At 34.7% G+C, this 57671-nt stretch carries 45 protein-coding genes and 2 pseudogenes (1 of these 47 running past the window's edge); 35 read left to right on the top strand and 12 right to left on the bottom strand.

Going from position 1 to position 57671, the window contains the following annotated elements; all coding sequences use genetic code 11:
* The first annotated feature begins 427 nt into the window (after positions 1-427).
* The 8 genes and pseudogenes from CD155_RS06510 to CD155_RS06545 all read left to right on the top strand — a co-directional run bounded on the left by CD155_RS06510 (position 428) and on the right by CD155_RS06545 (position 7554).
* Positions 428-1120 (top strand): class I SAM-dependent methyltransferase, encoded by a 693-nt coding sequence (locus CD155_RS06510; protein WP_103212845.1) that lies wholly within the window; start codon positions 428-430, stop codon positions 1118-1120.
* Positions 1117-2670, top strand: coding sequence for an ABC transporter substrate-binding protein (locus CD155_RS06515; protein WP_103212846.1), 1554 nt, complete (start codon positions 1117-1119; stop codon positions 2668-2670). Before CD155_RS06510 ends, CD155_RS06515 begins: the two co-directional genes overlap by 4 nt.
* A 2-nt stretch (positions 2671-2672) precedes the next feature.
* Entirely contained in the window at positions 2673-3623 is a 951-nt protein-coding gene (locus tag CD155_RS06520; RefSeq protein ID WP_103212907.1) for an ABC transporter permease, read from the top strand.
* Between the two features lie 52 nt (positions 3624-3675).
* A pseudogene (locus tag CD155_RS06525) lies at positions 3676-4380 on the top strand (ABC transporter permease).
* Positions 4347-5114: an ATP-binding cassette domain-containing protein gene (locus tag CD155_RS06530; protein WP_103212908.1), complete on the top strand. Its 768-nt coding sequence runs from the start codon at positions 4347-4349 to the stop codon at positions 5112-5114. Before CD155_RS06525 ends, CD155_RS06530 begins: the two are co-directional and overlap by 34 nt.
* Positions 5107-5736 (top strand): ABC transporter ATP-binding protein, encoded by a 630-nt coding sequence (locus tag CD155_RS06535; RefSeq protein ID WP_103212847.1) that lies wholly within the window; start codon positions 5107-5109, stop codon positions 5734-5736. Before CD155_RS06530 ends, CD155_RS06535 begins: the two co-directional genes overlap by 8 nt.
* Before the next feature lie 208 nt (positions 5737-5944).
* Positions 5945-6637, top strand: coding sequence for an ABC transporter permease (locus tag CD155_RS06540; protein ID WP_103212848.1), 693 nt, complete (start codon positions 5945-5947; stop codon positions 6635-6637).
* Complete coding sequence (locus CD155_RS06545; protein WP_103212849.1) at positions 6637-7554, top strand: ABC transporter ATP-binding protein; 918 nt, start codon at positions 6637-6639, stop codon at positions 7552-7554. The genes CD155_RS06540 and CD155_RS06545 overlap by 1 nt, the downstream gene beginning before the upstream one ends.
* Positions 7555-8163: 609 nt before the next feature.
* On the opposite strand, the gene CD155_RS06555 is transcribed toward CD155_RS06545, so the two are convergent.
* Positions 8164-8730, bottom strand: a complete 567-nt coding sequence (locus CD155_RS06555; protein WP_044466453.1) for a DUF5067 domain-containing protein — start codon at positions 8728-8730, stop codon at positions 8164-8166.
* A 549-nt stretch (positions 8731-9279) separates the two neighbouring features.
* Here CD155_RS06555 and cntK point away from each other — a divergent pair.
* The 10 genes from cntK (at position 9280) to CD155_RS12790 (ending at position 19669) form a co-directional block, all read left to right on the top strand.
* A complete protein-coding gene (gene cntK / locus CD155_RS06560) occupies positions 9280-10122 on the top strand; it encodes a histidine racemase CntK (protein WP_103212850.1) in 843 nt (280 codons plus the stop codon).
* Positions 10119-10934, top strand: a complete 816-nt coding sequence (gene cntL / locus CD155_RS06565; protein ID WP_103212851.1) for a staphylopine biosynthesis enzyme CntL — start codon at positions 10119-10121, stop codon at positions 10932-10934. The genes cntK and cntL overlap by 4 nt, the downstream gene beginning before the upstream one ends.
* On the top strand, positions 10927-12222 hold the full coding sequence (gene cntM, locus CD155_RS06570; protein ID WP_103212852.1) for a staphylopine biosynthesis dehydrogenase: 1296 nt from the start codon (positions 10927-10929) through the stop codon (positions 12220-12222). Before cntL ends, cntM begins: the two co-directional genes overlap by 8 nt.
* 85 nt (positions 12223-12307) lie before the next feature.
* Complete coding sequence (gene cntA / locus CD155_RS06575; RefSeq protein ID WP_103212853.1) at positions 12308-13906, top strand: staphylopine-dependent metal ABC transporter substrate-binding lipoprotein; 1599 nt, start codon at positions 12308-12310, stop codon at positions 13904-13906.
* Positions 13907-13918: 12 nt separating this feature from the next.
* Positions 13919-14854, top strand: a complete 936-nt coding sequence (opp1B, locus tag CD155_RS06580; RefSeq protein WP_103212854.1) for a nickel/cobalt ABC transporter permease — start codon at positions 13919-13921, stop codon at positions 14852-14854.
* Positions 14851-15720 carry a staphylopine uptake ABC transporter permease subunit CntC gene (cntC, locus tag CD155_RS06585; protein ID WP_103212855.1) on the top strand — a complete coding sequence of 290 codons (870 nt, stop codon included), beginning with the start codon at positions 14851-14853 and terminating at the stop codon, positions 15718-15720. Before opp1B ends, cntC begins: the two co-directional genes overlap by 4 nt.
* Positions 15717-16532 carry a staphylopine uptake ABC transporter ATP-binding protein CntD gene (cntD, locus tag CD155_RS06590; RefSeq protein ID WP_103212856.1) on the top strand — a complete coding sequence of 272 codons (816 nt, stop codon included), beginning with the start codon at positions 15717-15719 and terminating at the stop codon, positions 16530-16532. The genes cntC and cntD overlap by 4 nt, the downstream gene beginning before the upstream one ends.
* Positions 16525-17289: an ABC transporter ATP-binding protein gene (locus CD155_RS06595; RefSeq protein ID WP_103212857.1), complete on the top strand. Its 765-nt coding sequence runs from the start codon at positions 16525-16527 to the stop codon at positions 17287-17289. The genes cntD and CD155_RS06595 overlap by 8 nt, the downstream gene beginning before the upstream one ends.
* Positions 17286-18464 (top strand): staphylopine family metallophore export MFS transporter CntE, encoded by a 1179-nt coding sequence (gene cntE, locus CD155_RS06600; protein ID WP_103212858.1) that lies wholly within the window; start codon positions 17286-17288, stop codon positions 18462-18464. Before CD155_RS06595 ends, cntE begins: the two co-directional genes overlap by 4 nt.
* A 362-nt stretch (positions 18465-18826) precedes the next feature.
* On the top strand, positions 18827-19669 hold the full coding sequence (locus CD155_RS12790) for a YSIRK-type signal peptide-containing protein (protein ID WP_115177444.1): 843 nt from the start codon (positions 18827-18829) through the stop codon (positions 19667-19669).
* A 164-nt stretch (positions 19670-19833) separates the two neighbouring features.
* Here CD155_RS12790 and CD155_RS06615 read toward each other — a convergent pair whose 3' ends face one another.
* The gene (locus CD155_RS06615) at positions 19834-20871 is read right to left on the bottom strand and encodes a PTS sugar transporter subunit IIC (protein ID WP_070833042.1); all 1038 of its coding nucleotides are present in this window, start codon (positions 20869-20871) and stop codon (positions 19834-19836) included.
* 259 nt (positions 20872-21130) lie between these two features.
* Here CD155_RS06615 and brnQ point away from each other — a divergent pair, with 259 nt between their 5' ends.
* Positions 21131-22492, top strand: a complete 1362-nt coding sequence (gene brnQ, locus CD155_RS06620) for a branched-chain amino acid transport system II carrier protein (RefSeq protein WP_103212859.1) — start codon at positions 21131-21133, stop codon at positions 22490-22492.
* 143 nt (positions 22493-22635) lie between these two features.
* Positions 22636-23505 carry a patatin-like phospholipase family protein gene (locus tag CD155_RS06625; protein ID WP_103212860.1) on the top strand — a complete coding sequence of 290 codons (870 nt, stop codon included), beginning with the start codon at positions 22636-22638 and terminating at the stop codon, positions 23503-23505.
* A 105-nt stretch (positions 23506-23610) separates the two neighbouring features.
* Here the strand turns inward: CD155_RS06625 and CD155_RS06630 are convergent, their stop codons facing one another.
* The 3 genes from CD155_RS06630 to argF form a co-directional block, all read right to left on the bottom strand.
* Positions 23611-25176: a YfcC family protein gene (locus CD155_RS06630; protein WP_103212861.1), complete on the bottom strand. Its 1566-nt coding sequence runs from the start codon at positions 25174-25176 to the stop codon at positions 23611-23613.
* 191 nt (positions 25177-25367) lie between these two features.
* Complete coding sequence (gene arcC / locus CD155_RS06635) at positions 25368-26306, bottom strand: carbamate kinase (protein WP_002444864.1); 939 nt, start codon at positions 26304-26306, stop codon at positions 25368-25370.
* A gap of 21 nt (positions 26307-26327) precedes the next feature.
* Positions 26328-27329 carry an ornithine carbamoyltransferase gene (gene argF / locus CD155_RS06640; protein ID WP_002444862.1) on the bottom strand — a complete coding sequence of 334 codons (1002 nt, stop codon included), beginning with the start codon at positions 27327-27329 and terminating at the stop codon, positions 26328-26330.
* A 501-nt stretch (positions 27330-27830) separates the two neighbouring features.
* Between argF and CD155_RS06645 the strand changes: the two genes are divergently transcribed.
* The 3 genes and pseudogenes from CD155_RS06645 to fosB all read left to right on the top strand — a co-directional run bounded on the left by CD155_RS06645 (position 27831) and on the right by fosB (position 29504).
* The gene (locus tag CD155_RS06645) at positions 27831-28055 is read left to right on the top strand and encodes a 30S ribosomal protein S17e (protein ID WP_002444860.1); all 225 of its coding nucleotides are present in this window, start codon (positions 27831-27833) and stop codon (positions 28053-28055) included.
* Between the two features lie 22 nt (positions 28056-28077).
* Positions 28078-28749 (top strand): annotated as a pseudogene (locus CD155_RS06650) (MBL fold metallo-hydrolase).
* Positions 28750-29066: 317 nt separating this feature from the next.
* Positions 29067-29504 (top strand): metallothiol transferase FosB, encoded by a 438-nt coding sequence (fosB, locus tag CD155_RS06655; RefSeq protein WP_103212862.1) that lies wholly within the window; start codon positions 29067-29069, stop codon positions 29502-29504.
* A gap of 630 nt (positions 29505-30134) precedes the next feature.
* On the opposite strand, the gene CD155_RS13095 is transcribed toward fosB, so the two are convergent.
* Both CD155_RS13095 and CD155_RS06665 read right to left on the bottom strand, forming a co-directional pair.
* Positions 30135-30314 (bottom strand): hypothetical protein, encoded by a 180-nt coding sequence (locus tag CD155_RS13095; RefSeq protein WP_256605019.1) that lies wholly within the window; start codon positions 30312-30314, stop codon positions 30135-30137.
* 5 nt (positions 30315-30319) lie between these two features.
* Positions 30320-30679: a hypothetical protein gene (locus CD155_RS06665; protein ID WP_002444851.1), complete on the bottom strand. Its 360-nt coding sequence runs from the start codon at positions 30677-30679 to the stop codon at positions 30320-30322.
* 189 nt (positions 30680-30868) lie between these two features.
* On the opposite strand from CD155_RS06665, the gene CD155_RS06670 reads away from it, so the two are divergent.
* From CD155_RS06670 to CD155_RS06685, 4 genes are all read left to right on the top strand, one after another.
* A complete protein-coding gene (locus CD155_RS06670) occupies positions 30869-31225 on the top strand; it encodes a LysR family transcriptional regulator substrate-binding protein (RefSeq protein WP_103212863.1) in 357 nt (118 codons plus the stop codon).
* 126 nt (positions 31226-31351) lie between these two features.
* Positions 31352-32230 carry a 5'-nucleotidase, lipoprotein e(P4) family gene (locus tag CD155_RS06675; protein WP_103212864.1) on the top strand — a complete coding sequence of 293 codons (879 nt, stop codon included), beginning with the start codon at positions 31352-31354 and terminating at the stop codon, positions 32228-32230.
* Between the two features lie 187 nt (positions 32231-32417).
* Entirely contained in the window at positions 32418-33383 is a 966-nt protein-coding gene (gene bioB, locus CD155_RS06680; RefSeq protein WP_103212865.1) for a biotin synthase BioB, read from the top strand.
* Between the two features lie 171 nt (positions 33384-33554).
* A complete protein-coding gene (locus tag CD155_RS06685; RefSeq protein WP_103212866.1) occupies positions 33555-35141 on the top strand; it encodes a YSIRK-type signal peptide-containing protein in 1587 nt (528 codons plus the stop codon).
* A 239-nt stretch (positions 35142-35380) separates the two neighbouring features.
* Here the strand turns inward: CD155_RS06685 and CD155_RS06690 are convergent, their stop codons facing one another.
* Together CD155_RS06690 and CD155_RS06695 are read right to left on the bottom strand one after the other, a co-directional pair.
* Complete coding sequence (locus tag CD155_RS06690; RefSeq protein WP_103212867.1) at positions 35381-35983, bottom strand: NDxxF motif lipoprotein; 603 nt, start codon at positions 35981-35983, stop codon at positions 35381-35383.
* A gap of 150 nt (positions 35984-36133) precedes the next feature.
* Positions 36134-37324: an MFS transporter gene (locus CD155_RS06695; protein WP_044466676.1), complete on the bottom strand. Its 1191-nt coding sequence runs from the start codon at positions 37322-37324 to the stop codon at positions 36134-36136.
* A 142-nt stretch (positions 37325-37466) separates the two neighbouring features.
* On the opposite strand from CD155_RS06695, the gene CD155_RS06700 reads away from it, so the two are divergent.
* A complete protein-coding gene (locus CD155_RS06700) occupies positions 37467-38363 on the top strand; it encodes a LysR family transcriptional regulator (RefSeq protein ID WP_044466675.1) in 897 nt (298 codons plus the stop codon).
* 151 nt (positions 38364-38514) lie between these two features.
* Positions 38515-39387 carry a hypothetical protein gene (locus CD155_RS06705; protein WP_103212868.1) on the top strand — a complete coding sequence of 291 codons (873 nt, stop codon included), beginning with the start codon at positions 38515-38517 and terminating at the stop codon, positions 39385-39387.
* A gap of 325 nt (positions 39388-39712) precedes the next feature.
* On the opposite strand, the gene CD155_RS06710 is transcribed toward CD155_RS06705, so the two are convergent.
* Positions 39713-39925 carry a hypothetical protein gene (locus tag CD155_RS06710; protein ID WP_002444818.1) on the bottom strand — a complete coding sequence of 71 codons (213 nt, stop codon included), beginning with the start codon at positions 39923-39925 and terminating at the stop codon, positions 39713-39715.
* 383 nt (positions 39926-40308) lie between these two features.
* Between CD155_RS06710 and CD155_RS06715 the strand changes: the two genes are divergently transcribed.
* The 6 genes from CD155_RS06715 (at position 40309) to CD155_RS06740 (ending at position 55617) form a co-directional block, all read left to right on the top strand.
* On the top strand, positions 40309-41562 hold the full coding sequence (locus CD155_RS06715; protein ID WP_044466672.1) for an MDR family MFS transporter: 1254 nt from the start codon (positions 40309-40311) through the stop codon (positions 41560-41562).
* A gap of 194 nt (positions 41563-41756) precedes the next feature.
* A complete protein-coding gene (ausA, locus tag CD155_RS06720) occupies positions 41757-48917 on the top strand; it encodes an aureusimine non-ribosomal peptide synthetase AusA (RefSeq protein ID WP_103212869.1) in 7161 nt (2386 codons plus the stop codon).
* Positions 48914-49543 carry an aureusimine biosynthesis 4'-phosphopantetheinyl transferase AusB gene (gene ausB / locus CD155_RS06725; RefSeq protein ID WP_103212870.1) on the top strand — a complete coding sequence of 210 codons (630 nt, stop codon included), beginning with the start codon at positions 48914-48916 and terminating at the stop codon, positions 49541-49543. The genes ausA and ausB overlap by 4 nt, the downstream gene beginning before the upstream one ends.
* A 475-nt stretch (positions 49544-50018) precedes the next feature.
* Positions 50019-52202 (top strand): YSIRK-targeted triacylglycerol lipase, encoded by a 2184-nt coding sequence (gene lip / locus CD155_RS06730; protein WP_103212871.1) that lies wholly within the window; start codon positions 50019-50021, stop codon positions 52200-52202.
* A gap of 198 nt (positions 52203-52400) precedes the next feature.
* Positions 52401-53741, top strand: coding sequence for a glucose transporter GlcP (gene glcP / locus CD155_RS06735; RefSeq protein WP_070833120.1), 1341 nt, complete (start codon positions 52401-52403; stop codon positions 53739-53741).
* Positions 53742-53910: 169 nt separating this feature from the next.
* Entirely contained in the window at positions 53911-55617 is a 1707-nt protein-coding gene (locus tag CD155_RS06740; protein ID WP_103212873.1) for an ABC-ATPase domain-containing protein, read from the top strand.
* Between the two features lie 84 nt (positions 55618-55701).
* On the opposite strand, the gene CD155_RS06745 is transcribed toward CD155_RS06740, so the two are convergent.
* Together CD155_RS06745 and CD155_RS06750 are read right to left on the bottom strand one after the other, a co-directional pair.
* On the bottom strand, positions 55702-56109 hold the full coding sequence (locus tag CD155_RS06745) for a hypothetical protein (protein WP_049402049.1): 408 nt from the start codon (positions 56107-56109) through the stop codon (positions 55702-55704).
* Positions 56110-56255: 146 nt separating this feature from the next.
* Positions 56256-57671: the 3' portion of an FAD-binding dehydrogenase gene (locus tag CD155_RS06750; protein WP_103212874.1), read on the bottom strand. 243 nt of this gene lie beyond the right edge of the window; only the last 1416 of its 1659 coding nucleotides appear in the window; its start codon lies beyond the right edge, outside the window; the stop codon is at positions 56256-56258.

A 57671-nucleotide genomic window follows, 5' to 3' on the forward strand; every position in this document is an offset into this window, starting at 1 on the left:
AGATGTGTATAAGAGACAGCCCTAAACGTCCCCTTTATTAAATAAGACTTTAACTTTATTAGTGAAGGAATAGATAATTACAATTACATATTACACTTTATTTTATATAAAATAAAGACTATTTAGTAAATTAATTTAAAAGTTATAAATTTTAACGATTAAGTCTAAAATCATAACCCTATTGTTCAAATATTATAGATTGTTATACGCCACAAAGATTAATCGTACCTAAGTTTTATATAGTAAATAGAACAGTGACACGATTCGATAAAAATCAGTGACTAACACAATTCTTCAGTTAAAAATCTCCGTAATTTAGCATGAAATGTAAAATCTGTTTCCTCAAATTCTTATAGTGTAATCTTGAATACTGTAGTATGATGTTAAAACGTAATAATTACGATTTATAAACATTAAGGAGATTGAAATGACTAAAAGTTATGAAGTTTGGTGGCAAAAAGGGCAAGAAACTGATGACGATATGGCTCGTGACCACCAAGAAGCATGGGAAAGAACGATACAAATGTTAGATATAACTGATATTAAGAATAAAACGATTTTAGATTTTGGGTGTAATCAAGGAGGATTTTTGCGGAAATTATATGATGCAACACCATTTAAAGAGGGCGTTGGTATCGATTTAGCACGTCTTTCACTTGAAAAGGCTGAAGCGTATAAAGGCAACAGACCACTTACATATTTTTTAACTGATCGGCCACAAGAAACTGGTAAAACCTATGATACTGCCATCAGTACGTCCGTACTTTATTTAATAGAGGATGTGCCTCAACATGCTAGAGATTTAAAAGCAGTACTGAAACCCAATGGGGTATATTATGCAACGTTTGCAGATTTAAAGAACAATCCAAGTCGCCAATATATGGATGACACGATTAATCAATATGGTGCCACGCCTTCTCAAAATCATTCGCTCAAGTACATTGTTGATAGTTTTATTGAAGCGGGATTTGAAGTTGCTGTAATGAAAGAAACCGTACCTGATGTGATTGATTTAACGCATTACAACGACTTTTTCTTAACACCTAATGATTATTTACGCACGCTTTATGAGGAATCATTTTTAATCAAAGCAACTTTGAAAGAAGGCATTAATGAATGAAAAAGAGACTATTAATGACATTAACTGCAAGTGCAACGTTGTTATTAGCAGGTTGTGGGCATTCATCAAAAGATGGGAAACAAGTGACGGTCTCATTACCTACAGAAGCAAAGGCAGATCAATTAGACGCACAAGGTTATGATGCTGCCATGCCAGTGTATAGTGCAGTCTACGAACCATTAGTCAAATATGATAAGCATAAAGGAGTTAAAGCGGGATTAGCCGAGAAGTGGTCTGTTGATCAATCCGGTAAAGTGTATGAATTTCATTTGAAGAAAAATATTAAATTCTCTGACGGCTCGCCACTCAATGCTAAAGCAGTGAAATTCTCAATTGATCGCGCAAAGGCGATGAACAAGAATACGACTGTTGAAACCTTACAAAAATTGGACAAAGTAGTAGTAAAAAATGACCACGTTGTTCAAATCAAATTAAAATCTCCATCTAATCAAGTTCTCAATGAATTAACACAAGTGCGACCTTTACGTATTATGAGTCCACATTCTGTTGAAGGTAATAAAGTCACTGGCAAATTTAAAAAAGCGATAGGCACAGGAGCGTTTGTCGTCGATCATAGTGGCAAGGAAAAAACGACATTAAACCCTAATCAACATTTTGAGCATAATCATCCTGTCCATTATAAATTAGCATTTCAAACTATTGAAGACGGGGACTCAAGGAATTCAGCGATTCAAAGTGGCTCAGTTGACATATCCGGCGGTGCATTAGGTATGCTGTCAGAACAACAGGTTCAACAAGATAAGAAGAATAAGAATTTAAAAGTAGAAGAGGCCTCAAGTACTGTGAGTCATTTCATGGCTTCCAATCCTAATAACCCGGTATTAAAGAAACGTGCGATTCGTGAAGCAATCAGTAAAAGTATTGACACTAAGCAGTTGTCTGATAAGCAAATGAAAGGCATTTTCCAGAATAGCGTGCAATACGTGAATAAAGATAATCAAGAAGACCACGTATACAATGTACAAGAAGCTAAGAAGTTACTTCAGAGTAAAGGTTATAAGAAGAATAAAGATGGTTATTTTGAGAAGGATGGAAAAACACTCAAGTTGAACTTAGCTATTCAAACAGCAGAATTTCCAAATTGGAAAGACCAAGCAGAGAAAGTACAGCGTGACTTGAAACAAGCTGGAATTCAATTGAATATTAAAACGTTAGATGCTCAAACCTATTACGATACATTATGGACTAAGAAATATTATGACCTTATCTTTTATAGAACATACTCAGATGCTTTAATGCCATATAATTTCATGAATTCAGTCTTTAAGAATGCGGGCGGGAAACCAGGTGTTCTGGCTAATGACTCAACGTTAACGAAACAACTAGATAATTTTCCAACTCAAACATCTAAAGCTGCGCAACAACGTGCCTTTAATGATATATTCAAACACTTTAATCAACAATATTATGGTGTACCCATTGCCTATCCAAACGAGACATTTGTGGTGAGTGATAAAGTGAAATCATTTAAATTTTCAGGTCTAACAGACGCACCTATAGACTATAAGACGTTGAAAGTTAATGAATAATGATGCTTAAACGCACATTTAGATTACTACTTTATTTGGTAGTAAGTTCTTTCATTATCTTTGTCTTAGTTGAAAAGACCTCTGGCAATCCAGCAATTCTCTATTTACAACGACATGGTTACACATCTATTACTGATGAAAATATTGAATTAGCTCAACATCATCTTGGACTCGGTCATCATATGTTGTTGAGATACCTCGATTGGCTGGGCCATGCACTCACCGGTAATTTAGGCTACAGTTTTAGTACACATGAACCAGTGACTTCTATGATATTGGAGTCTTTAGCACCAACGCTAACGTTAATTATGGTTTCTGCAAGTATTCTTCTGCCATTTGGATTTTTGATTGGATATTACATTGGTATACATCCACTTAGTCGGTTGTCACGTGTAGTACGAGGCTTTGTTCAGGTGATGACATCCATGCCTGAATATTGGATTGCGATACTTTTAATTTATTATTTAGGTGTTCAATGGCACTTTGTACCTTTTGTAGGAAGTGATTCATGGCGACATTTTCTACTTCCAATTATTACGATTGTCATGATAGACGGGTGTCACATTCTTCTAATGACATCACATCTTATCGAAGAAACGTTGGATAAGGATGCATATCAACTTGCACTATTAAGAAGATTTAAGTTAAAAGCACGTATGTTCATTCAAATTAAAGACATATTTGCACCATTGATGACCATTTCAATTAATAGTGTTATACATTTATTTGGTAAAGCAGTGATTTTAGAAGTCATTTTCAGTATGTCTGGAATAGGTAAATTATTAATAACTGCGATAAACCAGCGTGATTATCCAGTCATTCAAGGCATAGTTGTTATCGTCATCGTTACCATAATGATGACGAATTATATCGGGGACCTAATTATTTTGCACAATGAACCCAGAATTCAAAAACGGCAAAATGACCATAGAAAGATAGGAAGAGGCGCGTAGTATGACACAGCACTTAAAACGATATTTAGCAATGACTTTAATAGGATGTGTCATGGTAAGTTTATGTATAATTGTGAATACAGCAGGGACAGATAGCACTCATGCATTACAAGCGCCTAATCTTAAACACGTATTAGGTACAGATCAACTTGGGAGAGACTTTCTTACAAGATTGCTTATTGGTAGTGGTGTGACGCTAGGTTTAACAGCTATCGTTATGGTTCTAAGTATTTTAATTGGTTTAACATTAGGCCTTGTAGCTGGTATTGAAAGGAAATGGATAGATAAAGGATGTATGTTTATTGCTGATATGTTACTAGCCATTCCTTCTTTCATCATCGCCTTAGTTATACTCAGTTTAATGAGTAATTCAATGATGGGACTGATCTTTGCGCTGACCTTAGGCTGGGTCGGCCGATATTTACGTTATTTTAGAAATTTAACTCGTGATATTCAGAAAAGACCGTTTATTACTTATGCAGTATTAAGTGGAAATTCCATATTTAAAACAACGATGACACATATAATTCCGCACTTAGTCAGTAACATATTGGCTTTAGTCACTGCCGATTTTGGAAAAATTATGTTAAGTATTTCAGGACTTGCCTTTTTAGGTCTCGGCATTCAACCACCTACACCTGAATTAGGTACAATTTAGTTTGATGGCAAAAGCTATTTCAATGGTGCCCCGTGGCTCTTTTTTTTAGGAGGTTATGCCTTATTATTCCAAATCATCAACAAAAGGATAATGAAATGAACCATATATTAAAAGTTGAAGAATTAAATATTTATCATCGCGAACAACCTTTGATTAAATCAGTAGCTTTAGATGTAGGCCGTGGTGATTTTCACTGTATTATTGGAGAAAGTGGGAGCGGTAAATCTTTATTAACACGTACAATTCTTGGTATGGAAAAGGTGTCTTTAACATACGAAGGACATGTCGAAATTAATTTAGATAAAGCAGATGCCATGTTTCAAGATGTACATAGTAATTTGTTTCAAAACATGACATTGGAGAAGCATTTTCAATATTTATATGAAGCAACACAATCTAATTTATCACAACAACAACGCAACGCTGAAGTCGTACAGATGCTACAAATGCTTGGGTTAGACAATGGTGAGGAATTACTGAACTATTATCCATTTGAATTGAGTGGGGGTATGGCGCAAAGAGTTGCCTTCATCATGTCATTAATAAGACAACCCGAGTGCTTAGTATTGGACGAACCAACGAGTGCATTAGATAAGGAGAACAGCGATAAATTTATGCGTTATTTAATTGATGCTGTTAATCGCTACAATATGACCATCATTTTTGTGACACATGATTTAAACTTAGTTCGCACGTATGCCACGCACATCAGTATGATGCAACACGGTGAAATCATTGAATCTGGAAAAGCTACCACAATTTTAGAAAATCCGAAGCATGATTATACTAAAAAATTAATTTCTATTGCGCAACGGAGACGAAATGATGCTTAAAGTTAACCAATTATCCAAATATATTAATCATAAAGTAATTTTAGAATGTATTTCTTTTAATATGACAGGGCAGTATTTATTAATTTGTGGAAAAAGCGGAAGCGGTAAATCTACATTGGCAAAAATAATTGCTGGGTTAGACTCAGATTATTCTGGATACATGTCTTTTAATGGAACAGCTAAAGAGGATTTTACAGATAAAGCATGGATGAAAGACATACAGTATGTCCCTCAATATCAACGTGATACGTTAAATGGGCGAAAGACTGTAGAATACACATTAAAAGAGCCATTAATCAATTACAAATTTGATAAAGCAAGTTATCAAGATCGAATTGCTACAGTGATTGAAAAGTGCATGTTACCTAAAGAGATTTTAAAGCAACGTATTGAAACATTAAGTGGGGGACAATTTCAAAGAGTTTGGATAGCTAAAGCACTTATCGTTGAACCTCAAGTATTGATTCTAGATGAAGCAACAACTAATTTAGATGTGATAAGTGAAGAGACGATATTAGACATGTTAAAGTCACTCAACAATACAAAGTTAATCATCATCTCACATGATTCCTATGTGTTAAATACCTTTAAAGGCGACATGTTAGAACTAGATAAAACATGATTCATGAGTATTCAAATAGGTTGGATGTAGATGAGTGTGCTGGCTGTGAGAGGTAAACAAAATTTGAGAACAGGAAGATGAAATCCTTCATTAAGAATAGGATATCTGTCCTGTTCTTTTTTTGAAATTTTAATCAATAATGATAATATATAAATACAATTGAAAAGTAATTATTTTTTAAAAACTTTTAGTTTTTGGAGGAAAATGTATGCTTTCTATAGCAAGAAAAGAGTTTGTTGCTCTATTTAAAAGTATAAAGTCTATCTTAATCATTTTGATTATGATTGCTATCAGTTTAGGCATAGCAAAACTATTAAGCCTATTTGGAAGTCAAATTAATAGTGTGACAGGATTAGAGAAAACACCATTTCAATTAGCATTATTGCTAACTGTGTTGCTCACAAGTCCTTTATTTGTTTTTACACTTTCTCATAACATTATAAATGAGGAAGTCAAAAGTAGAACGATCCGATTTATCGCTACTAAAACAAATAGAAGTCATATCTTATTAGGTAAGTTTATTGGCGCTTTACTATTCTGGTTAACTTGTCTATTTATTACAACGCTCTTATTAATTTTTTACTCTCATGAATTTTATTTATTAGAGTTATTACAATGTCTCGTGTTTGTGAGTTATTTCTTAGCGTTGGCGACATTGTTGTCAGTTCTCATTGATAATACGATATTAACTAACTTTTTAGGTATAGCACTTTCGTTGATCATGACTATATTAGGTTTATGGAGTATGAATTCTGATAAAATTTGGTTGAAATTATTCAGCTATATCACGCCTTACTTTTATTACCTTAAAGATAACCCTGCGATGCCTTTTATTGTAGTTATCTTTCCAGTAGTCTTTCTGATAATAAGTGTATATGTATTTAGAAAGAGGGATTTATAATGAATGCAATTCAAACCGATAATTTAACAAAAATTTATGAAGATAGAGAAGTTGTGAATCATATCAATTTAAATGTTAGAGAAGGAACGATATTTGGGTTTTTAGGTCATAATGGCGCCGGTAAATCAACTTTTATAAATATGTTAACAGGATTATGTCAGCCCTCTGACGGCACATTCACTTTAAATATTGATAATAATTGCGAGATTGGCGTTTTACCAGACTATTCTTCTTTTTACAATCATATGACTGGAAAAGAACATATAAAATACTTTTGTAATATATTAAAGTATGATGTTTCTCAAAGCGAAATAGAAGACCTTTTCAAATCAATTGGGTTAGAAAATGGTTTGAATTTAAAAGTTAAAAAGTACTCTTTTGGGATGAAAAAGAAATTAGGGATTATACAAGCTGTAGTTAATAAACCTAAAATACTTTTCCTAGATGAGCCTACATCAGGCGTCGATGCGAATTCAATTTTATCAATACATCAATTGATTAAGAATATTGCTCAGTCTGGGACAACTATTTTCTTAACTTCACATAATTTAGATGAAATTCAAAAGTTATGTGATGAAATGGCTATTATGAGCCAAGGTAATATTGAAGTACAGGGGAATTTAGCACAACTAAGAGAAACTTATGAAGAGAGTCTGTCTTTAAAAATTGAGCATATGGCGTTAAATGAAGATCAAATGCAATTATTAAAAGAAAGATTGAATCATTTAAATCATGAGATTAAAGATATAGACATCAATAGCGGTTTTACCAACCTTAAAATTAAAGAGAAAAACACGATCCCATCAATAGTGAAATTGTATGTTGCTTTGGATATAAATATCTTCAAAGTTGATTTAGAAGAATTGTCATTAGAAGATATATTCTTAAGAAGTAGCAAGCATGAAAAGAAAGATTAAAACTAATCGAAGTAGATATTATTAATAGAGGCAGATTTGGGAGAGCATTAAAAAGGTTGAAGTAAGCCTTCGGTTTGTCTGAAGTAACTATTCGAGCAGTCTAAAGGCTTATAGATTTAAAAGAAAAGCATTATTCTTAAAATATAAACGAAGTATTGAATATAGAATAAGCAGTAAGAAGATTCTAACTGAAATCCTCTTACTGCTATTATTTTTGGTAAATGATGTCCCAAATAGTCTTGGACTAAGAACAATGTCTTATTTTATAGGTAATGATTTTTTCGTTTGCCTAATCTATAAAATCCATAAGCGATAACCATCGCTATTGTGAATAAATCGAAAGAATGAACAAGTGCACTTTTAAAAGTCATTTGTAGCCAAAAATACCGAATAATAAACAGTATTATAGATTGAACTATAGGAGCTATTACCACAATTGAAAATGACTTATTAAATATAATACTATACATGATTAAAAAAACCGTTAATAGAGTAATAACCAACAACAAAATATTAGGTAACAATAAAATAGCCTCCGTTTAACTTATATTCTAATCTAGGATATTATTATATTTTTTAAACGGTATATCTTTTTGTCACTATAGTGGATTATTTAAGTTTAATTTCTTTTTCACCTAATTTTTTATGAAGTCCGTCTGGATCTTTAACTTCAAGTGTGACTGGTGTTTTAGTATCTTTTAATTTATACATTTTAACGCCTTTTACTGTACCACCTTTGTTAATTTCATTATCTTGATTTTCTCTATATTTTTCATATAATTCACTGTCGTAAGCGTCGCCTGAATATAAATGTCTTTTAACATTTTTAGAATCTTGATACCCTTCGAAGCTTTCTAAAAATGCTCCGTTTGCTGTAATATCTTTTTTACCAGTTTTGTTTTTCACTTCATATACTACAGCTAAGTTTGGCTTTTCATCGTCTGAATATTTTGATGCTTTAAGAATTTTTGCATCTTTTAATTCAATATCATAGTTTTTAGTAGTTAATTTATCATTTTTGAATTTTGAGTCAGTTTTTTCTGAGTCATCACTTTTATCAACAGAAACACTATCGGAAGATTTATTGCTTGAATCACTTTCAGATGAATCTTTGTGACCTCCACAAGCCCCTAGAATAAGTGTTGACGCAAATAAGAGTCCTAATAATTTCTTCATAATCAATATCCTCCTGTATGTATTTAATGGAATGAGTATGTAAAATAAAAATATCCAACTATTAATTTTAAAAATATATTAAAACAATGAATATTTTCGTTAATAAGTATATCATTTGTGTTGCATAATAGTAATGCTTTTATTTAAATTTAAAATGGTTAATGTCATGGTAAAACTAATGAATTTAAAATTCGAAAAAAACACAAATAAGTAGATTCAACTATAATTATTAATTTGTAAAATTAAGTTATAACATTTAGTATGTCTGCATTTATATAGTATTAAAATACGCCAACCACTCTCATTTTTCTTCTAGTATAAATCTTCTCATAACTCCTCGAGTCTCATTCAATCCGCATGCCTCTCTTCACTAATTGAAATTTATTATCAATTATATTGACAATATGGTCCTACTCGTATACTATAATCTTCAAATCGTAACAATTACGATTTATTTTGTACAACTATTTTAAAGTTGCTGATAGTTACAGATGCAACTATTTGTGACAGTAGCTTTAAAAGAGAATCCACAACACAAAGGAGTGTCATATGCATCGTCAGGTGATTGAATTTTCAAAGTATAATCCGTCGGGGAATATGACTATTCTTGTTCACTCTAAACATCATCCAAATGAATACGCAACAATTGCTAATCAATTAATGGCAACGACACATGTTTGCTGTGAACAAGTTGGTTTTATAGAATCTACGAATCACAATAATTGGGAAACATATCATTTAGTGATGAGTGGGAATGAATTTTGCGGGAATGCTACGATGTCATACATTCATTATTTGCAAGAGCATCAACTGTTACAACATTCGCAATGTCAGTTGAAAGTATCAGGATATTCTCAGCTCGTACCTTGTAAGGTTCATAACCATCGATGTTACGAAGTGGGAATGCCTCAAGTACAACAAATCACACCAAGACAATTAGTCATTGCAGGACAACTATATCACGTACTTGAACTAACTTATGAATCTTACATACATTTTGTCGTTCCAACGCGAGATATTTCGGTGTCTTTTAAACAACAAGTAGAACAATTTGTGAGGACACAACGATGGAACGTTAATTATAAAACCATTGGTGTCATGTTATTTGACATGGAACAGCAGTTTTTACAACCACTCATTTATATACCTGAGGTGCAAAGTTTAATTTGGGAAAATAGCTGTGGCTCAGGGGCGGCTTCGATTGGTGTGTTTCAACAGTATCGGACAAATCAAGCGAGCAATGATTTCAAGGTGAATCAACCGGGTGGAAGCATTCTAGTTTCATCAACCTTTAATGAACAAATGTGTTATTTAACATCTATTAAAGGTCAAGTTTCAACTGTCGCAACAGGACAAGCATATATAGAACAGGAGACAAAGACATACTTATGAACTTAAAGCATGATATACAGCATCGATTACAAACATACTTAAGCCAATTTGAAACATTATATAAACAAGTGCGAAAAGATGAGCAATACATTGATGAGCTAGAAACATTGGTTGATCGATATAGTCAATTGATATTAAGCCCGATTGCGCAACATCAATTCGATACATGGAACGATAAGGAAGCGAAAGAAAGGTTAACGCAACAACTTCAAGATATTACTGCACAGTGCGTCAAACAAGTAGAAGTGATACGTGCTAAGCGATTGTTAGACGGAAGGGCGTCTACCTCTGGTTATTTCGATAATATTGAGCATTGTATTAACGAGGAATTTGGTCAATGTCGTATTAAGAAAGAAGATAAATTATTGCTTATAGGTTCAGGCGCTTATCCAATGACGCTCACCCAAGTAGCTAAAGAAACGGGAGCGGCTGTGATTGGCATCGATATCGATCCTCAAGCTTTAGATTTAGGACAACGTATCGTGAAGGTACTTGCGCCAAATGAAGATATTCAAATCACGCATCAAACGGTCGATCAATTGGAAGACACACGTGATATTACGCACATTATTTTCAGCTCAACCATTCCGATTAAATATGACATCTTAGACCAATTATATGAATTGACGAATGACAATGTTGTAGTCGCCATGCGTTATGGCGATGGAATGAAATCATTATTTAATTATCCATCTCAGAAAACGGATGACAAACATTGGTATTGTGTCTCTCAACAAACAAGACCTGATCAAATATTTGATATTGCCCTCTATCGCAAAGCGTCTGTTAAAGAGGGGGCTGCAAATGTCTAATACATTAATTGTAGGGAGTGGCCCTGTAGCCATTCAACTTGCACAAATATGCCATCAAGTGACGGATGGCAACATTGATATTGTGAGTCGCGCAAAGACGTCTATTAAGTCGAAACGTGTGTATGATGCGTATCAAAGTGAAGGATATTTCCAAGTTTCCACTCAGAATGACGCGCACCATCAACTTTCAGGGCAATTCAAAGTTCATCAATTTTTTAAAGATATTAAAGATGTGGATCAAGAATACGATACGTTGATCATGGCGTGTACTGCAGATGCGTATCGTCCAATACTTGAACAACTTGCAACATCTACATTACAACGGGTGAAACACATCATCTTAGTCTCTCCAACTTTGGGATCGCACATGTTGATTGAACAAATCATGTTAGAAGTGAACCCAGACGTAGAGGTGATTTCATTTTCAACATATTTAGGAGATACACGAATTATAGATGCGGAACAAACGCATAAGGTGCTTACGACAGGAGTCAAATCCAAATTGTATGTAGGTTCTAACCACGCACACTCTAATTTGATTGAGCGCATTAAAACGTGCTTTGAACAATTAAAAATTCAACTCACAGTAATGGACACACCATTACAAGCTGAGATACATAATAGCTCACTCTATGTGCACCCCGCACTGTTTATGAATGACTTTTCATTACATGCAATATTTGAAGGCATCTCAGTACCTGTATATGTTTATAAACTATTTCCTGAAGGACCAATTACGATGACATTAATCCGTGAAATGCGTCAAATGTGGCAGGAAATGATGACCATTTTAGACAAATTAAGTGTGCCGTCAGTCAATCTTTTGAAATTTATGGTAAAGGAAAATTATCCAGTGCGATCGGAAACAATGAGTGAATGGGAGATTGACCATTTTGAACAGTTACCCTCTATACATCAAGAATATCTATTATACGTTCGCTATACCGCCATTTTAATTGATCCATTTTCGCAACCTGATGAAAAGGGGAACTATTTTGATTTTTCAACGGTTCCATATAAACAAATTGAGGTTGATGAACGAGATACGATGCATATTCCAAGAATGCCAAGTGAAGACAGCTACCGAACATCAATCATTCAGGCAATCGGAAGGTCGCTTGGTGTTCAAACACCAATGATTGATCAATTCTTAGCTCGATATCGTGCATATTGCCAAAGTTATCAAACACAACATCCACATCAACGTGTATCGACACAATTTGATCCACATGCGTATGACAAAGATATTGCCTTAGTGAATCAATTTTTAAAAGAAAAGCATTCTTAAATATAAAGTCATACGCCTTATTGATACTACAAAGACACACGATACGTCATACGTAAACATCTTCAACATAGAAAGAGGAAATGATATGAACAAAATAACAAGAATGAGTACAGTTTTACTGATATCAGGGTTAATATTAACAGGTTGTGGTGGCAATAAAGAACTAGAAGAAAAGAAAGAACATAAGACGTTGTCATATACCACAGTGAAAGATATTAGCGATATGAATCCACATGTCTATGGTGGTTCAATGTCAGCAGAGAGTATGATTTATGAACCACTCGTAAGAAATACAAAGGAAGGTATCAAACCACTACTAGCTAAGAAATGGGATATTTCAGATGATGGACCAACGTATACATTCCATTTAAGAAATGATGTGACGTTTCATGATGGTACAAAATTTGATGCCGAAGCAGTAAAGAAAAATATAGATGCTGTTCAACAAAATAAGAAGTTACATTCATGGCTGAAGATATCAACGCTCATCGACAACGTTAAAGTGAAAGACAAATATACGGTGCAACTTCATTTGAAGGAAGCGTATCAACCAGCATTAGCAGAACTTGCGATGCCTCGTCCATATGTCTTTGTATCTCCAAAAGATTTTAAACATGGAACAACGAAAGACGGTGTGAAATCATTCGATGGTACAGGACCATTTAAAATGGGACAGCACAAAAAGGATGAGTACGCAGAATTTAATAAAAACAAAGAATATTGGGGCGAAAAATCTAAATTAAATAAAGTCGAAGCAAAAGTTAAGCCTGCCGGGGAGACTGCCTTCTTATCAATGAAGAAAGGTGAAACGAACTTTACGTTCACTGATGATAGAGGAACAGACAGTTTAGACAAAGACGGCTTAAATCAATTGAAAGAAACAGGACAATACCAAGTTAAACGAAGTCAGCCGATGAACACGAAAATGATTGTGGCCAATTCAGGTAAAAAAGACAGTGCTGTAAGTGATAAAACAGTACGCCAAGCATTAGGCCATATGGTAAATCGAAATAAAATTTCTAAAGACATCTTGGACGGTCAGGAAAAGCCAGCAACGCAATTATTCGCGAAAAATGTGACAGACATTAACTTCAATATGCCAACACGCGAATATGATACGAAAAAAGCCGAGAAGTTACTGAATGAAGCGGGTTGGAAGTTGTCTAAAGATAACAATATACGACAAAAAGAAGGCAAAGCGCTCACGCTCTCAATGTATTACGATAAAGGTTCTTCTGAGCAAAAAGAGCAGGCAGAATTTTTACAAGCTGAATTTAAAAAGTTAGGCATCAAGTTAAACATTAATGGAGAAACATCAGATAAAGTCGCAGAAAGACGAACATCAGGAGATTACGATTTAATGTTCAATCAAACGTGGGGATTACTCTATGATCCACAAAGTACACTTGCAGCATTTAAAACTAAAACAGGTTATGAAAGTGCGACATCAGGCATTAAGAATAAAGCAGATTTATATAAAGATATCGATGAAGCTTTCAAAATACAAAATCCTAAAGAACGTTCTAAAGCGTACCAAAAAATCTTAAAACGTATCGATAATGAGGGCGTCTTTATTCCTGTTTCTTATGGCAGAATGACGGTGGTTGCGCCAAAAGATTTAGATCATGTGTCATTTACTCAGTCGCAATACGAACTCCCATTTAATGAGATGCAGTATAAATAAGGGAACATCTAGATGGCCAAGTTAATACTCAAACGTCTTGTTCTCATGTTCCCGTTATTGATTGTAGTGAGTTTTATGACATTTATGATGACGTATCTAACTAAAGGAGATCCAGCTGTCACGATTTTACATGCACAAGGAACGCCTAACATTACGCCACAGTTAATTGCTGAAACTAATGAAAAGTATGGCTTAAACGCACCGATATTCATTCAATATAAAAATTGGCTTATTCAAGCGATACAATTTAAATTTGGTACGAGCTATATTACAGGAGATCCAGTATCAGAACGTATAGGACCTGCCTTTTTCAATACTTTAAAACTTACACTGATTTCAAGTATTTCAGTTATTATTACATCTATTATATTAGGAGTTATCAGTGCTTTAACAAGAGGAAAGTTGACTGATCGTGTGATACGTTCAGTTGCGTTCTTCTTAACTGCACTACCTTCTTATTGGATAGCATCGATGCTCATTATCTATATATCAGTAAAGCTAAATCTCTTACCCACGTCTGGTTTAACAGGCCCTGAAAGCTATATCTTACCTGTCTTTGTAGTTACGATTACGTATGCAGGCATTTATTTCAGAAATGTGAGACGCTCGATGATTGAACAACTGAATGAAGATTATGTGTTGTATTTAAATGCCAGTGGTGTACATACAATAACATTGCTCTTACACGTTTTACGTAATGCACTACAAGTTGCCGTCTCGCTCTTCTGTATGTCAGTACCTATGATTATGGGCGGGCTTGTCGTTATTGAAAATGTCTTCGCATGGCCTGGGTTAGGACAATTAAGTCTCAAAGCTATTGTCGAACATGATTTACCAGTTATTCAGGCCTATGTACTCATTGTCGCTGTATTATTCATTGTGTTTAACACGATAGCAGATATGATTAACGCAATGTTAAATCCTAAATTAAGGGAGGCGACAAGATGATCATTTTAAAGCGTTTAATGCAAGATAGAGGTGCAGTGATTGCGATGAGCATCATTTTACTGTATGTCGTGCTCGGTTTATTCGCGCCTATCGTTACATATTATGAACCTAATCACATTAACACCTCAGATAAATTTGCTGTCATCAGTTGGTCGCATTGGTTAGGCACTGATCACTTAGGACGTGATATGTTAACGCGAATGATTTACGGCATCAGACCGAGTTTATTATATGTGTTTATCGCGTTATTTGTGTCCGTAGTGATTGGCGCAATTCTCGGATTGATAGCTGGATATTTCCGAGGTTATATTGATGCTTTAATGATGCGTTGTTGTGATGTCATGTTGGCATTTCCAAGTTATGTTGTGACATTAGCATTGATTACAGTATTTGGTATGGGCGTAGAGAATATTATTTTGGCATTTATACTCACGCGTTGGGCATGGTTTTGTCGTATTATTCGTACGAGTGTAATGCAATATACTGAAGCGAATCATGTGAAATTTGCTAAAACGATTGGTATGAGCCATTCATCTATTATTCTAAAGCATATCTTGCCTTTAACACTCGCTGATATCGCTATTATTGCGAGTAGTTCAATGTGTTCAATGATATTGCAAATGTCTGGGTTTTCATTTTTAGGGTTAGGCGTAAAAGCCCCGACAGCTGAATGGGGAATGATGTTAAATGAAGCACGCAAAGTGATGTTCACACATCCTGAAATGATGTTAACTACAGCAATAGCCATCGTCATTATTGTTATGGCCTTTAACTTCCTATCGGATGCCTTACAAATTGCGATTGATCCACGAATTACTTCTAAGGAAAAGAGACGTGCCATGAAGAAAGGTGTGATGTCTATATGACATTATTATCTGTCGAGAACTTGCAAATTATGGATGTTTGGACTGATACCACACTTGTAGAAGAAGTGAACTTTAAAGTAGCACGAGGCGAGACGCTCGGGATGATTGGAGAAAGCGGTAGTGGTAAATCTATTACGTGTAAAGCTTTACTAGGTTTAAATCCTGAACGACTTCGTGTGTCAGGGGATATTTATTTTGAAAATGAAAATTTAATGCATTTATCTCAAAAGGACTTACGTAGTCAACGAGGTAAGCATATTGCAATGGTGATGCAACACGGGGCACGCGCATTTGACCCATCGGCAAAAGTAGGTAAGCAAATGATGGAAACAATGCGAGCGCATACGACATTAACGAAGACGGAAGTGAAACAAACGCTTATGGAATATATGACGTATATCAATTTAAAACAACCTGAAATCATCTTGGATGCATATCCTCATATGTTGTCAGGTGGTATGTTGCAACGACTGATGATTGCGTTGGCTTTAGCATTGAAACCGAAGCTTATTATCGCGGATGAACCCACGACAGCATTAGATACGATTACGCAGTACGATGTGCTTGAAGCATTTCAAGATATTAAACGTCACTTTGATTGTGCCATGATTTTTATATCACATGATTTGACTGTAATTAATCAACTTGCAGATCGTGTCATTGTAATGAAAGAAGGTCACCTCGTTGAGAGCGGTTCTACAGAAGACGTCTTGCATCATCCACGCCATGCTTATACGAAATATTTATTATCCACTAAAAAGAAAGTGAGCGATCATTTTCAAAGGGTGATGAGAGGTGAAGTCAATGCTTAAAATCACACATGTTGAGAAGTCATACGGTAAAAAATCATGGTTTCATCCTGCGCCTCACTGCATCGTCAAAGATGTAACATTTGAATGTCCAGTCGGGGAAAGTATCGCTATTATAGGAGAAAGTGGAAGCGGGAAGTCTATCCTCAGTCGAATGATTCTTGGTATTGAAAGGCCTGATAAAGGAAGCGTTACGCTTAATGATCAACCGATGTATCGCGCGAAAGTAAGGCGTCATCAAATCAGTGCAGTCTTTCAAGATTACACGTCATCGCTACATCCATTTCAAACGGTTAGAAATATCATGTTCGAAGTGATGTGTCGATGTGACAAGAAACATCAAGAAGAGATGGAAATCGATGCGATTAAATTATTGGAAGAAGTAGGACTAACGAAAGCGTATTTAGATAAATATCCCAACATGTTATCCGGTGGTGAAGCGCAACGTGTGGCCATTGCTCGTGCTATATGCATGAATCCTCAATATATTTTATTTGATGAGGCGATTAGTTCATTAGATATGTCTATTCAGACGCAAATATTAGACTTGTTAAAGAAATTAAGACAAACGCGACAACTGAGCTATATTTTTATTACACATGACATTCAGGCGGCTACCTATTTGTGTGATCAGTTAATCATTTTTAAAAATGGTCAAATTGAGGAGCACATAGAAACATGCGATTTACATTCAAGTCGTAATCCTTATACAACAGCATTGATTAATAAACAACTAACATTTTTAGGAGTGAGGCAATGAAAGGAGCCATGGCTTGGCCATTTCTAAGATTATACATATTAACCTTAATGTTTTTTAGCGCAAACGCAATTTTAAATGTATTTATTCCTTTAAGAGGGCATAGTTTAGGTGCAACAAACTCTGTTATCGGTATTGTCATGGGTGCCTATATGCTCACAGCGATGGTATTTCGCCCATGGGCAGGTCAAATTATTGCACGTGTGGGCCCAATTAAAGTATTACGTATCATTCTTTTTATCAATGCTTGTGCGTTGATATTGTACGGCTTCACAGGATTAGAAGGTTATTTTGTGGCACGTGTCATGCAAGGTGTGTGTACAGCTTTCTTCTCCATGTCACTTCAACTTGGCATCATTGATGCGTTGCCAGAAGAACATCGTTCAGAAGGGGTATCTTTGTATTCGTTATTTTCTACTATACCTAATTTAATTGGACCACTTGTAGCAGTTGGAATATGGAATTACGGACACATCTCTGTGTTCGCCATGGTCATGATTGGTATTGCTACGATAACGACGTTCTTTGGATATCGTGTGACATTTGCTGAACAAGAACCCGACACTCGTGATAAGATTGAGCCATTACAATTTAACGCTATCACAGTGTTTGCCCAATCTTTTAAAAATAAGGAACTCTTCAATAGCGGATGTATTATGATTATTGTATCTATCGTCTTCGGTGCAGTGAGTACGTTTGTTCCATTATATACAGTGAAGTATGAATTCGCGAATGCAGGTATTTTCTTAACTATTCAAGCGATAGCAGTCGTATTGGCACGTATATATTTACGTAAACATATCCCATCAGACGGATTATGGCATCCATTATATATGGTCAATGTGCTGATGCTACTTACTATAGCTTCGATGCTAGTGGCTATAGGCCCACATCTTCATGTCGTCATCTTTTACGTGAGTGCGATGATGATCGGTATCACGCAAGCATTAGTCTATCCAACATTAACGTCATATTTAAGCTTCGCATTGCCTAAATCGGGTCGGAACATGCTACTAGGATTATTTATCGCTTGTGCAGATTTAGGTGTTTCATTAGGCGGCAGTTTGATGGGGCCGATTTCGGATTTAATCGGCTATAGCTGGATGTATTTAGTATGTGGTTTACTCGTAATATGCGCGATAATGATGAGCTTGATAAAAAAACAAAATGTCAGTTAGATATGGATAAGTTAGAGGAGAAATTTGGTTAAATTAATAAATAATGAAGAGTGAGACGCGAATTGAGTCTCACTTTCCTTTTATATTGAACAAGACAGAAATATAAAATTATTGTAAATTTTTCCTGTTGTAATTTTAAAATTTGTGTAAATTTACGAATAAAGTGTTTACAAAACATAATTCGAACATAAAATAAGAGTAGCACAACAATATTTAAGTGGTTGTAATGTAAAAAATAATTGATTTAGCCAGGCTTAAATATTTATTTACTTTATGATTTATAATCAATGGTTTTTACATAGGGATGTTTGTTAAATTACTACTTTAATATTATTGTGAAAAAATCAAAGGGAGAGTTATTAATGAACAAAAAAACACTTTTTTCAATTAGAAAGCTAAGCGTTGGTATTGCATCAGTAGCAATTGGGGGATTATTATTCGTTTCAACAGGTCATAGTGTACAAGCAGCAGAAGGTGAAACTACGGCTAACCCTACAGAAAATGGAACTACAGTTACGTCAGGAAACGAAAATACAGATTCTACAACTTCTGATGATAATTCAAATAACAGTGGAAACAATGTTGCAGATGATAGTAATACAAATACGAATCCAACAGATGGAGAGAACACAACACCAAACGAAACAGGTGGAGACCAATCAAACGATAATGCAACAGACGGAGAGAACACAACACCAAACGAAACAGGTGGAGACCAATCAAACGATAATGCAACAGACGGAGAGAACACAACACCAAACGAAACAGGTGAAGATTCATCAAACGGTAATGCAACAGACGGAGAGAACACAACATCAGACGAAACAGGTGAAGACCAATCAAATGAAGAAACATCAAACCAAGGTACTGATTCTTCTGTAGAAGGAACTACACATAAAGTAGCACCTGGAGAAACAATTGAGGGAATTGCTAAAGAAAATAATACAACAGTAAATCAAATCGTTAAAGATAATGGTATTACAGATCCTGACTTAGTGGTTGCAGGTACAGATTTAGTAATTAATCAGCCATCTTCAGCTCATGGAGTTAATAACCAAGCTACTAGTGACAACAGTAAAGCTAGTTCAAATGAATTACCTGAAACAGGGAATAGTTCAGGTGTTAATGCAGGCTTAACTGGTGGGCTTGCATTAGTAGCAGGTGCAGCATTAGTTGCTTCTAGAAGAAGAAAAGAACAAGAATAGTATATTCAGATTTCTAAATAACAAGCGCAAATTTGAAATGAGTGTATTTCAAGTTTGCGTTTTTTCGAATAAAAAGAATTTATGAAGTTTGAAGACTATACATAGTAAAAAACATCTACCTTGGTTGCGTTATCATCTGGCAACGGATAGATGTTTCTTCTATATTATGAATGACTTTTACCTTTATTCCATGGCATTGGAATATGCAAGTGTAATAAGTCGAATTTTTTAATTAATGAGCCAATAATAAATGCTAAGATAGTTCCTGTCACTGCAACAGCTGCAATCGTAATAATTGATTTAATAGGACTATTGAAACCGAATAATACAATCGCACCTGCCATTGGTGTGGCCATGCCAGTAACACCAATTTTTAGACCGCTGAACGCGATAATACATGCGTTGACCATACCTATAATCGCATTTGTACCATATAAGACGGGTGCGTATTTCACGATTAAATCGATTTGTGTGAGTGGTTCGATAAATACGGCAAATCGATTTGGTTTTTGACCAATTTTTAAAAGGTTAAATAATGTAAAGTTAACAAATGATGCACCAGTACATACGATTGCACCGATCGCCATAGGTAAGCCAGTAAGTCCTAAGATACTTGCAAGGACCATTGAACTTAATGGTGTCATACTTGTCACTGGAATGATGAGTCCTAGAATAATCGCGAGTGCGTATGGACTGCTATCTCCAACTGAATTAACGGCATTCGCAATTTGATTTAATACTGCTGTGACGCCTGGGTTAATCAATGTTGCTAATCCATAGACAAGCGCTGGTGCGATAAGGATAACGACGATTAAGTCTAAGCCTTCCGGAACTTTCTTTTCAATAAATTTAATCACAAATGCAGTTAGATACGCTGCTATAAATGCAGGTAATAAACTAAAGTCTTTTAATACTAATCCTACAATCACTGCAAAGACTGGCGAAACACCTAAGTTGATGCATGCGAGAATTCCGACCGCAATGCCACCAAGACTCCCTGCAAGGTCACCAATCTCTTGTAGGAATTTAATATGGAAAATGCCACCAATAGCATAACTTAAGAAGGCCTGTGGTAGAAATGTTGCACAAGCTGCCCCTGATAGCGCTTGTAGACCTTCTTTACCATATGGCGCAAATTTTAAGAACAATGTCATAATAACTAGTACTATGACTAATGTCCCAACTCCTAATATGATATTCATCTCTTATAACCCCTTTAGTGTAAATCTATATGTTTCCCAAAACATTTCTCAATTGTAACACAATTAATTGGAGGAAATTTAATTGTGTTTTGAGTGTTAATGCGAATTTAATATTTTTGAAAATTCAAAAGTGCGACAATTCTATAAAAATTAACGATATTAAAGTAAAAAAATGACACACTTTTTTCTGAAAATTTGAATTAATTTGTAGCGAATTTAATGTATAATAGCTAATAACATAGACATAGGAGATACATTAATGATAAAAAACAAACTTACAATTAAAGAAAATATTTTTATTGGATCGATGTTGTTTGGTCTCTTCTTTGGCGCAGGAAACTTAATCTTCCCAATTCATCTAGGTCAAACAGCTGGTTCTAACGTATTTACAGCTAATTTAGGTTTCTTAATCACAGCTATTGGTTTACCATTTTTAGGAATTATTGCCATTGGTGTGTCGAAGACAAATGGTATTTTTGAAATTTCTTCAAGAGTGAGTAAAATCTATGCGTATTTATTTACTATTGGATTATATCTTGTGATTGGGCCATTTTTCGCATTACCGAGATTGGCAACGACGTCATATGAAATTGCGTTTTCGCCATTTATTTCACCAGGCCAAGGAAAAATTGTGTTACCGATATTTAGTATTCTATTTTTCCTAGCAGCTTGGTTCTTTGCCAGAAAGCCATCAAAAATCTTAGATTATATAGGTAAATTTTTAAATCCTGTATTTTTAATTTTACTTGGTATCATTGTTTTACTTGCATTTATTCATCCAATGGGTGGCGTGAGCCATGCGCCGGTGAGTCCACAATACAAAGATGGTGCGTTGCTCAAAGGATTTATCGATGGTTATAACACTTTAGATGCACTGGCATCTTTAGCATTCGGTATCATTATCGTGACGACGATTAAGAAATTGGGTGTGACGAACCCGAATACGATTGCTAAAGAAACATTCAAATCAGGAACAATTAGTATCGTCGGTATGGGGCTCATTTATAGCTTGCTTGCAATCATGGGTACGATGAGTTTAGGTAATTTTAAAGTTAGTGAAAATGGGGGCATCGCACTCGCACAAATAGCTCAACATTACCTTGGAGATTACGGCATCATTGTGCTGTCACTCATTATCATTGTGGCATGTTTAAAAACAGCAATCGGATTAATTACAGCATTTTCAGAGACATTTACAGAGCTCTTTCCTAAACAAAAATATATTATGTTTGCGACAGTAGTGAGTGTCTTAGCGTGTATCTTCGCCAATGTGGGTTTAACAAAAATTATTATGTACTCAACGCCAGTATTAATGTTTATCTATCCACTCGCAATTACGTTAATTCTCTTAACTTTAGCAAGTCCATTATTCAATCATTCTAAAGTAGTGTATCGATTTACAACATTCTTTACTATGATTGCTGCATTTATCGATGGTGTGAAGGCAAGTCCTGAATTCTTCGCCAAAACGAGTTTCGCCCGTTTCATTATTTCTTTAGGAGAAAAGTATTTACCATTCTTCACTATAGGAATGGGTTGGATAATACCAGCGTTAGTTGGGTTCATTATCGGATTCGTTGTATATAAAATACGAGGAAACAAACAACCTCAAACATATTAATGTAAGTAATAGAATTGAAGAAGCTATGTATACCGTGAATTGATAAGGTATGCATAGCTTATTTTTTGGATTAAAGTTTTAAAATTTGATTCTATGAAAAAGGGTAATTATGATAATGAAGAGTCATCACTCATAAAGGTGGAATGAAAGTGGTAAATCATAAAGAGAATTTAAACCATGCTTTAGTATTAGGCGGGGGCGGTTCACTCGCCATTGGTTGGCAATTAGGATATATTTCAGCTCTTGATCAAGCTGGAATAGACGTTAGACATTCAGATTTAGTCATCGGGACGTCTGGTGGGGCGCAAGCGGCAACAGGTATTACTTCAGATAAAAGTTGGGAAGTTATTTTCGAAGAACAAATTGCCCCAAAATCCAACGAAGAACCGCCAAGTCAGGACATGTCTGGGGTGTTCGCCCGTTATAATGAAATAGAGAAAAGCGCTAACACGCCAAAAGAATGGATTGAAAATTATAGTGAATATGCGCTAGAGGATAACAAATTTGATGAAAATGAACACATCAATAGATTAAAACACAGAATTAAAATCGAGGAATGGCCTCAAAATTTAATGATTACAGCTGTTAACGCCCAAAAAGCAGAGCGAGTCGCATTCACATCCGAATCTGAAGTGGATTTATATCGCGCGATGGCTTCAAGTGGCTCACTACCCGGTGTATGGCCTGCTACAACAGTTAATGGTCAGAAACATTTTGATGGTGGTTGCCATTCGATGGAGAATGCAGATTTAGCAAAAGGGGCTAAAAAAGTATTGATTCTATCAACAAACCTTCCTATTTCTACACCTTATCGATTAGACGATGCTATTAAAGAACTAGAAGATAATGGTGCAGATGTTAAATTGATTACGCCAAGTCAAGACGTATTCAATAAGTTAAATGAATTGGGTGGTAACACAGTGGATCCATCCATTCGACCAGAAATCGCAAAACTAGGCGAAGCACAAGGTCGCAAAGATGCAGAAATGATTAAGCAATTTTGGAATGAATAAAGATAAAATTTAGCGAGGTTAGGATTTCGACCTAACCTCGCTTTTATATGGCATCTTATAAAATCTGTGCTATCTCGGCACTTCATTTTCCGAAATTAAATATATCTAAGAATAAATCAATACTTGAGCGATGAGTAAACCGCCACCGAAGACGAGTACAAAGGCAACGACCGGCCAGACGAATCTCAACCAGTGGGAGTAGCGCATGTTGAGCATCTGTAAGGTTGCCATGACGAGTCCTGTTGGTGCAAGGAATAACATCGCATATTGACCGAATTGATAAGTTGTGACGATGACGAATCGAGGTATTCCAACCGTATCGGCTAATGGCGCAAAGATAGGCATAGATAACACTGCCAATCCAGATGATGATGGTACGATAAAACCTAAGAAGAAGAAAATCACTAATAAGACTATGATAAATAAAGGACCACTCATATGTTGCACGATGGAAGATGAGAAGTGCAAGATTGTGTCCGAAATTAATCCTTTATTTAATACTAAGTTGATACCACGCGCCAAACCAATAATTAATGATACGCCGACAAGACTTGATGCACCATTGACAAATGCATCGACTGTGCCTTTTTCGCCAAGACCATATTTACCCATTCCTGCTATAAACATAATGATAATCGTAAATATTAGGAACGCTGATGCCATAATTGGGAACCACCAGCCTTGTGTCATTACGCCCCAAACCATGATAGGGAATGGCAATACGAATAAGGTAAGTATGATTTTTTTACGTAAAGTGAATGTTGAAGAGCTATTCTGATCCATTACTGACCATTGCTTTTCAAATTCTGTTTTATCTTCGTAAGCATAAGAAGCTTTTGGTTCTTTCTTAATTTTTTTGCAGTACCAATAAAGGTAACTTACTACAAATATAGCTCCGACGATACATGCACCAATTCTCCAGTACAATCCATCTGTAAAGGTTGTTCCTGCAGCGTTAGAGGCGATGACCACTGAGAACGGATTAATCGTTGAAAATGTACTACCGATGTAACTCGCTAAAAAGATGGTGCCGACAGAAACGATGGAATCATATCCCAATGCGATGAAAATGGGGACGAGTACTGGATAAAAGGCGACGGCCTCTTCTTCAATACCGCATAATGTTCCGCCAAGTACCATTAAAATTGCTACAAAAGCGATGAGCATAAACTCGTGGCCTTTCGTCTTCTGAGTTAAGGCCAGTAGACCTGACTCGAACGAACCACTCGCCTGAACGACACCTATGAGTCCACCTAGAACGAGGATAAATACCATGATATCGACGGCTTCAATGGTACCCTTTACCATGCTGCTTGTAATTTGATCTAAACCAGCAGGATGTTGTTTAAGTCGTTCGTAAGTATTTGGTATCGATACGGGTTTATTAATAGCTCCCGATTTGAATTGTTCAATTTTAATTTTAACACCCATTTTATCAAGCTCTTTTTGTGTTCCTGGAACTTTTTTAACTTGATTATGAGGGTTTACGATTTTTAATTCTTGTGAAGCGGGTTCATATGATAATTTAGAATAAGCACCAGCGGGTATGAGCCACGTTGCTATCACGGCAACCACTGTGAGTAAGAATAAAATCATGAATGCGCCAGGCATCCGTAATTTAAATCGCTTCTTCTTTTTATTTGAATCGATAGCATGTTCCAATATTTTCATCTCCTTTTTTCTATATCATTCGAGAATCATGAAATTTATGCATATCTATAAAATATTTTCGTATTTTTCCAATAAAGAAGTGCACCCTGTATAGTTTGGGAGTAGATGGAAGAACAGGGTGCACAACTATGTCAGTATGAATAAAATGACCTGCAATTGATAGCACTCAATGTTCGTTCAATTAAAAGTCATCAAAATGATTTTTTAATTAAAGTACCAACTTTACCTTCGAGTGCGTTGTCTAATTGATCTAAGGAAGTGATTAATACACTACCTTCAGGATTGTTCTCAATAAATGAGATGGCTGATTCTATTTTTGGAAGCATACTACCTTTAGCAAATTGATCTTCTTTGACGTATGCATCTAATTCTTCAGGTGTGACAGTTTTAAGTGCTTTTTGATTTTCAGTGTTGTAATTAACATACACATAATCAATGGCTGTTAAGATAATAAGTTGATCACATTGAATATCTGCACCTAGTAATGCACTTGTTTTATCTTTGTCGATAACTGCATCAACACCTTTAAAGCTATCGTGTTGTTCGCGAATAACTGGGACACCACCGCCACCAGCTGCAATGACAAGCACATCATTTTCAATTAAAGTTTTGATACTTGCAAGTTCGACAATTGATTTCGGCTGAGGTGAAGGAACAACACGACGATAGCCACGTCCTGCATCTTCAACAAAGCTATAGTTTTTCTCTTTTTCAATGCTTTCAGCTGTTTCTTTATCATAGAAGAGACCAATAGGTTTAGAAGGATGACTAAACGCTGTATCATCGGGATCTACTTCAACTTGAGTTACTAATGTGACAACTTGTTTGTCTATACCAAGTGCGTGTAATTCATTTTGTAAGCTCTCTTGTAGTTGATAACCAATATACGCTTGGCTCATTGCACCACATTCAGCGAATGGAAAGGCAGGGCCTTGACCGTGTTCTGCAGCATAATTCAAACCTAAATTAATGCTACCTACTTGAGGGCCGTTACCGTGACTAATCACAATTTCGTGCCCTTTTGTAATTAGCCCCACAAGTGATTTAGCTGTATTCTTAACAAGTTCTAGTTGTTCTTGAGGTGATTTACCTAATGCGTTACCACCTAATGCCACTACGATTTTTGCCACTTGAATTACCTCCTGTCTGTACTAGAATTCACCTAAAGTAGCCACCATGACTGCTTTAATAGTATGCATTCTGTTTTCTGCTTCTTGGAATACTACTGAAGCGTCACTTTCGAATACTTCATCAGTGACTTCCATTTCAGTTACGCCATATTTTTCATAAATTTCTTTACCGATTTTAGTGTCAGTGTTATGGAATGATGGTAAGCAATGTTCAAATATTACATTTGGATTGCCTGTTTTTTCCATTAATTCTTTATTAACACGGTAAGGTTCTAATAATTTAAGACGTTCTTGCCATACTTCGTCAGGTTCACCCATTGATACCCATACATCTGTATAGATCACGTCAGAGTCTTTAACACCTTTATCGATATCGTCTGTGATAAGGATGTTGCCTCCATTTTCAGAAGCAATGCGTTCACAGCGGCTTAGCAATTCGTCAGTAGGATTTAATTCTTTAGGACAAACGAGGTGGAAATTCATGCCCATGATAGCGGCACCTTGCATTAATGCGTTAGCAACATTATTACGGCCATCACCAACATATGTGAAGTTAATTTCGGAGTAATCTTTCTTCAATACTTCTTTAGCAGTTAAGAAATCTGCGAGTACTTGTGTAGGGTGATCTTCATCAGTTAAGCCATTCCATACTGGCACCCCTGAAAATTCAGCCAACGTTTCAACTGTACGTTGAGAGAAACCACGATATTCAATGCCGTCATACATACCACCTAAAACTCTTGCAGTATCTTTAGCAGTTTCTTTTTTACCCATTTGTGAGCCTGTAGGACCTAAGTACGTTACATTTGCACCTTGGTCATGTGCAGCGACTTCAAATGAACAACGAGTTCTTGTAGAGTCTTTTTCAAAAAGAAGAGCAATATTTTTATTTTTAAGCATAGGCTTTTCAGTGCCTATGTATTTAGCACGTTTTAAATCTTCAGAGAGATTTAATAAAAATTCTACCTCTTTCTGTGAAAAATCTAATAAAGTTAGAAAACTTCTATTGCGTAAATTCTTCATTCTTTACAACTCCTTAAATTTGATTTCAAGGTCATTGTAAGCGTTAACTTATAATAATCAATAAAATTAAAAAGTTGTCATTTTTTATTAATAAATAATTGAAAACTTTTTTAAGATTTTAAGGAATTTGTGAAAAATTCACAAAAAAGGAGTATGGTGAAATTATATGTAATTTTAAAGTTGTGTATAATTGTATGAAATATTGTTTTAATTTAAGCGTTTAGAAGGTTTTAAATCACTGAAAAGTTTTAACGGTGAAATGATTAAAATATAAGTAATAAAAGAGGAAAATTAAATATGATATTTATGAGACAAGCATAGAACATGTCATTATAACGATACGTTCAAGCTTGTCTCTTTTCTTATATTAGAAATAACGTATGACGTATTTATGTAGGAATGGGACGTTTGATTTTTCGAAAAGAAGGGGATAATAAAATATTGACAGGACTATATTTAACACGAAAATGGGCATTTAAAATATAAAAGGCGGGGGTTCATATGAAGATTTTCAGATTAGACTATCAACACAATAAAGACATTGTTGACGAAAATATTTTAACTGTTTTTGTAGTGGCAAAAAACAAGGGGGAAGTTGACGCTTTCGCAAAAAAGTTAGGATATTCAATTGAAAAGATTACAAAATTAACGCATAAAGAATTTGATGAAGAAAAATCTAAAATCGAACACTATAGACTAGAACATGCTGATCAATATTTAGACTAATGTATTAAAGGTGGGGGATTGTATGGCTGAAAATGAAAACAATTTCGAAACATTAGATAAAGTAGCAAATGGTCTGTATGCGACGCCAACAACAGAACTCCCATTTGATAAACGATTTCGCTTCAAATCTTTCGTTCTTGAACGTTCAGAAGGGAATATTGTGATTTTCCATTCTGGTAGAATTGACGAAGCAGCAGATGATATTCAGTCACTGGGTGGCGCAGATCGCGTACTTATGAATCATGAACATGAATCGTTAGGTGGTCAAACGCATTTCAATGCACCTTACTATATTCACCAAGATGATAAAGAAGCTGTGACTGATACGCTTCAAGTTGCTGGAACGTTTAAAGACGGTGAAGAATTATATGACGATTTAGAGGTGATTCCTGCGCCTGGGCATACGCCTGGAACAACATTATATTTGTGGGATAACGGCGAACATCGTTATCTATTTACAGGTGATTTCCTCTGTTATGAAGGAGATGAGTGGCGCACAGTCGTCCTACCTTCAAGTGATAGAGAACAATCCATTAAGAGTCTTGAAATGATTCGAGATCTTGATTTTGATGCACTCGTACCGTGGGTTTCAATTGAAGGCGAATAACCCGTCTTCTTTATTAGTGATGAGAATGATAAACAACAACGTGTACAGAAAATCATAGATCGTGTTCGAAATGGAGAAAATACTTAAAACATAATATCAATCGTTAAGGTATATCCGGCTTAATGTTGGGTATACCTTTTTTAAATGAATCTCTAAAGATAAAATAACAATGTTTCATGCCCTTTCTATAGAGATATACATATGTTGAGGTGAAGCATCTTGCAAAATTCTAACCATCAAAATCGTAAAGTTAACTAGGTATTTTTAATATTAAACGTTTTTACATAGATAATATAAATAAATCAGGTACTTATGCTATCAATATAGAATTGAAGTTATAGTCGACAAAGTAATGGAGCATGTCAGATAAATGAATCAGTATATACAAATCGGATGGTGTTTTTATGGAAATTAAAGGTATTAATTATGTTTGCTTTTCTGTTAGTAATTTAGTTGTTTCAATAGAGTTTTATAAAAATGTTTTGAAAGGTGATTTATTAGTTAGTGGTAAGTCTACTGCGTATTTCAATATTGGTGGTTTATGGGTTGCTTTAAATGAAGAAGTTAATGTACCTAGAACAGAAATTAAATATTCTTATACACATATGGCATTTTCAATTAATGATAATGAATTTGAAGAATGGTACGAATGGCTCCAAAAACATTATGTGAATATCTTAGAAGGACGAGAACGTCATATTAAAGACAAAAAGTCTATTTATTTTACTGACCCAGATGGGCATAAATTAGAATTACATACGGGAAATCTAAATGATAGGTTAACTTATTATAAAGATGAAAAACCACATATGACTCTTTATAATGATGTATTAATTAACTAAATATGGATTTTTTAAATTTAAAAAAAGAAGCAGCAACGTATAGGAGTCACTGCCTCAAGACACACTTTGTATATATGTGTACTAAATAACCTTTCAATTATGAAGTATTAGGATAAGCGTTAAATGTCCTAATATAAATAAAGTAATCACAATAAATATCCAGCTAATAATTGTTATAAATATTTTTCTTTCTTTACTAAAATCAGGGATTTTATAAAGAGAAAAATAGAAAAATAAAAGAATACCAACAAACATGCCAAATATCGATAATAAGAAATTCCAAGTTATAGACATTTCTCCGATTATCATCAAAAAATAAGTAATTAGGATAACGAAAAATACTAATATTTCATATATTATAATTATCATTTGTATACCTCCAAGAGGAAAATCTATATTTATATTATTCCCTCTCAAAAGCCAATATAGATTTTGTTCGATATTACGAAATTTGTTAGTTTTTCTTGTCAGAGGTTAAAACAAAAGCCACAAAGAAAAATAAAGGAACTAGGGCAAATAACCGTATTGGTAAAGTATTTTGATTAAAAATTACAGGTAAAAAAATGTAGATAATAAAAGTTACTATTAAGCATATTAAATAAAATTTCTTTTGGTTTTTCATCATTAAACCTAGAGCAATAGAGCAATAAGTGCTCTTGCAACTACGTATCCTACGTTTTTATTTAAACCGGTATATTTATTTAATGTCTTAGCAATAGCATCACTTACATTACCTTCGAAGCATGTTAAAATATCACAAAATTTATTAATACCTTGATAGTGAAGCATAACTAACTTTCTACCAGACATACTTTCTATTTTTTTACATATTTATTCCAAGCTTTTTCACCAATTCTATGTACAGTAGCTCTAAGTGCTTTAGCACCTGCTTTAGCAGCTATAGTTGCTTTTCCTCGATTAGCTACTCCGTTTTTATAATTTGTAACTTGACCTTTTAATTGAGCAGTAGCTTTAGGGTCGTTTATGTCCCCTTTAGTCTCTTCAATAGCTTTTAATAAGTCATTACCAAGTTTTTTACGCTGTTGCGTCTCTTTATCAACTTCTTGCATAGTTTCAGCATTAGCTTTATGGGACTCTAAAGTAAAATATACAGGACCAGAAACGATGGCTGTGGCTACGGTAGCAGTAACTAACTTTTGCAAATGTTTTTTCATTTTAAAAATCTCCTTATAAATTTATTTCCCAATGAAAAACATTCCCAGTGAATAGGATATCATAATAAAAAATAATTTCTATAATATCATTGTAAAAATTTGATTAATTTTTCATTTTAAAAAATCAGTAACTACAATAAAACTACAATGATAATGAATAAAAATTAGAGACTAATACAAAAGAATGATATGATCCTTAAAAAAAGACAATTAAATAATGAGAACTTTATTTTGTTGAAAGGTAATATGACGTTACGCACAATTACGGACAAGTTCTTTAACGACTTTAATATAGTACCGAAACCAGTGATGGAAACAATTAATATAGATAATGCACTCTATTTAACAAACGCGGGTATTGGCCTTACGATTGTACCAGAAAGTGTGAAGAATAAGGCCACTCATGAAAACATACAATATTTCAAACTTGATGAAACACACTATAAAAATAATGTGGTAATTGCTTATAATAAAAATCGCGATATTTCAAAAGCAGCGAGTGTTTTTTTAAATCTCGCGAAGATGCGATTTAAAGAGCATATTTAAGATGTTTTATATACTTTTAGCTTAGCCAAAATATATCTAATATTAATATTCTGATGTTTCTAATTTAATTGTAAATACTATATACTTTAATTAGTATTTTTTATTAATTTTCAATGAGGTGAATATATGAATAAACTATCAAAGTATATTGCGACGGCGACGTTAGCAACAGCGTTTACTATTTCTGCACCACTTAATACATATGCGAGTGATTCACATGCAAAACAAGATGAGAATCATCAAACCACACAACAACAAAAGAATCCTAATCTTGGTTCGGAAAATATTATGGCTGTTTCTTGGTATCAAAATTCAGCAGAAGCGAAAGCATTATATTTACAAGGCTATAATAGTGCGAAAGTTCAACTAGACAAAGAGATTAAAAAGAATAAAGGTAAGAAAAAGCTCGCTATTGCACTCGATTTAGATGAAACAGTTTTAGATAATTCGCCATATCAGGGCTATGCAGCGCTTAATGATGCACCCCATCCACAAGGCTGGCATGAATGGGTCGCAGCAGCGAAGGCGAAACCAGTATATGGTGCGAAATCTTTCTTAAATTATACTAATAAAAAAGGTGTAGATATTTATTACATATCTGATAGAGATAAAGTGAAAGATTTTAAAGGTACGAAACAGAATTTAAAAAATATAGGGTTACCTCAAGCTACAGACAGTCATATTTTATTAAAAGGTAAAAGTGACAAAAGTAAGGAAACACGTCGTGAGAAAGTTCAAAAACATCATAAATTAGTCATGTTATTTGGTGATAACTTATTAGACTTCGCTGATCCTAAACAACCTACTGCTCAATCTCGCGATGAATTAATTCAGAAACATAAAGATGATTTTGGTAAAAAATACATTATTTTCCCAAATCCTATGTATGGTAGTTGGGAATCAACCATTTATAACAACAATTATCAAATAAGTAAAGCGCAAAAGGATCAATTGAGAAAGCAGTCTATTAAACAATTTAATCCTAAAACAGGCGACGTTAAATAACTTTTATAGTTTAAATAGGAATTTTATAGCTATGTCGGTGAATGATCTCATCGGTGTAGCTTTTTATTTTTGAAAGTGAGGTTTCAATCATGAAAGTATTAATGTAAACTTAACTATATAAAAAGTTTACATTAAAAAGAGTGTACATGTTGAACTTTAATTTTTCAGAAGTAAGGGGTTAAAAAGGATGAGTTTAAACTTAGCAGAACGCGTACTTTATCACGATGGGTTATCTCAAGATGAATGTTTGAAAATATATGAAGATCCCAATATTGATACTTTTGAATTACTCAATGAAGCTTACATTGTTAGAAAGCATTATTATGGTAAAAAAGTAAAATTAAATATGATTCTCAATGCGAAAAGCGGTATTTGTTCTGAGGATTGCGGGTACTGTGGACAATCTGTAAAGATGAAACAGAAGCAACGTTATGCATTAGTTGACCAAGATCAGATTAAAGCAGGGGCCCAAGTGGCTACAAATAATCAAATAGGGACATACTGTATTGTTATGAGTGGTCGGGGTCCAACCAATAGAGAAGTGAATCATATTTGCGAAACAGTAGAAGATATTAAGAAAATGCATCCACAATTGAAAATTTGTGCATGTTTAGGACTAACGAAAGAAGAACAAGCAGAAAAACTTAAAGAAGCGGGTGTAGACCGATATAATCATAATTTAAATACGAGTGAACGTTATCATGATGAAGTAGTAACTACACATACATATGAAGACCGGGTACATACTGTTGAAATGATGAAGGCCAATAATATTTCTCCATGTTCAGGCGTCATCTGTGGAATGGGTGAAACAAACGAAGATGTGATTAACATGGCATTTGCATTGAAAGAAATAGATGCGGACAGTATCCCAATCAACTTTTTACATCCGATTAAGGGAACAAAATTTGGTGGACTAGATTTACTGTCACCGATGAAATGTTTGCGAATTATAGCAATGTTTCGTTTAATTAATCCAACGAAAGAAATTCGAATAGCAGGTGGTCGTGAAGTCAATCTTCGGTCACTTCAAGCCATTGCCTTGAAAGCAGCTAACTCAATTTTTGTTGGAGATTATTTAATTACCGGAGGCCAACCTAACGAAGAAGATTATCGTATGATTGAAGATTTAGGATTTGAAATCGATAGTTAAGAAATTAATATAGATATTATCTTAACTAAGGCATGTTAACCATGTCCTATTTTTTATTGAAAATAAAACCGATAAATACTTAAAAATTATATTGAATATACATGCAACGTAAAGTAATATTAAATAAACGGAAATTTATACTGTAAATTTATTATATAATTGGAGGCTAACATGATAAAACAACACAAATTTAGTATTAGAAAATTTGCAGTGGGGGCAAGTTCAATCGTTATCGGAGGCATTATCTTTTTAAGTGGGCATGAGGATGTTTCCGCAGCAGAGCAACATTCTCAAACTGAAGGGGTACACACGACTACGTCATCGGGCAATGATGAAACACAAGTGTCAGATAAAGAATCAGAAATCAACTCGATTAACGGAAAAGATGTTTCAACGGTATCGACAAAGAAACCTCCTAAACTTTCGTCGCAACGAAGTTCATCGAAACTAGCAACAACGGTACCACATTCACTAAATCAAAGTGAGCCAAATCAAGGTTCATCTGATCATGATACTATAGCGCCACAAATTATAGATGTAGATATAGATAAGCATACATATGCGCCAGGTGAGACAGTGAAAGCACGTGTAACAATTAAAGAAGCAGGTCAACTCAGTGACGTATCAATCGGATTTTCCAACGACACACGTGTGGGAACGTCTTCAATCAATGAAATTGCAAAGCCTGAAAATATGCATAAAGGTCAAGATGGACTATGGACTGTAGATATAAATCTTAAGATTCCTGATAAAATTGGAGATACATCATTTAGCTTTGCAGCAGTTGTCGCTGACGATGCAAGTGGCAATGGAGATACTGTGGCGCCAGGTTTAGCTCCATCATCAATGAATACAGATCATCTTAAATTTAACATTAAGAATAAAGAAGCAGTGGATACAGAAGCACCACAAATTCTTGGCGTAACGGTTGATAAGAAGCAATATTACCCAGGTAATACAATACATGCACGTGTTCACATTAAAGATGCGAGTCAACTTAAAGAAGTTTCATTAGGATTCGTTAATGCACCTTACATAGGTTTAGATGGTATTAATAAATTTGCATATGCTAAAGATATGACACGTTTACCAGATGGTACGTGGATGGCCGATATTGCACTACAGATTCCTAAGAATATTGCTGCATCGACTTATAAATTTTCACATGTTAGTGCAGAAGATGAGTATGGTAATATTACTGCAGTCGTTGATGAATTGTCAGAAACTACAAATTACACTAATTTATCATTTGAAATTCTTCCTATGAATGAGTCTACTCAAGATCATCTTTCATCGACTCAACCCAATTTAGGCGCTTCTTCTGAAAATGATTATTCAAACACAGACATTAATAATAAAGATGATAGGAAAATTGAAAGTACAAAACATGAAAGTAAAGAAGACAGTACTTCAAATGAACTAGAATATCAACCATTAAAGAGTAATAAAAACTCAGAGTCATTTAAGGGAGTTAAATTAGCGACAACAACTAGAGAAAATCCTCAAGTGAATAAAAAAGTGAGAGATGATTCAGAAACACCGCAATCACATCAAGACGACACCAAAACGTCAATTTCGGAACCCCATGAAAAAGCTAAATATGAATACAAAGAAGAGAGTAAAACTGAAAAACAAGATCAAAACCTACCACAAGCAGGTAAAACTACTAAAAGTATCATTAGCTTTATTGCAGCTATACTATTAATCATAGGTAGCATATTTATATTAAGAAGAGAAAAACGACGTACAATAAAATAACACAAGATAAAGTCATTAAACGTGCATTTATTGAAGTTTATCAAACAAATAAACTACATAAGAAAGCCAATAAAATAGTTGAGGCAATACTCGCTTCCCTATAAATTGATAATACTGATGAATCATCGATGTATTTTACATATATGTTTCACGTAAAACAATAATAAGAATTAAAAAGCGCTCAAAGATAAAGGATTCTGTCTTTGAGCGCTTTTAAATAGTATCAACAATCAACTCATTTATTTATCATAAGCAATGGTTTTTATATCTTCTTCTTTTAAGAAATCTTCAATCTGTTTCTGCTCTTTACCATTAACATTTTTATCTGTATCAGCTAACTTACTTGCTTTTTTAACACTGTTCCCTTCCTTCGCAATGTTCAGTTCTTTTTTATAGAGTTGATCAACATGAGCCGTATAATCATTTATTTTTTTAGTATAGAGTTCATATTTATGATTAGGTAATGAATTATTATTAATATATTCATCAAATCTATGATTATTTTTGTGTTGTAAATCGACAATATGTTTAAATTTATTCAATTGTTTTTTCGATAACTTTTTCTCAGAGCTTATTTTATCTTGATATGGTTCTAAAGCATCGGTTAGTTTTCTATCACTATCCAAATAAAGTTTAATATCTTTTTTCATCGTTGGCTTAGAAATGTCTTTATCTTTATCAGTTTTACTAAATATCTTTTTTGGAATTTTAGTATTATGTATTGAGTGATGTTTATTATCAGAGTGATGCTTTGATTTGTGATTATCACTTGATTGATCTGAGCAACCGACAAGACCTAATGAAATAATGGCTATTGCTAATAGAATAGTTATCTTTTTCATAACAAAACTCCTTTATATCATTTTTAATATTATTATCTATATTTCATTTAACCTATTTTTCAGATACTAATCGTAAATTATTTTATAAAAAAACGGCTAACAATTTCATGACGAAACTGCTAACCGTATTATTTTCAAAAAACAAAGTGGCTATTCATTTTCTCTAGTTTTAAATGGTTTTGTGTGATGTCTACCATGAACAAAGAAGTAAATGATAATAGCAATAATAACTACGACTCCCATTAGAATATATAGGTTTCTGTAACCTAAGAATGGAATAATCATTCCAAGAATAAATGGTCCCATGCCTGCACCGAAGTCTGTAAAAATATAGAAAGTAGATGTAGCGAGTCCCATTTTATTAGGCGGTGATTGTTGAATCGCAATAGCTTGAGCAGTTGGCACGATGGTACCGTAACCGAAACCGATAAATGCTGCCGCAATTAATAATACTAAGCTAGAATGTGTGCAACCTAAGATAACGAGTCCTATCATAAAACTGAATAATACAGGGTACATGACTTTGTTTTCACCATAATTGTCATAAATTTTACCTGTAAACGGACGTGTAACAAATGTGACTACTGCAAAAACAACGAAAAAGAAACTTGATGCAGTAACTAAATTGATTTTTTCAGCATATATAGATAAGAATGAAAGGACGCTGGCATATGCGACACCAACGAGTACAATTACCATAGAAATAGGTAAAGCTTCTTTTTGTAAATAGGCATGAATACCTTTAGGTCGTTCTTCGTTTTCTGTTGTATTACCTAAGACAGGCAATTTTTTAATAAAGAACGTTAATATGAGTGCAACAACGATACTGATTAAACTAATTCCGAAGATAGATTCGAAACCTAAATTCTTATTGAAAACTAAACCTAAAAACGGACCAATTGCAGATGCTAATGTGACACTTAAACCATAATAGCCGATACCTTCGCCTTTACGATCTTCAGGAACAATTCGAGAAGAAATCGTACCTGTTGCAGTTGATGAAAATCCGAAAGCAATACCGTGAATTAAACGAATAAGCATCAATACCCATAAACTATTGATTGTGAAATAAAGTGCTACTGCAATTACAGAGAAAATCGTACCTGAAAGTAATACTAATTTAGGTTGCAGATTATCAATAATTCTACCTGAACCAAGACGTCCCGCTAACATACCTATGATGAATATACCAGCGGCTAAACCGCCAACACTTTCAGATGCATGATATTCGTCTATTGTATATTCAGTTATCGTGACGATTAACATGTAGTGAATTAAATACATAAAGAAATTCACGAACGTCACGGATAAAAAGTCCTTAGTCCAAAGACGTGTTTCCATTATTTCCCTCCTAAAATGATTGAATTTTCCCGTACATATAATTGTATTACCCATGTATTATAATAATTAATATTACTAATGTATAATTAGAATTAATGAAGTATTTATAAGCGTTACTAATACAAATGTGGGGAGTGAACACATGAATTTTGAACAACTTGCTTATGTAAAGACAGTTTATGAAATGGAATCGATGATACATGCTAGTGAGAAAATGCATATTAGCCAATCTGCGATGAGTCAATCAATTGCGAATCTTGAGAAAGAAATAGGTTATAAATTGTTTGAACGTTCTCGTAAAGGAACATTTTTAACTGAAGAAGGGCAACGACTTATACCATATATATTAGAAATATTAGAATCTCAAAATGATTTATTAGTAGAAGTTCAAAATATGAAAACAGATATTGCAGGTACATTGAAAATTGCGACGATACCCACACTTTTCCATAAAATTGTACCTAAAGCACTATCACATTTTAAAAATGATTATCCTCAAGTAGATGTCGAAGTTAAAGAAGCAGATCGTGAAGATATTGTAGATATGGTGGATAAAGGAGATATAGATATTGGTTTAATCGGAAAGCCAGAAACTGAAGAAAACACACTTCCAGTCAGAGAAATATCATTGAATCTCACAACAAAATTTAAGTTACTCGTTCCTAAAAAGTCTAAATTAACATTCAGGGACTACGTCAATTTAGAGGAAATACAAGACTATCCATTTATTCTATATGATCGTGGATTTTATCATCATCAGCTAAAAGAATTCGAAAAAACACATGGACCACTCAAAATCGTATTCAAAACTACAAATCCGATTGTATTGATGAGAACAGTTGCAGAGGGACTTGGGATAGGTATTGTCTCCAACTTAATGGTAGAAAATGAACACTTCTTTAATGATGAAATGATTGAAGCGGTCTCACTCGGAAAACCTTTCGATGCAGCTATATCGTTTTTAGCAGTAGTTAAAGATGGAAAACATAATGAGAAAACAATACAAGAATTTATTAATTATTTAAAAAATAATGAATAAGTGACATTATTACGTTAAAAAGAAAGAATAATTTTGTTAGTTATCTTACAAAATGAGTTCGCATTCAATAAATAATTTCATTATAATAAAATATATTTATAAATAAAGAAATTTACTACACCATGAAATAACATCGAGAGGATTCAAATGAATGAAAAAATTATTCGCCATCACAACAGCTTTGACACTATTTCTAGTCGCATGTAACTCAGATAATTCATCAGAACAGAAAAAGAATCAAAACAAAACAGAAACTAAATCCAAAAAGGAAAAATCATCCAACAAAACAAATTCTGAAGACAATACACAGACAAATCTTAAAGCTAAAGACAAAGTAGAGAATCTACCTGATAAAACAAAATTAGCGCTCATTTTTTGTGCTGATGATAAAGGCCATTATACACTTACTAAAAACAACATCTTAACCGGAGCATATAAAAATGACAAAGACGATCCCCGTATAATTAATCAATTTGTTTTAGTCAATTATCCTAAATTTTCAAATGCACCTGAAGGTATGAAGTTTTATTCAGTATATCCAAGTAATCATAGTTTCCAATCAATTGTTGGCATTAGTAACGATAAGATTATACTTGGTGGCTCGCAAATCCGTCTTCAAGATTATAAACAGTTGCTCAAACAGGGAAAGGAATATAGTACACAAGAAGTCTATGATAAAGTCAAAAAGAATAAAGCTTTACCAGAATTAGCTAATAAGATGCATGTAAGTAACCAATTACCAATAGCTAATGATGAATGGAAATATAACGGTTTATCTTATAGAGAAATGAAAGAAAAGGGTGTTATCATGGCTCACGGTAGTAGCCAAGTGTATCAATTTATTAATAATTTAGAAGGTCATCCATTAGATACTGATAAATATCTGTGGGACGTTGTGAATTGGCAAAAAGATGGTAATTGGAAAGTCAATTGTCGTAATAAATATGGTGAGATTGTAGCCACTTACACGACTGTTGATGGTAAAGTTGCTAAATTTGATGAAAATGGTAAACGAGTTAAATAGTTCTATCTAATATTACGTAATTTCATAAAGGAATAAATCTTATAGTCTGGTTCTCATACAGTGAGGGCCAGTTTTTCTTTTCATAGACAACAGTTAGGTACTTAAGCATGCCTTTTAAGAATAGTCATCCCCACATTACTCGATCATCTGATACGTTATTCAATGAATTGTTTTATCAAGGTAATTACATAGCTTCGTTGCAAAGTTATACACGACAGCTTATCTTATTATGTCTAATGTAAAATCAATATGTAAATTCAACAACTAACTCAACAAAATAAGATGGTTATTTCCTGGGGAATAGGTAAACGACCATCTTTAAATTTTAAGCATCTTTCTGACGTGCACGTTCTTTTCTGAAATTTTGACGTCTTTGTTCTTCTTTAGAAAGATAATTTGGATATTTTTCAGGATGTTGGTAGCCATCGATGGCGCCTTTAATCATACCTTTAATCAGACTTGCTATACCCTTTCCAATTCCAAAAACAAATCGAATCAAACCGTAAATCGCAAATATCCATAAAAAGATATAACCCATATTGAAACTCCTTTTTTCTTTTACAATAACATACTTCGATAAACAGAAAAGACAACTTTAGTGATGATTTTATCGATAAAATCGTATGAACAAATCGATTTGTAATAAAATTTTAAAGGTAAATAGCTTTTCCCTCATTAAGGAAGACTAACGGTATAGTGACGTTAGACTACTAGACCACTTATAAAACGAAGAATTCACGGAGTTTTTTCTTAATTTTTAGTAAATGTCTTAAATCCAATTGCATAGTTATTGAATAAATTACTATTTATGACATATTTTGAGAAATTAATATAACCAAAATTGTGACAGGGCAGGCTATAATTATTCATGGTGATTTCACCGCCCGATAAAACAAATAAAAATATAAAGGGGGCAATGAAATGAAGAAAATGAGCATCACCTTAAAAGTGAGATTGATATGTAGTTTTTTTGAGAACTTAATAACAATGGCATTTTTACCTTTTATGGCGCTATATTTATCTGATATGGTAAACCAAACTTTTTCGGGTGTGTTTCTCTTTATGTTAGTGTTACTTAACTTTCCGATTTCAATGATTTCAGGGCATATCATTGAACGGTTTCCTAAGAAACGTACCTTACTCATTTACCAAGTCATTTTATGTATAAGTTTACTCACGATGGCAGTAACAATTTCAAATCAACTTATATTTATTATTTTATTCTGCATCGCGTATTCAATATTTAGCATTTCATCCGGCATGGCACAGCCATTAATAGACACAATTATAATGGACGCGATTACACCAGAAGTTGAACATTACATTTATAAAGTGAGTTATTGGCTAACCAATGTGGCTGTGGCTTGTGGCGCATTTATTGGGGGAACAATGTATAGTTTGAATAAGTCAGCACTCTTTTTCATAGCTTTTGTTATTTTCACGCTTGTACTTTTCGCATTATACATTTGGATTCCTAATGATCAAAGTTATGTTTCAAACGCTGAAGAGAAAGAGATGCCTTTAAACCATACGCGTAGTTTGAAAGGCTTTTTACATCAATACCAGATAGTATTAAAAGACAAAATTTACATGTACTTAATTATAGGATCAAGCATTCTTATTATGGGTGAGTTATCTACTTCGTCTTATATTTCTATAAGATTAAAACAGGAATTTGAGACGATTTCTCTATTTCATATCCATATCGATGGGGTGAGAATGTACTCTATTTTAATTATGACGAATACGATTGTAGTTATAGCACTCACGTATTTTATTTCTAAGTACATCTTGAAAATGAACAATGAAAAAGCACTTCTCATTGGTCTTATCCTTTATGTTATCGGATATTCAGGCATTACATATTTAAATGAATTGAGTTTACTCATCATATTTATGATTATTGCAACATTTGGCGAAATGATTTATTCTCCTATTTTTGGAGAACAACGATATAAAGTGATACCCGCTGACAAAAGAGGAACGTATTCAGCGGTAAATGCGTTAAGCTTTCATTTTGCTAATTTACTTGCAAGATTTGGCATTATTTTAGGTGTATTTTTGAATTCCGTGGGCATGACGATTTATATGTTTGTACTTCTTATGGTAGGCAGTTTCCTATTATATGGAGGAGTTCGTCAATTTAATGGAAAAGCTTTAATCAAACAAAAATGATGTAAAACACATTCGATAACCTACTGAATTGCTCGTGATTAAACGCAAAAATTATTTATTAAGTTTTTGTAAAAATGTCATTCAAGCAATTGTTTTGATGTGTTTAAATGTACTAATATATAGCGTATCTAAAGAAATATGTAAGTTATATGTTAGTGAGTATTATAAAGTATGAGTATAAAGGAAGGACTTGAATGACAATAGACACACTGCATTTTCAACAATATTTTTATAATAAATATTTACAAACATCTACAACTACTAAAAGGGTGACATATTGGGTTCAATTAGATAATGACATTGAACGTCACAGATTAATGTATGCGTTACTAGACGTTGTACAACATCAACCAATGTTAAGATCTACATTTCAAATGAATAATGAACAACTAAGAATCGATGTACGAGAATTTTTCCCGTTTATTCAAATTAAGGATATCAATCAAAAGGCGAAAAATCTCGATATCGAGGCATACTTCAGACAAGAACTAAATTCCTACTATTTCAATCAATTACCTCTATTTAATTTTACTATTTATCAATTTTTGGATGACACTTTCTTACTTTTAGATTTTCACTCTATGATTTTTAATGACAGTCAATTGGGCGATTTCTTCAGACAACTTAATATTGCTTATAATTATGGTTTATTCCACGAACATATGGTTTCTGATTTCTATAATATGATTAAAGACATGAACGAAGATATTGCACATGTTAAGGACAATACTCAATTAGAGCATTTTAAAATATTGAGTGCTGATAGTGAGTACGAGTCATATATGCCAATTAAAAACAATACAGAGCACAAAGAAGTTGAACATCTTCACGCTCAAGTTGAGTCGTTTGATATGAATCGACTCGTTATAAGTACATATTTGGCAAATTACTTTATGAGTCAGTCCAATCATGTGGCATTGGGAATTCAATTTCCACTCAATTATGACAAGACAGACGATATGATGCTTATCAACACTCATGTAGCACCATTAAGTTTAAATATCGAAGGGTCTCATTCAGTTGAAACAATCATGAATGAATGGGAATCGGTCATTTCAGAAATGATGCAAAATGGAACATCTTTCATGGCTGATCCGAAGTCGAGTGACATTGAATTTGAAACTTTAGTGCATGCTTCAACAATTATCAAGCGTTTTGAATTGAATCATACTACGCATAAAGTACATCGTTTATATAGTGATACGTCATTGTTAGCCGATTTAGAAATTTATCCATGTGCACAGGATGGGTTTGATTTAGTATATAATGCGAATGCTTATGACAATTTAACTATTAAGACATTGATGCGTTTAATAAAAGATATTTATATGCAATTAACACAAAATCCATCAATGTTAATAAAAGATATACAACTTTGTAATGAAGAGGATCAACATCTTTATCAAGAAATCAACCGTCATTCATCAAGCGCTAATAATTACCAAACAGTGATTGAGCGTTTCGAATATCAAGTAGCACACCATCCAGACAAAATAGCGTTAAAATTTGAACAACATGCTATGACATATGCTGAATTAAATCATCGCGTGAATCATTTAGCATATCACTTACGAAAAGAATATGAGATTCAAGCTAATGATATTGTTGGACTCTTAGCAGAGCGTAGTTTGGATATGATTGTAGGAATGTTAGGTATTCTGAAATCTGGTGCAGGTTATTTACCTATTGATCCAGATTATCCTGATGATAGAACGGCTTATATTATTGAAGATGCACAGCCTAAAGCTGTCGTTACGTACCAAACAACACTCTATTCAGATGTACCTCAAATTCAACTTGAGAAGATCGATTGGTATGCTGATAACCATTTGGAAAATCCGAGCCAAATCAATACTGCTGAAGATACGGCATACATTATTTATACATCTGGTACAACAGGCAAACCTAAGGGTACCGTAGTACCGCACAAAGGTATTGATCGTTTAGTACATCAACCAAATTATGTTGAATTAAACCATGAAACAGTCATTTTACTCTCAGGAACTGTGGCTTTTGATGCAGCAACGTTTGAAATTTATGGTGCATTGTTAAATGGTGGTCGTTTAATCATTACTTCCAAGGATACATTGCTAAACCCAACTCAATTAGGTCAAACCATTGCTGTCAATCAAATCAATACGATGTGGCTGACGTCATCTCTTTTCAATCAAATTGCAAGTGAACGCATTGAAGTATTAGAGCCGTTGACATATCTATTGATTGGAGGCGAAGTGCTCAATGCCAAATGGGTGAATTTATTAAATTCTCGTCAGCGTCATCCAGAAATCATTAATGGTTATGGACCTACTGAGAATACAACATTTACTACAACGTATGCGATACCTGAAGAAATGCCAGCTCGTATTCCAATTGGTCAACCAATTAATGGCACGACAGTTTATGTCATGCAAGGGGACCATTTATGTGGCGTAGGTATTCCGGGTGAATTATGTATAGGTGGCGTTGGTTTAGCGAAAGGCTATTTAAATCAACCTGAGCTCACGGTTGAGAGATTTGTTACTTCACCTTTTGAAAATGAAAGACTCTACCGCAGCGGTGACTTAGTACGTCTTCAAGAAGATGGGCATATCGATTACATCAGTCGTATCGATAAGCAAGTTAAAATTCGTGGATTTAGAATTGAGCTTTCAGAAATTGAGAAAGCGATAGAAGCAATCAGAGATATTAATAAAGCTGTCGTGATTGTACGTGAACACGAACAAGATAAACAGATTGTGGCATATTATGAAGCTTCACAACCACAATCGACAAGTCACTTAAAAGAAGTGTTGAGCGAAACATTGCCTGATTATATGATTCCGATTCATTTTAAGAAAATAGATCAAATACCAATTACAATAAATGGAAAATTAGATAAACGTGCCTTACCGGATATTGAGATGGTAGATCTATCAAATTATGTCGCACCACGTAATGATGGAGAACGTGTGATTTGTCGTATCTTTGAAGAGATACTACATGTGGACCAAGTAGGGATCAAAGATAATTTCTTTGAACTTGGAGGACATTCATTACGCGCAACGTTAGTAGTAAACCGTATTGAAGCTCAACTTAAAAAGCGTCTTAAAGTCGGAGATATCATGAAGTTACCGACTGTAGAACAGCTCAGCCAGCATATTATGGAAATGAAGAATGAGGACTTTGAGATTATACCGAAAGCACAGTCCGCATATCAATATGAATTAAGTGCTGTTCAAAAGAGTATGTATCTATTGTGGAGCGTCAATCCAGAAGATACAGTCTATAATATTCCATTCTTATGGCGATTGACATCAGAGTTGAATGTGGCGCAATTGAAACGTGCACTCAATCAACTCATCGCACGACATGAAATTTTAAGAACGCAATATGTGATTGATGAAAATGAAGTAAAACAACGTATTGCAAACGATGTCGAGGCTGACTTTAAAGAAGTAACAACAAGATATACAGATGAACAACAAATTATACGAGCATATACAGAGCCATTTAACCTTGAACAACCGAGTCAAATGCGTGTGAGATATATACATGCACCTCACGAAGACTATTTATTTATCGATACGCATCACAGTATTAACGACGGCATGAGTAATACCATTCTATTGGCTGATTTAAATGCATTGTATCAAGAAAAAGAATTGCCTGAATTGGCACTGCAATATAAAGATTACAGCGAATGGATGGCAAATCGAGACTTAAGTAAACAACGTCGTTACTGGTTACAACAGTTTGAAGATGATGTTCCTGTATTAAATATGCCGACAGATTACCCTAGACCAAGTATTAAAACGACAAATGGAAATATGATGACATTCCATTTTGATGAAGCACTTAAGACACAATTACAGTCTTACGTTGAGCAACATCAAATGACAGATTTTATGTTTTTTGCTAGTGCAATTATGGTGTTACTTCACAAGTATTCACGCCAAGATGACATTGTTATCGGTAGTGTGATTAGTGCGCGTACACATCGCGACACTGAAAATATGCTCGGTATGTTTGCGAATACACTGGTTTATCGTGGCCATCCGACAGATGATAAGACGTGGGAACAATTGATGTCTGAAATTAAAGAGACTAGCCTTGGCGCTTATGAACATCAAGAATATCCATTTGAAAGTCTCGTTAACGATCTTATAGATGAACGAGATGCTTCTCGTAATCCATTGTTTGACGTCATGCTTGTTCTGCAAAACAATGAAACGAATCATGCAAACTTTGGTCATAGTCAACTGACGCACATACCTCCTCAATCAACAACAGCGAAGTTTGACCTATCATTCATTATTGAGGAAGATCAAGATGATTATGTAGTTAATATTGAATATAATACTGATTTATATGCTGACGACACGATTCGTCATATGGCTGAACAACTTGAAAACATTATCAGCCATGTTATATCTACTCAAGAATTGAAGATTCAAGATATTGAAGAGAATCAACATATGTTGGAATGGGTTGAGACACATGTGAATCGTCATTCATTAGATTTCCCGGAAAATAAATCTCTCCAACAACAATTTAACGACATCGTGAATCGTAAAGGTGATGACGTGGCGCTTAAACTTAGTGGTCACTCTATGACTTATCGTGAATTGGACACATACGCAAACCATATAGCAAACGAACTAATCCAACACGGAGTCAAAGCTAGTGAACGCGTTGCATTATTAACAGAGCGAAGTTTTGAAATGATTGCATGTATGGTGGCTTCTTGGAAAGTAGGGGCTTCATATGTACCCATTGACGTGACAAATCCTGAAAAACGTATTGAACATATCCTTGAAGATGCGGAAGTGTCAGCAATACTGACGTATGGTGTCACTTATGATTCAAATGTATTAACGATTCCAATTGAATCCATTGATACAGAGACTCCTATTGAAAAATCATTTTCAGAATATGCGGGCAGTCTAGAAGATGAAATGTATAGTATTTATACGTCTGGAACTACAGGTATGCCTAAAGGTGTATCAGTGAGACAACGCAACATCTTAAATTTAGTGAATGCATGGACCGATAGACTAGCATTATCAGAAGAAGAGACATTCATGCAATATCATAACTATGTCTTTGATGCGTCAGCTATGGAAATTTATTGTACGCTGTTAAATGGTTATAAACTTGTGATTGCAAATGATAATGAACGGACAGACACGGAACAATTAGAACAACTCATTGCGAGAGAGCACATCACTGCTGCATCCATACCTCTACAAGTTTGTAATGTCATGAAAGACTTTTATATTTCTAAACTATTTACAGGAGGCGCAACAAGTACGCCAGCATTCGTCCGACACATTTCTCAACATTGTGATACGTACTTCAATGCATATGGGCCATCTGAATCAACAGTCATTGCTACGAATTGGTCTTACTCTAAAGGAGAGCCTATTCCATCAATGATACCTATTGGTCAACCTTTAGCTAACATACAAGTGTATATTCTTTCTGGAACTAAACTATGTGGTGTGGGTATATCAGGTGAGCTGTGTATTGCAGGTAAAAGTTTAACAGTTGGATACTTAAATAGACTTGAACTGACAGCAGAATCATTTATAGACAATCCATTTGGAGAAGGTAAATTATATCGAAGTGGTGACCTAGCAAGATATACACATGAGGGTCAAATAGAATTTATGGGACGCATTGATAAACAGGTCAAAGTAAATGGGTATCGAATAGAACTCGGAGAAATTGAGAATGTCATTAATTCTGTTGAAGATATCTCTGATAGTGTGGTAATTGTTGATAAACAAAATGACCACGAAATACTCCATGCCTACTTTGTAGGAAGTGATCAAAAGGAATCAGAGGTGGCGAGACAGTTAAATCATTATTTACCGAAATATATGATTCCTAAAACATTAACAGCAATTGATGAGATTCCTTTAACACGTAATGACAAAGTTGATGAATCGAAGTTACCTCGACCTCGTATTCAACGAAATACCTTTGTCCAACCACGAAATAACATGGAACAAACCTTTGTATCAATATTTGCTGAAGTTTTAGAAGTCCCTATGATTGGTATTGATGATGACTTTTTCGAAATTGGCGGAACGTCCCTTGATGCTATGGTTGCAGTGTCGAAACTTAAATCACAAGATATTCACATTACAATGCAAGATGTGTACCAATACAAAACGGTGCGCCATTTAGCAGAACAATTTGAGAGGGATAATGAGTTGGTAGCGGTCAATGTGCCGGATCACTTACCTCAGCTACAAGCTTTAGTTGAACGCCGATATCGAAAAGATATCACTGCGCCTACTCAAAATGCATTGGGTCACGTATTACTCACTGGTGCGACAGGGTTCCTAGGTGCATATCTCATTAATGAGTTGCAAGGTTATGCAGATAAAGTGACATGTATTGTGAGAGGTCATGACATGGCTGAGGCACGATACAAATTACAAGAGAATTTGACTTGTTATTTTGATGCCTCACATGTAACTGACTTAATGAAAAATGTAGACATCGTATTGGGCGATTTAACAAACTTAGGTTCTTTAGGCATTAATGAAACAATTGATACCGTTATGCATGCAGGCGCACGTACAGATCATTTTGGTGATGATGAGGCGTTTATTGATGTAAATGTTCAAGGTACTGAGGATTTATTAAACATCGCTCAACAGCATCATGCGAAGTTTATATATATTTCTACAATTAGCGTCGGAGCAGTCTTTGAAGCCCACGTTGAGGATAGAACTTTTTCAGAAAAAGATGTTTATAAACAACAATTATTTACGTCACCTTACACCAAAAGTAAATTCTATAGTGAAATCAAAGTGCTAGAAGCGGTCAATGATGGATTAGACGCACAAATTATGAGATTAGGTAATTTAACAAGTGCATATTCTGGCCCATTAAATATGAAAAATCTTACAACAAATCGATTCTCAATCATGATGCATGAGTTATTAAAAACATCATCTATAGGAGAATATTTCGGTAAGACATGTCTAGATTTCTCATTTATTGATGTAACCGCACGTCATATCGTGAAACTTGCTGCATCACAAGCACAGCCAATTATTTATCATATTTATTCACCTCATACAAAAACGATGCAAAGTGTATTAGAGGGAGCCAATCATACACAGATGAATATCATTAGTGATGAAGCGTTTGAACAAATGTTAATTAATGAAGGTATGCATGAGGTGATTGGCCTAAGTAGTGGTAATGCATCACAAGTGCCGGCAGAGATTAATTCTGATATGACGCAACATGTGATTGCGCAATTAGGTGATGGATGGCCTGTAGTAACTTCTGAATGGTTACGCGCTTGGAGAGATTTACTCTTTGACAAATTCAAGAAAACAGAGAATAACGAATGACAGTATTTCTAACAAAAATAAACGCTGACATCGACATGATTGCGCAAAGATTATTAACATCAAGGCGGCAAGCGAAGAAACCTAGACGTATACAGTACCGTTTTCAAAAAGACCGTGTCATGCATACGTTAGGTGACTTCCTTATTCAATATTGTATTGAGCAATGGGGCGAGTTGAGTCCAAATCAATGGGAGTATCAGATTGCGAAAAATGGGAAAGTGGACATTCAAAGTGCACATTCTATCGGCTTATATGTGAATCTTTCATACAGTTTTCCATATATTGCTTGTGCAATCGATGATCAACCAGTGGGACTTGATATTGAATTGATGAAAGAGATTGATTACATGAGTTTGGCGCATCAATTTTCGGAAAATGAATTTAAACAAGTGCAAATATTAAAAGACTTCTATGAAATTTGGACGAAAAAAGAGAGCTACACGAAAATGATAGGTGAAGGATTAATACGCGGCATAGATGTTTATGATGTGACGCAACCTTTATTCTATAAAAATAAAGAAGTATCATTTCAACCATTCGTTGAATATAACATGATGATTCAATTATGTACGGTAAGAACCAAGCAACACGAATTAGTTGAAATACCCATACAAAATCTATACTGATTTAACAGGGAACTGAGATATTTTAATGAAGTCTCAGTTCTCTTTTTACGTCTTTAGAAAGATGTAAAGGTAAATTCATATGGGCTTAATATTGATTTTTTAAAATGTAATTGCCTTTAGACTGTAGTCAAACCCTTTCACTCATCGTCGTCTTATGCATGCCTAGCTCATTTACTATAAGTAAAATCTAAAGCTTCACTACTTCTATAGAAGTTAGTGAAACTTACGTATGAATTAAAAATTCAGACGTTCCTTTAAGTAAGTGCGACTCCTCGATTGATAAGTGTTTTCTATCAGTCTATATAATTGAAAGTTATTTCGATAGGTGTTTGTATTTTATTTTCAACAGAGAGGAGCATGAAGATGATAAAAGCATGGTTGAGTAAAATCTTTGAGTTAATCCCACGTGCTATTGTAAATATTTTCATTTAAGACCGAATTTAAAATTAAAAAATGATGTAGAGGTGCTAAAAACATGAAAAACAGAAAGAACTCGTACAGTATTCGTAAATTAAGTATTGGTGCGTCTTCAATCATCGTCGCATCAATGTTATTTATTGGGGGCCAAACTGCACATGCCGCAGAACAAGACGCTCAAGAGAATTCTGAAAACCACATAGCACAATCTATTGGGGCTGAAAATGATAAAAATAGTGAGAAGCAATCGAATGTTGAAAATGATAATAAAAGTTCACTAGAAACTAAAAATAATGCGCCATCATCTATACATAATGAAGATGCTCAACAACAAGCGCAAACAAACAAGGAAAATAATGACAAAGTAACTGAAACTAAAGAAAATGCAACTCAAGACAAACAGAATCAAGACAATCTCAAAACAAATAAATCAGAAACTCAGCAACCGCAAATCCAACAATCACAAAGTTCGCAAACTAAAAATGACCATGTGTCGTCACAAGCTCAAGAGAATCAACAACATCCAAATGAACAATCACAGCAAACTGAACAAGCAAGCGCAGAAAAAGTTTCTGAACGTAAAGCAGAACCGCAAAGTGAAGATACTCAGAAACCATCAACTTCGAACACAAATGTGACAAAGTCATCTGAAAAAGGGGACAATGATGCAACAAAACCTTTAGAAAAACAAGATAATGATAGTGTGACTCAAGCACAACATCAAAAGAAATCGCATCCAGTCTCGACTCAAAATAATGACTCGAATCACACACAGTCACCAAAACAACAAGGGACTGCAAAAGATACTCAAAATGCGAAAAAAGAAGCCCCAGTGGAAGCATTAAACAAGCATCCACAAACGAAAGCACCACAAAAGCAAACAACTCAAAAGCAGGCAAATCAAAAAGATCTTAAAGTAAAAGACTTAGATAGCGACGGTGCGACAAATACACATGCCCCTGGTAAAAAAGATGATCAATCTAAAAAAGGCTTAAATACTTTAACACGAAATGCTGTTGCTACACCTAAAAATAAATCCGCTCAACAAACTGATAAACAGGTTAAAAAACAAGCAAATAAAACATTCCCTCAAATTCAATATAAAAATCATGATCCTATCATTTTAGTGCATGGTTTCAACGGTTATACTGCAGATAACGGACCTGCCCTTGCTGGAAATTATTGGGGTGGCGACCGAATTAAACTGACACAAGAATTAAGAGCTAAAGGTTATAACGTCAGTGAAGCAAGTGTAAGTGCATTTGGTAGTAATTATGATCGAGCAGTCGAATTATATTACTATATTAAAGGTGGAAAAGTTGATTACGGCGCTGCCCATGCAGCTAAATATGGACATGATAGATATGGTAAAACATACGCCGGTGCTTACCGTGAATGGCAACCAGGTCAAAAAATTCATTTAATTGGTCATAGTATGGGTGGACAAACTGTACGTTTATTAGAAGAAATGCTACGAAATGGCAATCCAGAAGAGGTTGATTATCAAAAGAAACACGGCGGAAGCATATCACCTTTATTTAAAGGCGGACAGGATAATATAATTTCTTCAATCACCACTCTAGCTGCGCCACATAATGGTACGCATGCTGCTGATGTAGGGAATGAACCATTTATCCGTCAACTTGCTTATGACTATGCAAGATTTCAAGGGCACAAGCTTTCAAGAGTTGATTTAGGTTTAAAACAATGGGGTCTTGCTCAAAGAGACGGTGAAACGCACGCGCAATATGTGAAACGCGTTAACAACACAAGTAAGATTTGGAAAACGAAAGATAATGCATTTTACGATTTAAGTCGAGAAGGTACGAGTAAGTTAAATCAACATACATCACTTAATCCAAATATTGTGTATAAAACATACACAGGAGAATCAACGCGTCCGACATTAGATGGTAGACAAAAGGTAGATATTAATATCAAATTCTCTTATCTTGTAACAGCAAATGTGATTGGTAAAGCGCCAGAAAAAGAATGGAGAGTCAACGATGGATTGGTGTCTGTCATTTCAGCACAACATCCATTTAACCAAGCCTTTGTACCTGCAACAAAAGAGATTAAAAAGGGTGTATGGCAAGTTATGCCGGTTAAACACGGTTGGGACCACGGTGATTTTGTAGGTTCAGATAGTTCAGAAGTGCGTATTTCAGTAGACGATTTAAGAGACTTCTGGGATAGCATGATGAAAGAAATAGTTCAAAACGAGAAAGTAACAGATAAATAAAATGTAGACACGTCGAGAATTGAATCATATTTCAATACTCGGCGTGTTATTTTTGTTACTTACATACAAATGGAAAATGATTAACCAAAAAATAAGTGCAAAAAGTAACATGTAATTCGATTTTAATAAAATAGAAATTGAAACGCTTTCATTTTAGGCGTATAATTGTTTTAGTTTTTAAAAAAGGGAATGATTTACATGAAGGTAAATAAATATTTGATTTTTATATTGGGAGCATTAGGAGGTTTACTCTACGGTTATGACAATGGTGTAATCTCCGGTGCATTATTATTTATACATAAAGACATACCACTTAACAGTACAACAGAAGGTATTGTTGTATCTTCTATGTTAATTGGTGCAATTATTGGGGCAGGAAGCAGTGGTCCGTTAGCTGATAAACTCGGACGTCGCCGTCTTGTCATGTTAATCGCTGTCGTATTCATTATTGGCGCATTAACACTTGCCTTCTCGACTAACCTTGCATTATTGATTATTGGTCGATTAATTATTGGCCTAGCTGTCGGTGGTTCAATGTCTACCGTGCCTGTATATCTATCTGAAATGGCACCTACGGAATACCGTGGTTCTCTTGGTTCATTAAACCAATTAATGATCACAATTGGTATCTTAGCGGCATATCTTGTTAACTATGGTTTTGCGAGTATCGAAGGTTGGCGTTGGATGTTAGGTCTTGCAGTAGTACCATCAGTTATTCTATTGATTGGTATATACTTCATGCCTGAAAGTCCAAGATGGCTCCTTGAAAATAGAAGCGAAGAAGCGGCGCGTAAAGTAATGAAAATTACATACGACGATAGTGAAATCGAAAAAGAAATTAAAGAAATGAGAGAAATCTCAGCAATTGCTGAATCTACATGGACAGTCATTAAGTCACCATGGTTAGGTCGAACATTAATCGTTGGTTGTATCTTTGCGATATTCCAACAATTTATTGGTATCAATGCAGTGATATTCTATTCATCAACTATTTTCGCTAAAGCAGGTTTAGGCGAAGCAGCCTCTATCTTAGGTTCAGTAGGTATTGGTGTGGTCAATGTACTTGTTACCATAATTGCACTATTTGTAGTGGATAGAGTCGATCGTAAGAAGTTATTAGTTATGGGTAATATTGGGATGATTGCTTCTTTAATCATCATGGCTGTATTAATTTGGACAATCGGTATTGCATCTTCAGCTTGGATTATTATCTTATGCTTATCATTATTTATTGTCTTCTTTGGTATTTCATGGGGACCTGTATTATGGGTTATGTTACCAGAGCTATTCCCAATGCGTGCACGTGGTGCGGCAACAGGTATCTCTGCGTTAGTACTTAATATTGGTACATTGATTGTGTCATTATTATTCCCAATTTTAAGTGATGCATTAAGTACAGAATGGGTATTCTTAATCTTTGCTGTGATCGGTGTACTTGCCATGTTATTTGTTATTAAATTCTTACCTGAAACACGTGGACGTAGTCTTGAAGAAATTGAATATGACTTACGTGAACGTACAGGTGCAAAAACTGAATAATATATAAATTTCGCACTCCGGTTTTCAATATAATGTTGAGAACTTGGAGTGTTTTTTATTTTTAAGTGTGCGCGCATAGTTACATTTAAGTGAATCGCATACGTTTAATGGGTTTCATTTTCAGGGTAAAAAATGTAAGTTACGAAAATTAAGAACGGAGGTGTAAGACATGAAAAGTGCTCAAGCACTTGAACACACGTTAAAATCATTAGATGGTCAAAAGTACGGTGCATACAAACGTACGAAAGGAATGTACGAATTTGACCAATTTAGACTCGCAATCGACCATGTACAAGTCGATCCGTTTGCGCCGCCTTCTAAAATGAGAGTCATTATGGATAGAAATACGACGGGGATACCAGATGATTTATTGAATGATAAATATAAGCGTCTTGCAGTCAGTGACTTCTTAACAAGATCAATGCATCAACATATTCAATCAGCAACGCAAAAGTCTAAAAAGTCAGGGAAACTATTTATCGATCGTTGTGGACAAGAGATGTTAGAACGTACATCTGTAGTCATCAATGATAAAGATATTGAAACTCGAATTGAAGTAGGACTACCTGCAGCTGGTCGGAAAATTCTTGGTAAAGCTGCAGCACACACACTTATCGATATACTACCTGAAATTGTGAACCAAGCACTACGTTATGAGCATCTTGATCAAACAAAACTTCACAATCAAGTTGAATTGATGGTAGACCAAATGTATATACGAAATGAATTAGTTCGAAGAGGCCTAGTGTCATTTGTTGCGAATGATGCCATTTTACCTCGACAAAGTGGTGTATCTGACCGTCCTATGAAACATGCCATTAAGTTCCAAAGCCCTGAAAAGTTTGAAATCCAATTAGACTTACCAAGTGGAAAATCCATCAAAGGTATGGGAATTCCGAAAGGTATTACTTTAATTGTAGGTGGCGGTTACCATGGTAAATCAACATTGCTTGAGGCATTAGAGCGCGGTGTTTATAATCATATTGCTGGAGATGGAAGAGAGTATGTGATTACACAACAAGACGCAATGAAGATTCGAGCCGAAGACGGTAGAAGTATTGAGAAGGTTAATATTCAACCGTTTATCGATCATCTGCCTGGTAAGAAAGACACGACAGAATTTTCAACGGAAAATGCGAGTGGTAGTACGTCTCAAGCAGCGAATGTAATGGAAGCTTTAGAAGCACAAACATCGCTCTTACTGATTGATGAAGATACGTCTGCGACAAACTTTATGATTCGTGATGGACGCATGCAAAGATTGATTGCGCCTGAGAAAGAACCGATTACTCCATTTTCAAATAGAGTGAAACCATTATATGAGCATCATGACGTATCTACAATCCTTATTGTTGGGGGTTCTGGAGACTACTTTGATGTGGCAGACCAAGTGCTAATGATGGATGAATATCATTTAAAAGATGTCACAACTGAAGCGAAGGACATTGCACAATCTGCAGGTTATGAGAGAATCGATCAATCACATGCAGACTTTGGTAGCATTCCGTCTAGAGTCCCTCTTAAATCTAGCTTCAATAAGAAAGGGAAAGATGACCGATTCAAAGCTAAAGGACTTCATACAGTGACATATGGTAAGGTACCTATTCAGATTTCTGGTTTAGAGCAACTTGTGGATGATAGCCAGACGAACAGTTTAGCGATGATGTTAGATTATCTTAAAAATGAAATACTCAACAATGACGTTACGCTTGCTCAAGCAACAGATTGCTTATATCAACGTATTGAACAAGAAGGACTAGAAGTGATTTCGCATCATCAAGGTCATCCAGGTAATTTAGCTTTACCGCGCAAACAAGAATTAATTGGTACAATAAATAGATATCGAGGACTACACATTCGTAGTGAACGTTCTTAAAACATTACGATAAAAGTTAAATAGTTATAAAAATAAGCGTATTGTGAGCTCACTCATCCATAAGTGAGGGTAACAATACGCTTTCTATGGTTCTTTTAAGAAGAATTCTACGGTAAGTTCTTCATCGAAATATTTCTCTTCATGGTCAAGTATCTCTTCATGATTTCCTTTAATAATAGTGAAACCGCTCCGTTTTTGTAATCCATATTCTTGAATAAAGCCATGCATACCTTTTTTAACATAAGGCACAATTTTAGCTTTAAACTTAACACGCTGATTTATGATACGCCTTCTTTTATTGTAGTATCTTTGAGGGACTTTGAGCCAAATATGGTCAATGGGTTGTCCTTCAATCATTAAATCTCTAAGTAACATTCTTGTATTATTGTGAAAAGGGTATCTGCCGTAGCGACCTCCATGATGCATAAGTACGACTTGACCAGAAACAGTCACGAGGCGATTACGAAATGGCTTTAAAGAATCTCTTGGCATCATTTACACTCCATTCTTCAATTATTATAAAAATAATATCATAAAATAAATATAAAGTAGTGTATAAAAATAGAGAACCCTTTTCAACCTTCAAAAAAATGGCTACCCATATCAAAAATATGAGTAACCACTCTATAAGAAATGACTTATTGATTATATTTATCTATACCTTCTGCAACTCGAATACCACTAAAGATACAGCCACCTAAAAACGTACCTTCAAGTGCGCGATATCCATGAAGACCGCCACCACCAAAGCCTGAAGCTTCTCCAGCAGCATATAAACCTTGAATAGGTTCACTCTGTTGATTCATGGCACGACCATCTAAATCAGTTTGAATACCACCAAGTGTTTTACGACTGATGATATTGAGTTTCACAGCAATCAATTTACCACTCTTATTACTTAGGAATGGTTGAGGTTTAGCCGTTCTTACAATCTTATCTCCTAAAAATTGTCTTGCATTATGAATAAATGCAATCTGAGGATCTTTGCTAAATGCATTTGTAATTTGTAAGTCACGAGATTTAATTTCTGCTTTAATCTCTTCGTAATTTAGTAAATGATCGTTAACAAGTGCATTCATTTTCTTAACTAAAGTGCCTAAATCATCAGCGACGACAAAGTCTTCACCCCTTTCTACAAATGCGTTGACTGGTGAGGTAGCTTGTTTACTTAAACGTTCTTTAATTAATAATTGAATGTCTTTATTCGTTAAATCTGGGTTTTGTTCAGAACCTGATAATACAAACTCTTTCTTAATGATGTCTTCTGTTAAGATAAACCAAGAATAATCATATCCTGTTTTCATAATTGTTTCTAACGTGTGTAATGTGTCGAATCCAGGATAATCAGGTGCCTTCATACGATGACCTTCAGCATCAAACCACATTGAAGAAGGGCCTGGAATAATACGTATACCATGTTCCTTCCATATAGGGCTATAGTTCTTAACGCCTTCCGTATAATGCCACATGCGGTCTTTATTTACAATATTGACGCCGGCATTTTCAGAAATACCGATTAAACGGCCATCAGTTGAATCCGGCACACCTTGAATCATATGTTGAGGCGCGTTGCCAAGACGTTTCGGCCAATACTTCTTAATCAGTTCTATATTAGCTCCGATACCACCTGATGTGATAACAAGATTCTCTACATCATATGAGAATGTATCAATGACTTTACGAGAAGAGGGCGCGCCACGTTCTACATCGCTTTCTTCTAGAATGTTTCCTGAGATATGTCGCACTTGATTATCTTCAATGTCGATTGCTGTAACTTGATGTCTTGGCAAATAAGTTACGCGACCAGCTTGCTCTTGTTGTAAAACATAATTCGTAAATGGTTCGACAAGCCCAGGACCAGTTCCCCACGTAATATGGAAACGGGGTACTGAATTACCGTGACCTGATGCAGAGGATCCACCGCGTTCAGCCCATCCTAGAATTGGTGTTAGTTTGATACCCATACGATGTAGATAATCTTCCTTTTCATAAGTGGCAAATTTGACGTAGGCCTTTGCCCATTGTTCTGCCCAATAATCCTCTCCATCGAGGCG

It is taken from the genome of Staphylococcus caprae, assembly GCF_002902725.1.
In the GTDB taxonomy this organism is placed as follows: domain Bacteria; phylum Bacillota; class Bacilli; order Staphylococcales; family Staphylococcaceae; genus Staphylococcus; species Staphylococcus caprae.

Excerpts from the sequence above, each read along its gene's own strand:
- CD155_RS06645 (WP_002444860.1), top strand. The coding sequence starts at position 27,831 with ATGAAGATTTTCAGATTAGACTATCAACACAATAAAGACATTGTTGAC.
- CD155_RS06625 (WP_103212860.1), top strand. The coding sequence starts at position 22,636 with ATGAAAGTGGTAAATCATAAAGAGAATTTAAACCATGCTTTAGTATTA.
- CD155_RS13095 (WP_256605019.1), bottom strand. The coding sequence starts at position 30,314 with ATGTCTGGTAGAAAGTTAGTTATGCTTCACTATCAAGGTATTAATAAA.
- CD155_RS06555 (WP_044466453.1), bottom strand. The coding sequence starts at position 8,730 with ATGAAGAAATTATTAGGACTCTTATTTGCGTCAACACTTATTCTAGGG.
- CD155_RS06675 (WP_103212864.1), top strand. The coding sequence starts at position 31,352 with ATGAATAAACTATCAAAGTATATTGCGACGGCGACGTTAGCAACAGCG.
- CD155_RS06745 (WP_049402049.1), bottom strand. The coding sequence starts at position 56,109 with ATGCCAAGAGATTCTTTAAAGCCATTTCGTAATCGCCTCGTGACTGTT.
- CD155_RS06595 (WP_103212857.1), top strand. The coding sequence starts at position 16,525 with ATGCTTAAAATCACACATGTTGAGAAGTCATACGGTAAAAAATCATGG.
- CD155_RS06510 (WP_103212845.1), top strand. The coding sequence starts at position 428 with ATGACTAAAAGTTATGAAGTTTGGTGGCAAAAAGGGCAAGAAACTGAT.
- CD155_RS06700 (WP_044466675.1), top strand. The coding sequence starts at position 37,467 with ATGAATTTTGAACAACTTGCTTATGTAAAGACAGTTTATGAAATGGAA.
- CD155_RS06685 (WP_103212866.1), top strand. The coding sequence starts at position 33,555 with ATGATAAAACAACACAAATTTAGTATTAGAAAATTTGCAGTGGGGGCA.
- ausB (WP_103212870.1), top strand. The coding sequence starts at position 48,914 with ATGACAGTATTTCTAACAAAAATAAACGCTGACATCGACATGATTGCG.
- CD155_RS06515 (WP_103212846.1), top strand. The coding sequence starts at position 1,117 with ATGAAAAAGAGACTATTAATGACATTAACTGCAAGTGCAACGTTGTTA.
- cntE (WP_103212858.1), top strand. The coding sequence starts at position 17,286 with ATGAAAGGAGCCATGGCTTGGCCATTTCTAAGATTATACATATTAACC.
- CD155_RS06535 (WP_103212847.1), top strand. The coding sequence starts at position 5,107 with ATGCTTAAAGTTAACCAATTATCCAAATATATTAATCATAAAGTAATT.
- CD155_RS06545 (WP_103212849.1), top strand. The coding sequence starts at position 6,637 with ATGAATGCAATTCAAACCGATAATTTAACAAAAATTTATGAAGATAGA.
- argF (WP_002444862.1), bottom strand. The coding sequence starts at position 27,329 with ATGAAGAATTTACGCAATAGAAGTTTTCTAACTTTATTAGATTTTTCA.
- bioB (WP_103212865.1), top strand. The coding sequence starts at position 32,418 with ATGAGTTTAAACTTAGCAGAACGCGTACTTTATCACGATGGGTTATCT.
- cntD (WP_103212856.1), top strand. The coding sequence starts at position 15,717 with ATGACATTATTATCTGTCGAGAACTTGCAAATTATGGATGTTTGGACT.
- opp1B (WP_103212854.1), top strand. The coding sequence starts at position 13,919 with ATGGCCAAGTTAATACTCAAACGTCTTGTTCTCATGTTCCCGTTATTG.
- CD155_RS06665 (WP_002444851.1), bottom strand. The coding sequence starts at position 30,679 with ATGAAAAAACATTTGCAAAAGTTAGTTACTGCTACCGTAGCCACAGCC.
- cntA (WP_103212853.1), top strand. The coding sequence starts at position 12,308 with ATGAACAAAATAACAAGAATGAGTACAGTTTTACTGATATCAGGGTTA.
- CD155_RS06540 (WP_103212848.1), top strand. The coding sequence starts at position 5,945 with ATGCTTTCTATAGCAAGAAAAGAGTTTGTTGCTCTATTTAAAAGTATA.
- CD155_RS06715 (WP_044466672.1), top strand. The coding sequence starts at position 40,309 with ATGAAGAAAATGAGCATCACCTTAAAAGTGAGATTGATATGTAGTTTT.
- cntC (WP_103212855.1), top strand. The coding sequence starts at position 14,851 with ATGATCATTTTAAAGCGTTTAATGCAAGATAGAGGTGCAGTGATTGCG.
- CD155_RS06690 (WP_103212867.1), bottom strand. The coding sequence starts at position 35,983 with ATGAAAAAGATAACTATTCTATTAGCAATAGCCATTATTTCATTAGGT.
- CD155_RS06710 (WP_002444818.1), bottom strand. The coding sequence starts at position 39,925 with ATGGGTTATATCTTTTTATGGATATTTGCGATTTACGGTTTGATTCGA.
- CD155_RS06630 (WP_103212861.1), bottom strand. The coding sequence starts at position 25,176 with ATGAAAATATTGGAACATGCTATCGATTCAAATAAAAAGAAGAAGCGA.
- cntK (WP_103212850.1), top strand. The coding sequence starts at position 9,280 with ATGCATCGTCAGGTGATTGAATTTTCAAAGTATAATCCGTCGGGGAAT.
- CD155_RS06520 (WP_103212907.1), top strand. The coding sequence starts at position 2,673 with ATGCTTAAACGCACATTTAGATTACTACTTTATTTGGTAGTAAGTTCT.
- lip (WP_103212871.1), top strand. The coding sequence starts at position 50,019 with ATGAAAAACAGAAAGAACTCGTACAGTATTCGTAAATTAAGTATTGGT.
- glcP (WP_070833120.1), top strand. The coding sequence starts at position 52,401 with ATGAAGGTAAATAAATATTTGATTTTTATATTGGGAGCATTAGGAGGT.
- cntM (WP_103212852.1), top strand. The coding sequence starts at position 10,927 with ATGTCTAATACATTAATTGTAGGGAGTGGCCCTGTAGCCATTCAACTT.
- CD155_RS06695 (WP_044466676.1), bottom strand. The coding sequence starts at position 37,324 with ATGGAAACACGTCTTTGGACTAAGGACTTTTTATCCGTGACGTTCGTG.
- CD155_RS06740 (WP_103212873.1), top strand. The coding sequence starts at position 53,911 with ATGAAAAGTGCTCAAGCACTTGAACACACGTTAAAATCATTAGATGGT.
- fosB (WP_103212862.1), top strand. The coding sequence starts at position 29,067 with ATGGAAATTAAAGGTATTAATTATGTTTGCTTTTCTGTTAGTAATTTA.
- cntL (WP_103212851.1), top strand. The coding sequence starts at position 10,119 with ATGAACTTAAAGCATGATATACAGCATCGATTACAAACATACTTAAGC.
- CD155_RS06705 (WP_103212868.1), top strand. The coding sequence starts at position 38,515 with ATGAAAAAATTATTCGCCATCACAACAGCTTTGACACTATTTCTAGTC.
- CD155_RS06615 (WP_070833042.1), bottom strand. The coding sequence starts at position 20,871 with ATGAATATCATATTAGGAGTTGGGACATTAGTCATAGTACTAGTTATT.
- ausA (WP_103212869.1), top strand. The coding sequence starts at position 41,757 with ATGACAATAGACACACTGCATTTTCAACAATATTTTTATAATAAATAT.
- CD155_RS06670 (WP_103212863.1), top strand. The coding sequence starts at position 30,869 with ATGATCCTTAAAAAAAGACAATTAAATAATGAGAACTTTATTTTGTTG.
- CD155_RS12790 (WP_115177444.1), top strand. The coding sequence starts at position 18,827 with ATGAACAAAAAAACACTTTTTTCAATTAGAAAGCTAAGCGTTGGTATT.
- brnQ (WP_103212859.1), top strand. The coding sequence starts at position 21,131 with ATGATAAAAAACAAACTTACAATTAAAGAAAATATTTTTATTGGATCG.